46 protein-coding genes and 1 rRNA gene (1 of these 47 running past the window's edge) are annotated in these 57,671 nt (G+C 70.9%); 25 read left to right on the top strand and 22 right to left on the bottom strand.

Features of this window, described 5'->3' with window-relative positions; genetic code table 11:
• A protein-coding gene (locus ACI2L1_RS16980) for a hypothetical protein (protein ID WP_404740108.1) crosses the window boundary here: on the top strand, positions 1-71 show its 3' portion. It extends 79 nt beyond the left edge of the window; only the last 71 of its 150 coding nucleotides appear in the window; its start codon lies beyond the left edge, outside the window; its stop codon occupies positions 69-71.
• A gap of 820 nt (positions 72-891) precedes the next feature.
• Here the strand turns inward: ACI2L1_RS16980 and ACI2L1_RS16975 are convergent.
• Complete coding sequence (locus ACI2L1_RS16975) at positions 892-1,326, bottom strand: hypothetical protein (RefSeq protein ID WP_404740107.1); 435 nt, start codon at positions 1,324-1,326, stop codon at positions 892-894.
• A 268-nt stretch (positions 1,327-1,594) separates the two neighbouring features.
• Here ACI2L1_RS16975 and ACI2L1_RS16970 point away from each other — a divergent pair, with 268 nt between their 5' ends.
• The 4 genes from ACI2L1_RS16970 (at position 1,595) to fxsA (ending at position 5,719) form a co-directional block, all read left to right on the top strand.
• A complete protein-coding gene (locus ACI2L1_RS16970) occupies positions 1,595-2,035 on the top strand; it encodes an Lrp/AsnC family transcriptional regulator (RefSeq protein ID WP_124002917.1) in 441 nt (146 codons plus the stop codon).
• 117 nt (positions 2,036-2,152) lie between these two features.
• The gene (locus ACI2L1_RS16965; protein WP_404740106.1) at positions 2,153-3,739 is read left to right on the top strand and encodes an amidohydrolase; all 1,587 of its coding nucleotides are present in this window, start codon (positions 2,153-2,155) and stop codon (positions 3,737-3,739) included.
• Between the two features lie 546 nt (positions 3,740-4,285).
• Entirely contained in the window at positions 4,286-5,080 is a 795-nt protein-coding gene (locus ACI2L1_RS16960; RefSeq protein WP_404740105.1) for a polyprenol monophosphomannose synthase, read from the top strand.
• Between the two features lie 72 nt (positions 5,081-5,152).
• Complete coding sequence (fxsA, locus tag ACI2L1_RS16955) at positions 5,153-5,719, top strand: FxsA family membrane protein (protein WP_404740104.1); 567 nt, start codon at positions 5,153-5,155, stop codon at positions 5,717-5,719.
• Between the two features lie 84 nt (positions 5,720-5,803).
• Here the strand turns inward: fxsA and ACI2L1_RS16950 are convergent, their stop codons facing one another.
• The 4 genes from ACI2L1_RS16950 to ACI2L1_RS16935 form a co-directional block, all read right to left on the bottom strand.
• The gene (locus ACI2L1_RS16950; protein ID WP_003977404.1) at positions 5,804-6,178 is read right to left on the bottom strand and encodes an RNA polymerase-binding protein RbpA; all 375 of its coding nucleotides are present in this window, start codon (positions 6,176-6,178) and stop codon (positions 5,804-5,806) included.
• Between the two features lie 267 nt (positions 6,179-6,445).
• Positions 6,446-7,801 (bottom strand): MFS transporter, encoded by a 1,356-nt coding sequence (locus tag ACI2L1_RS16945; RefSeq protein ID WP_404740103.1) that lies wholly within the window; start codon positions 7,799-7,801, stop codon positions 6,446-6,448.
• A gap of 54 nt (positions 7,802-7,855) precedes the next feature.
• Positions 7,856-8,623, bottom strand: coding sequence for a glycerophosphodiester phosphodiesterase (locus ACI2L1_RS16940; protein WP_404740102.1), 768 nt, complete (start codon positions 8,621-8,623; stop codon positions 7,856-7,858).
• On the bottom strand, positions 8,620-9,273 hold the full coding sequence (locus tag ACI2L1_RS16935) for a YitT family protein (protein ID WP_404740101.1): 654 nt from the start codon (positions 9,271-9,273) through the stop codon (positions 8,620-8,622). Before ACI2L1_RS16935 ends, ACI2L1_RS16940 begins: the two co-directional genes overlap by 4 nt.
• Positions 9,274-9,372: 99 nt before the next feature.
• On the opposite strand from ACI2L1_RS16935, the gene ACI2L1_RS16930 reads away from it, so the two are divergent.
• The gene (locus ACI2L1_RS16930; protein ID WP_404740100.1) at positions 9,373-10,872 is read left to right on the top strand and encodes a PLP-dependent aminotransferase family protein; all 1,500 of its coding nucleotides are present in this window, start codon (positions 9,373-9,375) and stop codon (positions 10,870-10,872) included.
• Between the two features lie 83 nt (positions 10,873-10,955).
• On the opposite strand, the gene ACI2L1_RS16925 is transcribed toward ACI2L1_RS16930, so the two are convergent.
• Both ACI2L1_RS16925 and ACI2L1_RS16920 read right to left on the bottom strand, forming a co-directional pair.
• Positions 10,956-12,533 carry a hypothetical protein gene (locus tag ACI2L1_RS16925; protein WP_404740099.1) on the bottom strand — a complete coding sequence of 526 codons (1,578 nt, stop codon included), beginning with the start codon at positions 12,531-12,533 and terminating at the stop codon, positions 10,956-10,958.
• 41 nt (positions 12,534-12,574) lie between these two features.
• Positions 12,575-12,769 carry a hypothetical protein gene (locus ACI2L1_RS16920; protein ID WP_404740098.1) on the bottom strand — a complete coding sequence of 65 codons (195 nt, stop codon included), beginning with the start codon at positions 12,767-12,769 and terminating at the stop codon, positions 12,575-12,577.
• A 216-nt stretch (positions 12,770-12,985) separates the two neighbouring features.
• Here ACI2L1_RS16920 and ACI2L1_RS16915 point away from each other — a divergent pair, with 216 nt between their 5' ends.
• The 5 genes from ACI2L1_RS16915 to ACI2L1_RS16895 all read left to right on the top strand — a co-directional run bounded on the left by ACI2L1_RS16915 (position 12,986) and on the right by ACI2L1_RS16895 (position 18,451).
• Positions 12,986-13,378: an ankyrin repeat domain-containing protein gene (locus ACI2L1_RS16915; protein ID WP_404740097.1), complete on the top strand. Its 393-nt coding sequence runs from the start codon at positions 12,986-12,988 to the stop codon at positions 13,376-13,378.
• 300 nt (positions 13,379-13,678) lie between these two features.
• Positions 13,679-15,097 (top strand): HEAT repeat domain-containing protein, encoded by a 1,419-nt coding sequence (locus ACI2L1_RS16910; RefSeq protein WP_404740096.1) that lies wholly within the window; start codon positions 13,679-13,681, stop codon positions 15,095-15,097.
• A gap of 189 nt (positions 15,098-15,286) precedes the next feature.
• Positions 15,287-16,420 (top strand): glycosyltransferase family 4 protein, encoded by a 1,134-nt coding sequence (locus ACI2L1_RS16905; protein WP_404740095.1) that lies wholly within the window; start codon positions 15,287-15,289, stop codon positions 16,418-16,420.
• Complete coding sequence (locus ACI2L1_RS16900; RefSeq protein WP_404740094.1) at positions 16,417-17,580, top strand: glycosyltransferase; 1,164 nt, start codon at positions 16,417-16,419, stop codon at positions 17,578-17,580. Before ACI2L1_RS16905 ends, ACI2L1_RS16900 begins: the two co-directional genes overlap by 4 nt.
• A gap of 13 nt (positions 17,581-17,593) precedes the next feature.
• The gene (locus ACI2L1_RS16895; protein WP_404740093.1) at positions 17,594-18,451 is read left to right on the top strand and encodes an SGNH/GDSL hydrolase family protein; all 858 of its coding nucleotides are present in this window, start codon (positions 17,594-17,596) and stop codon (positions 18,449-18,451) included.
• Positions 18,452-18,513: 62 nt separating this feature from the next.
• Here ACI2L1_RS16895 and ACI2L1_RS16890 read toward each other — a convergent pair whose 3' ends face one another.
• From ACI2L1_RS16890 to ACI2L1_RS16870, 5 genes are read right to left on the bottom strand one after another with little or no spacing between them, the layout of a single operon-like run.
• Positions 18,514-19,383 (bottom strand): biotin-dependent carboxyltransferase family protein, encoded by an 870-nt coding sequence (locus ACI2L1_RS16890; protein WP_404740092.1) that lies wholly within the window; start codon positions 19,381-19,383, stop codon positions 18,514-18,516.
• Positions 19,380-19,991 (bottom strand): 5-oxoprolinase subunit PxpB, encoded by a 612-nt coding sequence (gene pxpB, locus ACI2L1_RS16885; protein ID WP_404740091.1) that lies wholly within the window; start codon positions 19,989-19,991, stop codon positions 19,380-19,382. Before pxpB ends, ACI2L1_RS16890 begins: the two co-directional genes overlap by 4 nt.
• Positions 19,988-20,746 (bottom strand): LamB/YcsF family protein, encoded by a 759-nt coding sequence (locus ACI2L1_RS16880; RefSeq protein ID WP_404740090.1) that lies wholly within the window; start codon positions 20,744-20,746, stop codon positions 19,988-19,990. The genes pxpB and ACI2L1_RS16880 overlap by 4 nt, the downstream gene beginning before the upstream one ends.
• 51 nt (positions 20,747-20,797) lie before the next feature.
• Positions 20,798-21,613, bottom strand: a complete 816-nt coding sequence (locus ACI2L1_RS16875) for a putative hydro-lyase (RefSeq protein ID WP_404740220.1) — start codon at positions 21,611-21,613, stop codon at positions 20,798-20,800.
• Positions 21,614-21,642: 29 nt separating this feature from the next.
• Positions 21,643-22,938, bottom strand: coding sequence for an MFS transporter (locus tag ACI2L1_RS16870; RefSeq protein ID WP_404740089.1), 1,296 nt, complete (start codon positions 22,936-22,938; stop codon positions 21,643-21,645).
• Positions 22,939-23,069: 131 nt separating this feature from the next.
• Between ACI2L1_RS16870 and ACI2L1_RS16865 the strand changes: the two genes are divergently transcribed.
• From ACI2L1_RS16865 to ACI2L1_RS16850, 4 genes are all read left to right on the top strand, one after another.
• Complete coding sequence (locus ACI2L1_RS16865) at positions 23,070-23,765, top strand: GntR family transcriptional regulator (protein WP_404740088.1); 696 nt, start codon at positions 23,070-23,072, stop codon at positions 23,763-23,765.
• Between the two features lie 162 nt (positions 23,766-23,927).
• Positions 23,928-25,457: a hypothetical protein gene (locus ACI2L1_RS16860; protein ID WP_404740087.1), complete on the top strand. Its 1,530-nt coding sequence runs from the start codon at positions 23,928-23,930 to the stop codon at positions 25,455-25,457.
• Positions 25,458-25,578: 121 nt separating this feature from the next.
• Entirely contained in the window at positions 25,579-26,457 is an 879-nt protein-coding gene (locus ACI2L1_RS16855) for a hypothetical protein (RefSeq protein ID WP_404740086.1), read from the top strand.
• Positions 26,458-26,494: 37 nt separating this feature from the next.
• Positions 26,495-31,213 carry a hypothetical protein gene (locus tag ACI2L1_RS16850; RefSeq protein ID WP_404740085.1) on the top strand — a complete coding sequence of 1,573 codons (4,719 nt, stop codon included), beginning with the start codon at positions 26,495-26,497 and terminating at the stop codon, positions 31,211-31,213.
• 28 nt (positions 31,214-31,241) lie between these two features.
• Here ACI2L1_RS16850 and ACI2L1_RS16845 read toward each other — a convergent pair whose 3' ends face one another.
• Complete coding sequence (locus ACI2L1_RS16845; protein WP_404740084.1) at positions 31,242-31,781, bottom strand: hypothetical protein; 540 nt, start codon at positions 31,779-31,781, stop codon at positions 31,242-31,244.
• A gap of 430 nt (positions 31,782-32,211) precedes the next feature.
• On the opposite strand from ACI2L1_RS16845, the gene ACI2L1_RS16840 reads away from it, so the two are divergent.
• From ACI2L1_RS16840 to ACI2L1_RS16820, 5 genes are all read left to right on the top strand, one after another.
• Positions 32,212-35,235: a nitrate- and nitrite sensing domain-containing protein gene (locus ACI2L1_RS16840; protein WP_404740219.1), complete on the top strand. Its 3,024-nt coding sequence runs from the start codon at positions 32,212-32,214 to the stop codon at positions 35,233-35,235.
• The gene (locus tag ACI2L1_RS16835) at positions 35,232-35,654 is read left to right on the top strand and encodes a roadblock/LC7 domain-containing protein (RefSeq protein WP_057614086.1); all 423 of its coding nucleotides are present in this window, start codon (positions 35,232-35,234) and stop codon (positions 35,652-35,654) included. The genes ACI2L1_RS16840 and ACI2L1_RS16835 overlap by 4 nt, the downstream gene beginning before the upstream one ends.
• Positions 35,655-35,663: 9 nt before the next feature.
• Positions 35,664-36,059 (top strand): DUF742 domain-containing protein, encoded by a 396-nt coding sequence (locus ACI2L1_RS16830; protein ID WP_404740083.1) that lies wholly within the window; start codon positions 35,664-35,666, stop codon positions 36,057-36,059.
• 189 nt (positions 36,060-36,248) lie between these two features.
• A complete protein-coding gene (locus ACI2L1_RS16825; protein WP_404740082.1) occupies positions 36,249-39,971 on the top strand; it encodes a hydantoinase B/oxoprolinase family protein in 3,723 nt (1,240 codons plus the stop codon).
• On the top strand, positions 39,952-40,557 hold the full coding sequence (locus tag ACI2L1_RS16820; protein WP_404740081.1) for a GTP-binding protein: 606 nt from the start codon (positions 39,952-39,954) through the stop codon (positions 40,555-40,557). The genes ACI2L1_RS16825 and ACI2L1_RS16820 overlap by 20 nt, the downstream gene beginning before the upstream one ends.
• A 99-nt stretch (positions 40,558-40,656) precedes the next feature.
• Here ACI2L1_RS16820 and glpK read toward each other — a convergent pair whose 3' ends face one another.
• The 5 genes from glpK to ACI2L1_RS16795 form a co-directional block, all read right to left on the bottom strand.
• The gene (gene glpK / locus ACI2L1_RS16815) at positions 40,657-42,168 is read right to left on the bottom strand and encodes a glycerol kinase GlpK (RefSeq protein ID WP_404740080.1); all 1,512 of its coding nucleotides are present in this window, start codon (positions 42,166-42,168) and stop codon (positions 40,657-40,659) included.
• A 69-nt stretch (positions 42,169-42,237) separates the two neighbouring features.
• The gene (locus ACI2L1_RS16810) at positions 42,238-42,963 is read right to left on the bottom strand and encodes an MIP/aquaporin family protein (RefSeq protein WP_404740079.1); all 726 of its coding nucleotides are present in this window, start codon (positions 42,961-42,963) and stop codon (positions 42,238-42,240) included.
• A gap of 373 nt (positions 42,964-43,336) precedes the next feature.
• Positions 43,337-44,989, bottom strand: coding sequence for a GGDEF domain-containing protein (locus ACI2L1_RS16805; RefSeq protein WP_404740078.1), 1,653 nt, complete (start codon positions 44,987-44,989; stop codon positions 43,337-43,339).
• Between the two features lie 105 nt (positions 44,990-45,094).
• Positions 45,095-46,285, bottom strand: a complete 1,191-nt coding sequence (locus ACI2L1_RS16800; RefSeq protein WP_404740077.1) for a lipid-transfer protein — start codon at positions 46,283-46,285, stop codon at positions 45,095-45,097.
• A complete protein-coding gene (locus ACI2L1_RS16795) occupies positions 46,282-46,707 on the bottom strand; it encodes a Zn-ribbon domain-containing OB-fold protein (RefSeq protein WP_404740218.1) in 426 nt (141 codons plus the stop codon). The genes ACI2L1_RS16800 and ACI2L1_RS16795 overlap by 4 nt, the downstream gene beginning before the upstream one ends.
• 135 nt (positions 46,708-46,842) lie before the next feature.
• On the opposite strand from ACI2L1_RS16795, the gene ACI2L1_RS16790 reads away from it, so the two are divergent.
• Complete coding sequence (locus ACI2L1_RS16790; protein ID WP_404740076.1) at positions 46,843-47,379, top strand: NUDIX domain-containing protein; 537 nt, start codon at positions 46,843-46,845, stop codon at positions 47,377-47,379.
• Positions 47,380-47,382: 3 nt separating this feature from the next.
• Here the strand turns inward: ACI2L1_RS16790 and ACI2L1_RS16785 are convergent, their stop codons facing one another.
• A complete protein-coding gene (locus ACI2L1_RS16785; protein ID WP_404740075.1) occupies positions 47,383-49,749 on the bottom strand; it encodes a glycoside hydrolase family 31 protein in 2,367 nt (788 codons plus the stop codon).
• 213 nt (positions 49,750-49,962) lie between these two features.
• On the opposite strand from ACI2L1_RS16785, the gene ACI2L1_RS16780 reads away from it, so the two are divergent.
• Complete coding sequence (locus tag ACI2L1_RS16780; RefSeq protein ID WP_404740074.1) at positions 49,963-51,930, top strand: acetoacetate--CoA ligase; 1,968 nt, start codon at positions 49,963-49,965, stop codon at positions 51,928-51,930.
• 32 nt (positions 51,931-51,962) lie between these two features.
• Here the strand turns inward: ACI2L1_RS16780 and ACI2L1_RS16775 are convergent, their stop codons facing one another.
• Positions 51,963-52,199: a hypothetical protein gene (locus ACI2L1_RS16775; RefSeq protein WP_404740073.1), complete on the bottom strand. Its 237-nt coding sequence runs from the start codon at positions 52,197-52,199 to the stop codon at positions 51,963-51,965.
• A gap of 1,041 nt (positions 52,200-53,240) precedes the next feature.
• On the opposite strand from ACI2L1_RS16775, the gene ACI2L1_RS16770 reads away from it, so the two are divergent.
• On the top strand, positions 53,241-53,552 hold the full coding sequence (locus ACI2L1_RS16770; RefSeq protein WP_404740072.1) for a hypothetical protein: 312 nt from the start codon (positions 53,241-53,243) through the stop codon (positions 53,550-53,552).
• Between the two features lie 108 nt (positions 53,553-53,660).
• Positions 53,661-54,554 carry a hypothetical protein gene (locus ACI2L1_RS16765; RefSeq protein ID WP_404740071.1) on the top strand — a complete coding sequence of 298 codons (894 nt, stop codon included), beginning with the start codon at positions 53,661-53,663 and terminating at the stop codon, positions 54,552-54,554.
• Between the two features lie 70 nt (positions 54,555-54,624).
• Here ACI2L1_RS16765 and ptsP read toward each other — a convergent pair whose 3' ends face one another.
• Entirely contained in the window at positions 54,625-56,295 is a 1,671-nt protein-coding gene (gene ptsP, locus ACI2L1_RS16760; protein ID WP_404740070.1) for a phosphoenolpyruvate--protein phosphotransferase, read from the bottom strand.
• Between the two features lie 82 nt (positions 56,296-56,377).
• On the bottom strand, positions 56,378-56,827 hold the full coding sequence (locus tag ACI2L1_RS16755) for a PTS glucose transporter subunit IIA (RefSeq protein WP_404740069.1): 450 nt from the start codon (positions 56,825-56,827) through the stop codon (positions 56,378-56,380).
• Positions 56,828-57,381: 554 nt separating this feature from the next.
• Here ACI2L1_RS16755 and ACI2L1_RS16750 point away from each other — a divergent pair.
• A 16S ribosomal RNA gene (locus ACI2L1_RS16750) occupies positions 57,382-57,671 on the top strand; the annotation flags it as partial.

Below are 57,671 nucleotides of genomic sequence, written 5' to 3'. Positions count from 1 at the left end.
GGGACTGCCATGCCTACGACCGCCGCATCTTCCACGTCCTCGACGACGAAGGGAGCGCCCCCCCCCATTGAGGAACATCGGCGTGCTGCAGTCGCTCCGCGAGTTTCTCCTCGTCTGCGATCCGGACCCCGACGACCCGGACGGGCTGTCGTTCAGGATCGGGTGGTCGGCGAGCTCCCCACCGCTGTGGGAACCCCACCACCAGCAGCGGCGCGGCGGCCGGCTCACCCTGGAGGGGAAACGCTTCGGGCAGGCGGGCCGGTGTCATGGCGTGTGGCGCATCGGCGGGCAGGACATCCAGCTGACCCCCGACCGCTGGGCCGGAACCCGTGACCGCAGCCGGGGCATGCGCCCCGTCCGGTCGGGCTGTTGGCGCGACTGCACGACCAAGTCCCTTTGGGGCAAACCGAGTTCCTCGCACTGCCCGGCGAGGGTGATGCGCTGGCCCGCCATGTCACGGCCCAACGCGCCTATTACGACTGGGGGGTCGACGGACCCGCCCGCTCACCCCTCATCGAGCGGGCCTTCGAGCGGCTGGAGGAGTCCTGCCGCGCGAGCCCGGTCCGCCGTCCTCAACTGGGGCGACGCGCGCATCGGGAACGTGATCTACGACGGCTTCGACCCCGTGGCCGTACTGGACTGGGAGACGGCCTCCTTGGCAGAGGCCCGGTATGCCGAGCTCGTCGGACACACACCGCACGCCATGGAGTTCTTCACGCGGCACTGCGGCACGCGATCGTCATGCTGCGCATCGCCTACCGCCAGGCGCACTTCGGGGAAGTGGCCGTACCGGCGGATCCGGACGCACTGATCCTGCACCACGGCAGCCTGCGAGCCATGGTGCAGGGCAGCTAAAGCGAAGTGGACGACCTGTCCGCTGAGCGGGGTGGCTCAGGCCGCGGCCTGGCGGCGCATCACCGGCACACGCATGGGGCGCGAACCCGGGCCACCGACGTGCGAGAACGGCTGGGTCCGCCAGTCGAGTCCCTGAGGGAGCGTCAACAGAAGGGCCGTGTCCTGCTCCTGGGGCTCCGCCGACTCGTCCGCCGACCGGGCCTCGGAAGCCCTGCGGCCCGTACCGGCGCAGACCGTGAGGCCGAACGGGTTCCACGGCGAGACGCACAGCGCGTGCTCCGGCAGCACCTCCTCGTCCGCCAGCAGGGCTATGGGCTGCGCGCAGTCCGGGCAGATCACCCGGTACATCTCGAAGGTGTCGTACGCGTCGAACTCCTCGTCGAGAGCGTCGGGTTCGACACCCTCCGGCTCGGGCTCGACAACCGCCAGGCGCTTGGGCGCGGTACGACCAGGGCGCTTAAGACTCTGCATTGGGTTCTCCCCCTCGGGCTGGGCCGTGAAGGCGCTGCGGCCTCGACCACAGCAAGCACTTCCCGTCCCGTCACGGCGGTAATCACGAGAACATCACGGAGGCCCTCGCGGGGGTGTGGCCTTCGTCACATGCCGCTTGCAGGTGCCCGTGGCGGTCGCTTTGTCCCCCAGGGGGCCCACAGGTAACCCCCGGTCACATCACGAACCGGGCATGACCTGCGCCGCTCAGGTATCCGAGGAGATCAGGCGCACTGTAGGTTCTTGCGCCATGGAGGAGCTGGACCGACAAATCGTGCAGCTGCTCGTCAAGGACGGGCGGATGAGTTACACGGACCTGGGCAAGGCCACGGGCCTGTCCACGTCGGCCGTGCACCAGAGGGTGCGACGGCTGGAGCAGCGGGGTGTCATCCGCGGGTACGCCGCGGTGGTCGACCCCGAGGCGGTGGGCCTGCCCATGACCGCGTTCATCTCGGTGAAACCGTTCGACCCCAGTGCCCCCGACGACATCGCGGACCGCCTGTCCGGTGTCCCCGAGATCGAGGCCTGCCACAGCGTCGCGGGCGACGAGAACTACATTCTCAAGGTGCGGGTGTCGACCCCGCACGAGCTGGAGGAGCTCCTGGCGCGGCTCAGGTCGCTGGCAGGGGTGTCGACGCGTACCACGGTGGTCCTTTCGACCCCGTACGAGGCCCGTCCGCCGAGGATCTGACGGGACCGGGCCGACCTTTTGGGTGTGCGGGGAACCGCGCGACCAGCCGCGACGAACCGGCTCCAGGCCATGCACCCGCACCCCTGCGGCGAGACCGCGCCTGAAACACTGTTCCCCATGAGCGCACAGCAGACCGTCCTCCTCCGCCGAGGCGAAGTCCACAGCCCCGCCGACCCTTTCGCCACCGCGATGGTCGTCGAACGCGGACAAGTCGCCTGGGTCGGTTCCGAGGGCGCGGCTGACGCCTTCGCGGACGGCGTCGACGAGGTCGTCGACCTGGACGGCGCTCTGGTCACGCCCGCGTTCACCGACGCACATGTGCACACAACCACCACCGGCCTTACCCTCACCGGTCTCGACGTGTCCGGCGCACCTTCTCTCGACGCGGCCCTGACCCTCGTACGGGACTTCACGGCCACCCGCCCCGACGACCGCGTCCTCCTCGGCCATGGCTGGGACGCCGCCCGCTGGCCGGACGGCCGCCCGCCCACACGCACGGAGCTCGACGAGGCGACCGGCGGTCGCCCGCTGTACCTGAGCCGCATCGACGTCCACTCGGCGGTCGTGACGACGGCCCTGCTGGACATGACGTCCCTGGGGCACGTGGACGGCCCTCTCACCGCCGACGCCCACCACGCCGTCCGCGCGACAGCGCTCGGCTCCGTCTCGCCGGCCCAGCGCGCGCAAGCGCAGCGTGCCGCCCTCGCCCACGCCGCCTCCCTCGGCATCGGCACCCTTCACGAATGCGCAGGCCCCGAGATCTCCTCCGAGGACGACTTCACCGGCCTCCTCCGACTCGCGGAAGGAGAGCCCGGCCCCCGGGTCGTCGGCTACTGGGCGGAGGAGGACGTCGAGAAGGCGCGCGAACTCGGCGCGATCGGCGCCGCCGGAGACCTCTTCGTGGACGGCGCCCTCGGATCGCACACCGCGTGCCTGCACGAGCCGTACGCCGACGCCGAGCACACCGGCCTCGCCTACCTGGACGCCGCCGCCGTGGCCGCCCACGTCACCGCTTGCACCGAAGCGGGCCTCCAGGCCGGCTTCCACGCGATCGGCGACGCGGCCGTGACGGCCGTGGTCGAGGGCGTCCGCGCGGCCGCCGAGAAGCTCGGCCTCGCCCGTGTCCGCGCCGCCCGGCACCGCGTCGAGCACGCCGAGCTGCTCACCCCCGAGGCGATCGCCGGCTTCGCCGAGCTCGGCCTCACCGCGTCCGTCCAGCCCGCCTTCGACGCCCTGTGGGGCGGCGAGGACGGCATGTACGTCCAGCGCCTCGGCCAGGAGCGGGCGGGCCGTCTGAACCCCTTCGCGGCCCTCCTGCGGGCCGGCGTCCCGCTCGCCTTCGGCTCCGACAGCCCGGTCACCCCCCTCGGCCCGTGGGGGACGGTCCGCGCTGCCGCCTTCCACCACACCCCCGAGCACCGCGTCTCCGTGCGCGCCGCCTTCACCGCGCACACCCGCGGCGGCTGGCGGGCGATCGGCCGGGACGACGCGGGCGTGCTGGTGCCCGGCGCCCCCGCGGACTACGCCGTCTGGCGCACTGACGAGCTGGTCGTCCAGGCCCCCGACGACCGGGTCGCCCGCTGGTCCACCGACCCCCGCTCCGGCACCCCCGGTCTGCCCGACCTCACACCGGGCCGTGACCTGCCCGTCTGTCTGCGCACGGTGGTCGGCGGACGGACGGTCTTCGTACGGCCGGGCGAGTGATCTCCGGGGGTGGCGCGGCACCGATCGCCCGCCGCCCCCTGTCGCGCGACCTGCGCATCCTCCGCGCTGACCAGGGCATTGACGGCAGACGCCCAGGTCAAACGACTGTTGACAGCCGACGGCAGGAGGCCGGTAGGTTCGGCCGGGTCCACCACCGGACGCCCGACCGGGGAACCTCCGCCCAGTCGTCGCAGCGCCGCTGGGTCAGGGACGGTGTGCCGCACCGGAACACCGTCACTGGGAGCCAGGCTCAGCGCTCGCGCCACGGCGAGGGAACGTTCCGTCCGGCCGGGGAGGTGTGACCCGGGTGGGGCCCGGGCGCTCAGTAGACAACGGCTTTCGGTCGACCCGCAGCCAGCGGGCCCCAGGTCGGCCCGAAGGGCGCCGGGCCCCCATCCGCAGCAGGGACCACGACTGCACAAGGGCGAAAGCCGGATTCTTACCCCGCTTTTGTGGAAACGACACCAGCATACGAACGCCTTGTCACGTCATCGCAGGCCGTGCCCACTATGGTGGACGCCTGCGCAATGACTCGAAGGGGCAGCAGTGAACGACGGCGACGGGACCCTCACGGCACAGGGGAGGCGGTTCGGCCCGCTCGGCACCGCGTTGGTGATCATTCCGACCTACAACGAGGCGGAGAACATCAAGGCCATCGTCGGCCGGGTGCGGGCGGCTGTCCCGGAGGCGCACGTCCTGGTGGCGGACGACAACAGCCCCGACGGCACCGGCAAGCTCGCCGACGAACTGACCGTCGAGGACGACCAGGTCCAGGTCCTGCACCGCAAGGGCAAGGAGGGCCTTGGCGCCGCCTATCTCGCGGGGTTCCGCTGGGGTCTGGAGCACGGCTACGGCGTCCTGGTCGAGATGGACGCCGACGGCTCCCACCAACCCGAGGAACTGCCCCGCCTGCTGACCGCGCTGAAGGGCGCCGACCTGGTCCTCGGTTCCCGCTGGGTGCCCGGCGGCCGGGTCGTGAACTGGCCCAAGTCCCGCGAGTTCATCTCCCGCGGCGGCAGCCTCTACTCGCGCGTCGCCCTCGACCTCCCCCTCCGCGACATCACGGGCGGCTACCGCGCCTTCCGCAGCGAGACCCTCGAAGGCCTGGGCCTCGACGACGTGGCCTCCCAGGGCTACTGCTTCCAGGTCGACCTGGCCCGCCGCGCGGTCAAGGCCGGCTATCACGTCGTCGAGGTGCCGATCACCTTCGTCGAGCGCGAACTGGGTGACTCCAAGATGAGCCGCGACATCCTGGTGGAGGCCCTGTGGCGGGTCACCACCTGGGGTGTGGGGGAGCGGCTCGGCAGGATCACAGGCCGGGGAAAGCGCCCACAGCCGTAGTCGTACGACCTCACAGGAGCGGTTGATCGTCCCCTTATCCCGTGCTGAGCCGCGCCCAGGCACACTGGACGCATGACGACAGGCACTCCGACTCCCACCTATCCCGTCCGGCCCCACCGTTCCCGAATGCGCACCTTCCTGCCGCTGGGCGTGGCCGCCTGGCTGGTACTGGAGATCTGGCTGCTGACCGTGGTCGCGGGTGCGGCGAGCGGGTTCGCGGTGTTCCTGCTGCTGGTCGCCGGCTTCGTGCTCGGCTCGGTGGTCATCAAGCGGGCCGGCCGCCGCGCCTTCCAGAACCTGAACGAGGCCCTTCAGCGCGGCGGGGCCCCGTCGAGCTCCGGCAGCAGCGGCAACGGCCTGATGATGCTGGGCGGCCTGCTCCTGATGATCCCCGGCCTGATCTCCGACGCCGTCGGTCTGCTCCTGCTGCTTCCGCCGGTCCAGAAGGCCATCGGCCGCTACGCCGAGCGCACCTTCGACCGCAAGCTTCGCACCGCCGCCCCGGGCACCCTGGGCGACGCGTTCCAGCAGGCCCGCATGCACCGCCCGGACGGCAAGGTGGTCCAGGGCGAGGTCGTCGTCCGGGACGAGCCGGGCGACGACACCCCGCAGGGGCCGCGCCCGCCGCTCACGCGCTGAGCGGGCCGCACGCAGCACAAACCGCGGGCGCGGTACGTGGATCACGTACCGCGCCCGCGGTTACTTGTGTGTGTTGTGCCCCGCTCAGGCCGACTTGCGGCTGTCCCGGGGATGAACAGCGATGTTCATCGCCCCGGAGCGCAGAACCGCCAGACGCTCCTCGAGGACCTCTTCGAGCTCCTCGCGGGTGCGTCGCTCCATCAGCATGTCCCAATGCGTACGCGCGGGCTTGGCCTTCTTCTCTTCAGGGCCGTCGCCGTCCACGAGGAGTGCCTGGGCCCCGCAGACCTTGCACTCCCACTCCGGCGGGATCTCCGCCTCGACCGAGAAGGGCATCTCAAACCGATGCCCCTTCTCGCATGCGTACTCCACGGCCTGGCGCGGGGCCAGGTCGATGCCGCGGTCCGTCTCGTAGCTGGTCACCACGAGGCGCGTGCCGCGAAGAGCTCGCTCACTCATGAATCGTGCCTCCCGGGCTTGTCGCCCACAGGACAGGTGTCGCTGTCGTCGTCATCCGGTCAACGTCCGGTCGGCGGTAAAGATTCCCGTTCCGGGTCCCGTCCCGGGCAATGTGTCGCCGTCGTAGCCGCCCCTTGTTGTACCCACCAGCGCCCGGTTTGTCACATCTGCTAGCAGGTGTCACCCAGCGTTTCGGCATCTTTGACGCGCAGTAACGGTACGCCTGGCAGGCCAAACGCGTACACTACAGCGCTTTCGCGTTGAACGCTAAATCCTCTCGGGTACCGGATTGCCCGCGTCGCTGATCGCCTGCCGCACCGGAACCCTTGCGAGCAGGGCGAATCCGATGACGAAGAAGGCCACCAGGGAGATGATCGCGTCCCGATAACTTCCGGTCAGCTGGTAGGTGATCCCGAACAGAAGCGGGCCGAGCCAGCTCATGCCGCGGTCGCTCATCTCGTACGCCGAGAAGTATTCGGCCTCCTTGCCGGGCGGGACGAGATGGGAGAACAGGGAGCGTGACAGGGCCTGGCTGCCGCCGAGCACGAGCCCGATGCCGGCGGCCAGTACGAAGAACCACACGGGCGCGCCGGCGGGCAGGAAGTACCCGGCCCCCAGGATGACCGCCCAGGCGACCAGCGAGCCGAGGATGGTGCGCTGGGCCCCGTACACCCGGGCCAGCCGGCCCATCGTCAGCGCGCCCGCCACTGCCAGCACCTGGACCAGGAGCACGGCCGTGATGAGGGTCGACTGCCCGAGGTCCAGTTCCTCCGAGCCGTAGATCGAGGCCTGCGAGATCACGGTCTGGATGCCGTCGTTGTAGATGAGGTACGCGAGCAGGAAGGCCAGGGTGAGCGGGTGGCGGCGCATGTCGCGGACGGTGGCCGCCAGCTGCCGGAAACCGGGGGCCGTCGGCTCCTTCGCTTCGGGTGCGGACGGTCGCCGGTCGCGCAGCCGCCGTAGCGGAATCAGCGCGAAGGCGCCCCACCACAGCCCGGCCGAGGCCAGACAGATGCGTACCGCGGCGCTCTCGGAGAGGCCGAAGGAGTCGTGGCTCATGTAGAGCACGAGGTTCGCGACCAGGACCAGGGCGCCCGCCGCGTAACCGAAGGCCCAGCCCCTGGAGGAGACCGCGTCACGCTCCTGCGGCGGGGCGATCTGCGGAAGGTAGGAGTTGTAGAGCATCTGGCCGACGGCCGCCGCGGCGTTCGCGACGATCAGCAGGACCCCGCCGAGGAGATACCGGTCGCCGCCCAGGAAGAACATGGCGGTCGTCGCGGCGGCCCCCGTGTACGCGGCCGCCGCCAGGAGGGGCTTCTTGCGCCCGGTGCGGTCGGCCGCGACACCCACCAGCGGCATCGCCAGTACGGCCACGATCACCGACAGGGACACCGAGTACGCGAAGAAGGAACCGGCGCGCACCGGGATGCCCAGGGGATGGACAAAGCCGTCCGCGTCCGCCGCGTTCTTGGCGACCGACGTCAGATAGGGACCGAGGAACACGGTGAGCACGCTCGTCGAGTAGACGGAGCACGCCCAGTCGTAGAAGTACCAGCCGCGCTGCTCGCGCCGCCGCTCGGCGGCCTCGTCCGCCGAGCCCGCCCGCACGGTGTCGGTGCCCACCCGTGCCCTCGCTTCCCCGTGAAGGTGCCGTGCGCGGACCGGGGACGGGACGGGTCAGACCCAGACGCCCCGGTCCTCCATGACCTTGCGCAGTGTGTCGATGTGATCGGTCATGATGCCATCGACTCCCAGGTCCAGAAGCCGGTGCATGCGATCGGCCTCATTGATGGTCCACACGTGCACCTGCAGCCCGCGCGCGTGAGCGACGCGTACGAAGCGGTGGTCGACCACCTGGATGCCGGACTGGGCCTCGGGCACCTGGGCGGCGACGGCCGAGCGGCGCAGTGTCGCCGGTACTCCCCAGGAGCGCAGCCGCAGGTTGAGGACGCCTCTTGTGCCGTACGACGTCGCCAGGCGCGGTCCCGCCAGCCGCTGGGCGCGCATCACTCGGGCCTCGGAGAAGGAGCCGACACAGATGCGGTCCCAGGTGTTGGTGCGCTCGATGAGGTCCAGGAGTGGCTGGAGGGCGGGCTCGGCCTTGACGTCGACGTTCCAGCGGGCCTCGGGGAAGGTCTCCAGGAGCTCCTCGAAGAGCGGCACCGGCTCCTTGCCCGCCACGCGCGCGTGCCGTACGTCCGCCCAGAGCAGGTCAGCTATCCGGCCCGCCCCGTCGGTCACCCGGTCCAGCGTGGTGTCGTGGAAGGCGACCAGTTTGCCGTCCGCCGTGGCATGGACGTCGGTCTCCAGGTACCGGTAACCCGCCTCGACCGCCCGCCGGAACTGGAAGGCGGTGTTCTCCAGACCGTCCGCCGCCCCGCCCCGGTGGGCGAAGGGGATGGGGCCCGGATGGTCGAGGTAGGGGTGGCGTATCCGCGAGGTCACGGTCGCAGTATCGCTCCCTGCGGTTGCCCTGTGGCAACGACCGTGCTGCCGTCGGATGCCGGGCGGACGGCGAACACACGCAGGAAGAGCTGGGCGAGCGGGCCGATGGCCACCGCGTAGAGGACGGTTCCGACGCCGATGGTGCCGCCCAGGGCGAATCCCGTGACCACGACGGCCACTTCGACCCCGGTCCGCATCAGCCGGATCGACCGCCCCGTCCGCCGGTGCAGCCCGGTCATCAGACCGTCCCTCGGTCCCGGGCCGAAGCTGGCCGCGATGTAGAGGCCGGTGGCCGCACCGTTGAGCACGATCCCGGCCAGCAGGAGGGGAATCCGTGCGGCGAGACCGTGCATCTCGGGGACCGCGGCGAGGGTGGCGTCCATGGCGATGCCGACCACGAAGACGTTGGAGACCGTGCCGAGGCCCGGCCGCTGGCGCAGCGGTATCCACAGGAGCAGCACCGCCGCGCCCACGACGATCGACACGACGCCGATGGACAGGCCCGTGAGCTCGGAGAGGCCCTGGTGCAGCACGTTCCAGGGCTCCAGGCCCAGTCCGGCCTCGACGAGCAGCGCCGAGCTGGCCCCGTACAGAGCGAGTCCGACGTACAGCTGGATCAAGCGTCGCCCGAGGCGGCTCTGCGTGGACAAGATGGGTCCCCCTGTGGTGGCGTGGCCTGGCACATGACACCCTGTGGCTTGGGATGGGATGCCATCCATGGCCAATTCGGGGAAGGTGGACTGATTTCAGTGGCGCAGTGGACCTCGGCGATGGGGGCCGCACAGCTCGCCCGGCTGCTCAGCTCCCAGCAGGACCGCCCGGCGGGCCCCGGCACCCGCCGCCCCCCGGCCTACCGCGCGCTCGCAGACGGCATCCGCCTGCTGGTGCTGGAGGGCCGCGTTCCGGTCGCCGCGAGGCTGCCCGCGGAACGCGAGCTGGCCCTCTCCCTGTCCGTCAGCCGTACGACCGTAGCGGCGGCCTACGAGGCCCTGCGTGCCGAGGGATTCCTGGAGTCCCGGCGCGGCGCGGGCAGCTGGACGGCCGTACCGGCCGGCAACCCGGTCCCCGCGCGCGGCCTCGAACCGCTTCCGCCTGAAGCCCTCGGCTCGATGATCGACCTGGGCTGCGCCGCACTGCCCGCCCCCGAACCCTGGCTGACGCGCGCGGTACAGGGCGCTCTGGAGGAGCTGCCGCCCTACGCGCACACCCACGGCGACTACCCGGCGGGTCTCCCGGCCCTACGGGCGATGATCGCCGAGAGGTACACCGCGTCCGGGATCCCGACGATGCCCGAGCAGATCATGGTCACGACGGGGGCCATGGGCGCGATCGACGCGATCTGCCATCTGTTCGGCGGCCGGGGCGAGCGCATCGCGGTCGAGTCCCCCTCCTACGCGAACATCCTGCAGCTGATGCGGGAGGCGGGCGCCCGGCTGGTTCCGGTGGCCATGGCGGAGGGACTGACCGGCTGGGACATGGACCGCTGGCGGCAGGTGCTGCGGGACGCGGCGCCCCGGATCGCCTACGTCGTCGCCGACTTCCACAACCCGACGGGTGCGCTCGCCGACGAGGACCAGCGGCGACGCCTGGTGGAGGCGGCGCGGTCCGCGGGGACCGTGCTGGTGGCCGACGAGACGATGACCGAGCTGTGGCTGGACGAGGACGTCTCGATGCCGCGGCCGGTGTGCGCCTTCGACCCTGCCGGCTCCACCGTGGTCACCGTCGGCTCCGCCAGCAAGGCGTTCTGGGCGGGGATGCGGATCGGATGGGTACGCGCGGCGCCGGATGTGATCCGCAGCCTCGTCGCCGCGCGGGCCTACGCCGACCTCGGAACCCCTGTGCTGGAGCAGTTGGCCGTGAACTGGCTGTTCAGCACCGGGGGGTGGGCGCAGGCCGTGGAGCTGCGGCGGGTCCAGGCTCGGGACAACCGGGACGCGCTGGTGACGGCTCTGCGCAAGGAACTGCCGACGTGGGAGTTCGAGGTGCCGAAGGGTGGGCTGACCTTGTGGGTGCGGTCCGGTGGGTTGTCCGGATCGCGGCTGGCGGAGGCGGGGGAGCGGGTCGGGGTGCGGGTGCCGTCGGGGCCGCGGTTCGGGGTCGACGGGGCTTTCGAGGGCTATGTGCGCCTGCCGTTCACGGTGGGCGGCGCGGTGGCCGAGGAGGCTGCGGCACGGCTGGCCGCGGCGGCGCGGATCGTGGAGAGCGGTGGGTCCGGCGGCGGGGAGGCCCCCCGTACCTTCGTTGCGTGAGGCGTTCCTACAGGGGCGTAGGGGTGCGGGGAACTGTGCGACAAGCCATCACGCACCCGTACTCGCACAACCGGCCGTAACTGCTACGGCGCTTCCGCGACCACCGCGTCCGAGGGGACCGCCTCCGAGGGGACCGCCTCCGCATCCGCAGGGGTGGTCCGAGCCGGCAACAACCCCAGCACCGCCTGCCGGTCCGTCTCACTCGTCGCGTCGTCGTACGGATCCGGAGTGGCCGGAACCTGAATCCGGTGCACCGGTCCCACTCCGAGGCGGGCGTACCCGCGGCCGGGCGGCACGTGCGCGACCGGTGTCGTGTGCGGAGGCGCTCCCAGGACCGCTTCCAACTGGTCCGGCGTCGCAGGCCCGAGCACGACCCGCGCGCGCGTGTGCTGCCGTACCGGATCGCTCAACGCTTCCGCGCTCTCGAACTGATCGGCCACCACCACCGTGACATTCGCCGCCCGACCGTGCCGCAGCGGGACCTGGAGCAGGGACTGCGGATCCTTGCGGCCGTCCGCGGCGGCCAGGTGGGTGAAGGCGCTCGGACGGTCGAGGAGGATCCACAGCGGGCGCTTGGTTTCGTCCGGCGGCGGCTCGCCGGCCTGACGGGCAAGGTTGGTCGCGATGAGTCGACGCTCCGTCTCGGCCGCCGCCCACTCCAAGCTGGCCAGTGCCCCCGCCAGTCCGCACTCGACCGCGAGGACCCCGTCCCGCCCGGTCAGGCAGGCGTACTCGCCGGTGCCACCACCGTCGACGATGACGACATCGCCGTACTGCAGGGCCTGGAGCGCGATCGAGCGCAGCAGTGTCGAGGTGCCGCTGCCCGGCTGGCCCATGACCAGGAGGTGCGGCTCGGTCGAGCGGATGCCGGTGCGCCAGACGACCGGCGGGACGTCGCGCCGCTCGTCGCCGTAGCCGAGCGGCAGCGTGCGCAGGACCTGGATGGGGTCGGTGAAGCCGAGCACCGTCTCGCCCGGGGCGGTGACGAAGCGCTGAGCGGTGATGTCGGTGGGCAGCGGGGCGAGGACCGTGACCGTGAGCTGGTTGCCCTCCTCGTCCCAGCCGAAGTGGTACTCACGGCCGCGGCCCGACTTGGCGTGCAGCAGCTGCTCGATGCGGGCCCGGGACTCGGCCTCGCCGTCGGTGAAGTACGCCGGGTAGCGGATCAGCAGGTGGGTGATGCGGTCGGTGCCGTCGAAGTCGTACGCGGGGAAGACCTTCTCCCACTCGCCGCCGTGTGTGTACAGAGGGTCCGGGTCCTCGGCCGCCGAGAAGTACGGGACGAGGGCGTCGTACAGCGACCTCAGGCGCTGTGTCTGCGACTCGTCGGGTCCTTCCGGTTCCGGCGGCCTGCGGTCCCGGCCCTGCCACGCTGACGCCGCCATCACGGAGATGACGGCGAGCAGTGGGCCGTACGGAACGAGCGCCACGACCAGGACCACCGAGGCCACCAGGAAGAGCAGTGGCCCGCGCCTGTCCTTGGGGGTTTCGGCCCACCTGCGCCGCGCGGCCGCGGCCAGGCGGCCGAAGCCCCGGGTGATCGTGATCAACGGGTGGAGAACGTCGGTGGCGCTGTCGGCCGCCGTCCGGACCAGCTCCCGGCTCCGGGCGATCTGCGCGCTGCCTGTGCTCAGGATGCGGGGGAGGGGGCGGCGGACCACGGCTGTCTCCTGAAGGTGCGTACGGAACGGGAGGGGCGGCGTCAGAACTTGATGCCGCCGAGGAGGCTCGCCAGGCTTTCGCCGCCGGCCTTGATGCTCGGGGCGAGGGCCGTGCTGGCCAGGTAGAAGCCGAACAACGCCGAGATCAGGGCGTGCGAGGCCTTGAGCCCGTCCTTGCGGAAGAAGATGAAGACGACGATGCCGAGCAGTACGACACCCGAGATGGAGAGAATCATGTGCGTGCTCCTGGTTCGTGGGGACAGTCACCATGAGTACTTCCAGGATCACAGCATGTATCCATACGACAAAAGGTGCAAACAGGTGAAATCGTTAAGATTTCACTTGGTTGGCAGAGTCGGGGTGATCCCGCCTCCGGCGCTTCGGGTCATGTGCCGTGCGAGCCAGTACCCTTGCGATTCACCTGAACGGTTGTATGAGAGGCGGTCCGGCCGATGACTGAAGCCCCCGACCCGGAGGTCGTGGAGCTGGCGACCAAGATCTTCGATCTGGCCCGGCAGGGACAGACCGAGGCACTCGTGGCGTACGTCGACGCGGGCGTTCCGGCAGGCCTCACCAACGACCGCGGGGACTCCCTCGTGATGCTGGCCGCCTACCACGGCCACGCGGACGCGGTGCGCGCACTGGTGGCCCGTGGGGCGGCTGCGGGCGGAGTCAACGACCGGGGCCAGACACCGCTCGCCGGGGCTGTCTTCAAGGGCTCCGAGGGCGTCATCAAGGCTCTGCTGGAGGGCGGCGCCGACCCGGCCGAGGGCACCCCCTCGGCCGTCGACACGGCCCGGATGTTCGGCAGGGCGGAACTGCTCGACCTGTTCGGCGCACACTGAGCCGTATGTTCTGACCAGCTAAAACACGGAAAACGGGGGAGGCGGTACGGGGCCGCCGAAATTTCGGTCGCGGCAGATGGAAGTGCCGAGTCATCATGACGTCGTGGTTCACGGACGTGATGGCCGGGCAGGTGATGCCGCACCGCGCGGACCGTGACACGGTCCGCATGGGCCACCGACGAGAGGCAGAGGAAGATGGCTTACAGCAAGCAGGAAACGGCGGGCGCCCCGACGTGTTGTCACGCGGCCAGGTAATGCACGTCCCCGGTTGCGTCGACGCTTGATGTGAGGCTGTTTCCCATGTTCGATCCGGTCATAGCGCCCAGCGGTACGCTGCTCGGCCTGCTCCAGCGGGGGCGCGGCGACGGCACGCTGCACGCGCTCACCGCCCCGCGCGCCGAGGCGCTCGCGGCGCTGAACCACTGCGTGCTGCGCGATCCCCGTCACGACTGGCAGGTGGAGAACCGCTCCCTGTACTACGCCCGTCTCTACCTCGACCTCAACGGCGAGCTGGACGAGATCGAGGCGCACCTCTTCGAGGTGGACGACGTCTTCGACACCGAGGAGTCACGCACGGGCCTCGCCCTCGCCGTCCTCGGCCACCTCGCCTCCTACGGCAGGCGCGACGCGCTCGAACTGCTCCGCAGGTACGCCGCGTCGGGCTCCAACTGGGCCTGGGCGCTGGACGAACTGGCGTTGCGCGACGACGACGCCGGTCTGCGTGCCCTCGCGGCGCCCGTGCTCGCGCGTTTCGCGACCGATCCCGAGGGCGAGGCCGAACTGGCCGCCGCCGTCCGTGACGCCTTCGAACCGAGGCCATGGCGGTTGTGGGCCGACGACCCCCGCGAATCGGTCTCCACGCGTGTGCGTGCCGCTCAGGAGACCGGCTGTTTCGACCGCTGGCAACGCCAGATGCGCCCTGCCGGGCCCCGCCCGGGGTGGAGTGTGCAGGCCGTCTTCGAGTGGGCCCAGCAGGGCGTCGAACGGGGGGCGGCACTGCATGTGCCCGCCGCCCGCTGCCTGTCCGCCGTCGCGGGACCCGAGGACCGGCCCGAGATCCTCGCGGCCGCCAAGGACGGCACCGACGGAGCCCGCTGCACCGCCCTGCGCTATCTCGCCGACAGTAATGATCCCGAAGCCTTCGATCTGATCGAGCTGGCCGTCGCCACCGGCTCGGCAGCCGTCGCGGAGGCCGCGCTCGACGCGTTCGAACGTATGCGCAGTATCGCCGCCGTCGACCGGGCCCGCGGCTGGGCCCGCCGGCCCGATCCGCTGGGTGCGGCCGCCGGACGGATTCTCGCCTGCCTGGGCGGAGCCCAGGACCGGGACCTGGTTCTAGCGGCCCTCAGGGAGGCCGTACGGGGTGAGGGCCCCGACGCGCCCACCCTGTGGACCCTCGTCGACGGCACCGGACGGCTCGGAATCGCCTGTGCCGCACCCGTGCTGCGCCATATCTACCGGGAGACGGCTTCCTCCCATCTCCGCGGCCGCGCCGCCCACGCGCTCGCCGCCACCGATCCATCCTTCGCCAGCGGATTCGCCGTCGAGTGCCTGTGGGACTGCGAGGAGACCACCCGCGAGATCGCCGCCCGGCACGCCGAGACCGGTGACGCCCGGGTCGTGGAACGACTGCGCAGGCTCGCCGCCGATCCGGCCGAGGAGGCCGAGGTGCAGACCGTGGTCCGCAGCCGCATCGGACCGGACACGGCAGCCATGTGAAACCGGCCTCGGATGTGAACCTGTCGGGCACCGTCACGCCCGCCGGGTGAACTCGGGGTGACCCACGGGTCAGGTCGGCATGGACACAGCCTGACCTGCTCGGGTGCGCAGCGGAACGCTCACGGGACGTTCATCGTTCGCATAGATCCACGTTGACGCGGCCACGTCCAGTACGGCGACAACACCGGTATGCGTGTCGTCATAGTGACCGAATCCTTTCCCCCCGATGTGAACGGCGTGGCCCACTGCGCGTTCCAGACCGCCCGGCACCTCGTAGATCGCGGTCACCTTCCGCTCGTTGTCGCGCCGGCCACCGCGTCCGGCCCCGAGCCCGGCGTGGATGCCCTCGCGCCGTGCCCCGTCGTCCGTGTCCCCTCCCTCCCGCTCCCGGGCTACCCCCAGGTCCGCGTTGCCCTGCCCAGCAGGCGTGTGGCCGCGGCGATCGTCGAGCACCGTGCCGACGTCGTCCACCTGGCCAGCCCCTTCGTCCTCGGCGTCCGCGGCATGGCCGCGGCCGCCCGGCTCGGTGTCCCCGCCGTGGCCGTCTACCAGACCGACCTCGCCGGATACGCCCGCACCTATGTGCACGCGGGCGAGGCGGCCGCCTGGCGCCGCATCCGCTCCGTCCACGCCGCCGCCGACCTCACCCTCGCCCCCTCCAGCGCGTCCCTGCAGGACCTGGAGGCGCACGGTGTGCCCCGGGTCAAGCTGTGGCCGCGAGGCGTCGACACCGTTCGCTTCCGCCCCGACCTGCGCGACGAGGCGCTGCGCCGGCAACTCGCCCCGAACGGCGAGATGATCGTCGGCTATGTCGGGCGGCTCGCCCCCGAGAAGCACATCGAACTGCTGGCCGACGCGTGCCGCCTGGAGGGTGTCAAGGTCGTCGTGGTCGGTGACGGGCCGAGTCAGCCCAATCTTGAGCAGGCGTTGCCCGGCGCGGTCTTCCTGGGCCGTCGCATGGGCGACGAACTGGCCCGGATCTTCGCCTCCTTCGACGTCTTCGCGCACACCGGCCCCTTCGAGACCTTCTGCCAGACCGTGCAGGAGGCCATGGCCAGCGGTGTGCCCGTCGTCGCGCCCGCCGCCGGCGGCCCGCTGGACCTGGTCGCCCACGGGCGCACCGGGTTCCTCGTCCCGCCGCGCGACTCGGCCGCCGTACGGGACGCCGTATGGTCCCTCGCCGCCGACCCCGAGATGCGTACCTCGTTCGGCGCCGCCGCGCGGGCCATGGTCGAGGGACGCACCTGGGCGGCCGTCGGCGACCAGTTGATCGGCCACTACGGCGCCGTGCTCGCGGGCCGGAAGACGGCGGTGGCGGCATGACCGGACAGTCGCTGCGGATCGTCCGCCTCGCCAACTTCGTCGCCCCCGCCTCGGGCGGGCTGCGCACCGCCCTGCGCGAGCTCGGCAAGGGCTACCAGGCCGCCGGGCACGAGTCCGTGCTCATCGTCCCCGGCGACCGCGCGAGCGACCGGCAGACCGAGCAGGGACGGATCATCACCCTGCCCGGCCCGCTGCTGCCTGGCACCGGCGGCTACCGCGTCCTCGCCGACAAGCGGCGGGTGGCCCGGCTCCTTGAGGAACTCGCCCCCGACCGCCTGGAGGTCTCCGACCGTACGACCCTCAGGTGGACCGGCAAGTGGGCCCGCCGCGCCCGCGTCCCCGCCGTGATGGTCTCCCACGAGACCGCCGACGGCGTGCTCCGCACCTGGGGCCTGTCGGAGTCTGCGGCAAGGCGTGCCGCCGACGCCCTCAACGTCCGTACGGCACACACGTACGCGCGCGTGGTGTGCACCACGGAGTTCGCCGAGCGGGAGTTCGTGCGGATCGGGGCGCGCAATGTCGTACGGGCCCCGCTGGGCGTCGATCTGGTGGAGCGGCGTCCGGCACTGCGCGACGCGGGCCTGAGGGACCGGTACGCGCGCGAGGACGAGACACTCCTCGTCACCTGCACCCGGCTGTCCGTGGAGAAGCGGCCGAGCACGGCCCTGGACGCTCTGGAGTCCCTGGTACGCCGGGGTCGGCGGGCGGTGCTCGTGGTGGCCGGGGACGGGCCGCTGCGGCCGCGTCTCGAACAGCGGGCGCGGGAGCGCGGGCTCCCGGTCACCTTCCTCGGGCACGTCTCCGACCGCGGGCTGCTCGGCGCGCTCCAGGCCTCCGCCGACGTGTGTCTGGCCCCCGGGCCCGCCGAGACCTTCGGGCTCGCCGCGCTGGAGGCCATGGCGTGCGGCACTCCGGTCGTGGTGAGCGCCTCCTCCGCGCTGCCGGAGGTCATCGGATCGGCCGGGGCCGTCGCCGCGGATCGCGGGGAGGCCTTCGCGGACGCCGTGGACATGCTGCTGGAACGCTCCGAGGCGGAGCGCCGCGAGATCGCACGCGCGCGTGCGGAGTGCTTCGGCTGGGACACGGCGGTCCGGGCCTTCCTCGCGGCGCACGACGCGGACGTCTTCGTACGGCGCTCCGTGCCCGGAGGTGTGGCATGAGCGGGGCCGCGTCATGAGAGGCCTGCGCTTCGTCGCCCTCGGTGACTCGCTCACCGAGGGCGTGGGGGACCCCGTCGGAGAGGGGTGGCGGGGCTGGGCCGCGCTGCTCGCCGACGGGCTCTCCCAAGGGGACGTGGACTTCACCAACCTCGCGGTGAGCGGGGCGCAGACGCGGGACGTGCTGGAGCGACAGTTGCCGGCGGGGCTCGCCCTGCGGCCGGATGTCGTCTCCGTGGTCGTCGGCGTCAACGACACCCTGCGCTGCACCTTCGACATCCACGCCGTGGCCGCACGGCTCGACAGGATCTACGCCGCCTTCCGCGAGCAGGGTGCGGTGCTGCTCACGGCGTGTCTGCCCGACCCGGGCACGATGCTAGGCCTGCCCGGCGCGTTGGCGCGTCCGCTGGCTCGGCGGCAGCGGGCTGTGAACACCGTGGTGCACGCGCTGTCCGAGCGGTACGGGGCGGTGCATCTGCATGCCGCCGAGGGGGGTTGGACCGCCGAGCGCGCGATGTGGAGCTCGGACCGGCTGCATCCCAGCGAGCGGGGGCACCGGCAGTTGGCGGTGCGGTTCCATCAGGTGCTGGTGGAGCGGGGCGTGGCGACGGGGGTCGTGCCCTCGGCCGAGCCGGAGTTTCCTGTGCCCACGAAGTCGGCGAGTCTGTGGTGGCTGGCCACGGCGGGGACCGGGTGGGTGGTGCGGCGGTGTACCGATCTGCTGCCGCAGTTGGTGACGTTGGCCGTGGACGAGATGCGACATCGTGCGCGAGGGACCAGCGGGCGGCTTGATCTGCGGGCTGCGCATGCGGTGTCCATGGCGTTGGCCGCGCTTTCGGTGGCGTCGCAGGAGCAGCAGGCTGAGGCGGCATGAGTGCGTTGTCGGGTGCCGGCCGTAGGTGGCTGGTCGCGCAGTTCCCCGCGCCCCTGGGTGGGTTATCGCCCGCGTACCTCCGTGAAGCGCACCGGAGTTCCCGGTTCCGCCTGAGCTGCTGCCGGGAGGTCTGTCTCGCGGACCACTCCGATCACCGGGTAGCCGCCGGTGGTCGGGTGGTCGGCGAGGAAGACCACCGGTCTGCCGTCGGGTGGGACCTGGACCGCGCCCAGGACCATTCCCTCGCTGGGGAGTTCGCCCACCAGGGACCGCTCCAGCGCCGGCCCTTCCGTGCGCAGGCCGATGCGGTTGCTCGCTGAGGAGACCTGGAACGTGCGGGACGTGAAGAAACGTACCGCTTCTGGCGTGAACCAGTCGTCTCGTGGGCCCAGGGTGACGCGTAGGACGAGTTCTGCGGGGGGCGCCGGCTGCGGTGCTGTGTCCACGCATATGTGGAGCGCTGTGGGGGTGCCCAAAGGGAGTACCGCGCCGTCCGTGAGCGGGGCCGGGCCCAGGCCCGACAGGAGGTCCGTGGAGCGGCTGCCCAGGACCGGCTCCACGGTGACGCCTCCGGAGACGGCCACATAGCTGCGTACCCCTGAGAGGGCCGTGCCGATGTTCAGCAGAGCCCCTGCCGGTACGCGTACAGGTGCGCTCCAGGCTGCCGGCCGGCCGTCGACCGTCACCGGGCAGGGGGCGCCGGTCACGGCCACGGTCACCGTCGAACGGGGGCGTACCGCACAGCCGTTGAGGGTGGTCTCCAGGACGGCCGCCTCGGGGCCGTTGCCGACCAGGCGGTTGGCGAGGGCCGCCGCGGGGCCGTCGAGGGCGCCCGAACGGGGTACGCCGAGGTGGGCATGGCCAGGCCGGCCCCGGTCCTGGACGGTGGTGAGGGCTCCGGAGCGTACGACGGAGAGAGCGCGGTCCGTCATACCGACTCCACGAAACGTACCCGGGTTCCCGGTGACAGCAGTGCGGCCGGCACGCGCGCGTGGTCCCAGAGCACGGCGTCCGTGGTGCCGATGAGCTGCCAGCCGCCCGGCGACGAGCGCGGGTACACGCCCGTGTACGGGCCCGCGAGCGCCACCGAACCCGCTGGGACCGCCGTGCGCGGGGTGGCCCGGCGCGGGACGTCGTAGCGAGCGGGCAGGCCGGTGAGATAGCCGAAGCCGGGGGCGAACCCGCAGAAGGCGACGGTGAATTCGGTGTCGGCGTGGATGCGGGCCACTTCTGACGGGGAGACGCCCCAGTGCGCCGCCACGTCGGCCAGGTCGGGACCGTCGTAGCGCACCCGGAGCTCGATCGCCTCACGCGCGCGGGGAGCAGCGGGCGGTACCTCGGCGGCGGTGAGTTCCGAGGCCAGGCGCGCCGGTTCGGCGAGGCCGTCGAGGAGGACCGTGCGGGCCGCGGGCACGATCTCGCGGACCGTCAGCGAGCCCTCCGCGCGGCGGCGCACCAGTTCGGCGTGCAGGGCCTGGGCCTCGTCGCCCGAGGAGACCTCGACGAGCAGGGCGGCGTCCCCGACCGGCAGGGCCCTCATACGAAGGCCTCCACTCGGACGCCCGACGACTCCAGGCGCTCCCGGACCCGGCGGGCCAGGTTCACCGCGCCCGGAGTGTCGCCGTGCACGCAGAGCGAGCGCGCGTCGACCTCGATGCGGGCGCCCGAGCGGGTGATGACCGTGCGGTCCCGGGCCAGGCCCACGGAGCGCTCGACAACCGACTCGGGCTCGGTGACCACCGCGCCCTCCTGGCCGCGCGGCACCAGCGTGCCCTCCTCGGTGTAGGCGCGGTCCGCGAAGGCCTCCGTGACACCGGGCAGGCCGGCCTTCCCGGCCGCCTCCAGGAGACGCGAACCGGGCAGGCCGAGGACGGGCAGTTCGGTGTCCGCGAGGAGCACGCCGTCGATGACCGCGGCGGCCTGTTCCTCGTCGTGCACGACCCGGTTGTAGAGCGCGCCGTGCGGTTTGACGTACGACACGCGTGTGCCCGCCGCGCGGGCGAAGACCTCCAGGGCGCCGATCTGGTAGGCCACCTCGGCCGTCAGCTCGGCGGACGGCACGTCCATCGCGCGCCGCCCGAACCCGGCCAGGTCCCGGTAGGAGACCTGGGCGCCGATCCGTACCCCGCGCGCGGCCGCCAGTTCGCACACCCGCCGCATGGTGGCCGCGTCCCCGGCGTGGAACCCGCAGGCCACGTTGGCGCTGGTGACGACGGACAGCAATTGTTCGTCGTCGGTCAGTCGCCAGCGGCCGAAGCCCTCGCCGAGGTCGGCGTTCAGATCGATCGAGGTCATGGACGTCTCATGTCTCCTTCCAGGGGTTTCAGGCCACCCGGTCCAGGGCGGTCAGGCCACTCGGTACTGCTCGTCGCGGGCGTCCGTCAGGAACATCTGGCCCGGTGCGTGGGTGATGGCGAACGGCGGCCGGGACGCCATCACCGCCGCCTGAGGCGTCACTCCGCAGGCCCAGAACACCGGGATGTCGTCCGGCTCGATGTCCACCGGCTCGCCGAAGTCGGGACGGCCGAGGTCGTCGATGCCGAGCCCCGAGGGATCGCCGCAGTGCACGGGGCTGCCGTGCACTGCCGGGAGCAGACTGCTCTCCCTCAGGGCGGCCGCCAGATACTGCGGCGGCACCGGGCGCATGGACACGACCATCGGGCCGTGCAGCCGGCCCGCGGAACGGCACTGTCGACTGGTCACGTACATCGGAACGTTCCGGCCCTGCTGAATGTGCCGGATCGGGACGCCTGCCTCCGAAAGTGCCCACTCGAAGGTGAAACTGCAGCCGATCAGGAACGACACCAGGTCGTCGCGCCAGTGGGTGCGCACGTCCCTCGGCTCGTCCACCAGCTCGCCGTCCTCCCACACCCGGTAGCGGGGCAGATCGGTGCGCAGATCGGCGCCGTCCGCGAGGACGGTGGTCCAGTCCCCGGCGTCCGTGACGTCGAGCACCGGGCAGGGCTTGGGGTTGCGCTGGCAGAACAGCAGCATGTCGTACGCCCAGTCGGCGGGCACCGAGATCAGGTTGGCCTGGGTGTGGCCGGCCGCGACCCCGGCGGTGGGGCCCGTCAGACCCGCGCGGAAGCGGGTGCGGGCCTGAGCGGGGCTCCACGCGTGCGCGTGCTCGTCGACGAGGGTCAGGGGAGGGTCCTCGGTCATGAGGTTCGGGGCGCGGTCTTCCGTACGGTTCACGCGAGTTCCTTTCCACGCGTCTCCGGCAGTCCGAGGAGGGCCAGTGCGGCGAGGCCGTAGCCGATGGCACCGAAGACCAGCGCGCCGCCCGTGCCCCAACTGTCGGCCAGGAAGCCGACGGTGGTCGGGAAGACCGCGCCGACCGCGCGGCCCGCGTTGTAGGTGAAGCCCTGTCCGGAGCCGCGTACCGCCGTCGGGTACAGCTCACTCAGATAGGACCCGAAGCCGCTGAAGATCGCGGACATGCAGAACCCGAGGGGGAAACCGAGCACCAGGAGCAGGGTGTTGGCGCCGTCCGGGATGTTGCCGTACGCCACGATGCAGACGGCCGAGAGCAGGGCGAAGAGCCAGATGTTGCGTCGGCGGCCCAGGCGGTCGGTGAGGTAGCCGCCGGTCAGATAGCCGAGGAAGGCGCCGGAGATCAGGAACGTCAGATAGCCGCCGGTGCCGACGACCGACAGGCCCCGGTCGCTCTTCAGGTAGGTCGGCACCCAGGTGGCGAGCGTGTAGTAGCCGCCCTGGACACCGGTGGACAGCAGACCCGCGAAGATCGTCGTACGCAGCAGGTCCGGTTTGAAGATCGCCGTGAAGGAGCCCTTCCCGGCCCTCTTCTCACGGGCCGCGACCGCCTCGGGGGCGTCCTGGACCCGGCGCCGCATCCAGACGACGAGCAGCGCGGGCAGCGCGCCGGTCCAGAACATCACGCGCCAGGCCGTGCCGTCGTCGAAGACCGAGAAGACCAACGTGTACATGATCGCTGCCATGGCCCAGCCCACGGCCCACGAGCTCTGGATCGCGCCCAGGGTGCGGCCCCGGTGCTTCGAGCTCGCGTACTCGGCGACCAGGATCGCGCCGACCGCCCACTCGCCGCCGAACCCGAGACCTTGGAGAGCGCGGAAGACCAGCAAGGACTCGAAGTTGGGCGCGAAGCCGCAGGCCACGGTGAAGACCGCGTAGGTGATCACCGTGATCATCAGCGCTCGGACCCGGCCGGCCCGGTCGGCCAGCACCCCCGCGAGGGCTCCGCCGATGCCGGAGGCCAGCAGGGTGACGGTGGTGAAGAGACCGGTCTGGCCGCTGTCAAGGCCGAAGTACGCGGCCAGCGCGACCATGCTCAGCGGGAGCGTGAAGTAGTCGTAGGAATCGAGGGCGTAGCCGCCGAATGCGCCGGCGAAGGCGTGGCGGCCGCGCGGGCCGAGCGCTCGGAACCAGCCCAACGCCCCGTCTTCGGCGGGGCGTTCGGTCGCTGTGGGGTCGGCGGTCAGGGCCTGTTGCGGCGGGGTCGTGCTCATGGGCACCTCGCAGTGGGAGGACGGAGGGTGCGGAGCTGAGCCGTGCGGTGTTCCAGCAAGGTAGAGGATCGTTCAACGATCCTTCAATACCCCTGTTGTTTCGTTCTCGTGTCTGCGGTTGAATTCCGGGCATGGCAGAGCAGTTGAGCGGACTGGCCGACGACCGCGCCCTCCTGGGTCGCACCAGCACGGCCGAGCGGGTCTCGGACATCCTCAGAAGCCGCATCGCCGAGGGCTACTTCCCGCCCGGCACCCGGCTGTCGGAGGACAGCATCGGAGGCGCGCTCGGGGTCTCCCGCAACACGCTCCGCGAGGCGTTCCGGCTGCTCACCCACGAACGCCTGCTCGTCCACGAGCTGAACCGGGGCGTCTTCGTGCGCGTCCTGGCCGTCGAGGACGTCGAGGACATCTACCGCACGCGCGCGCTCGTCGAGTGCGCCGTCGTGCGGAGTCTTGGGGAACCGCCGTACGCCCTGGACTCGCTCGCGGAGGCGGTCGCGGAGGGGCAGCGGGCGGTGCGCGAAGGTGACTGGAAAACGCTGGGCACGGCCAACATCCACTTCCACCGGGAACTCGTCGCCCTCGCGGGCAGCGACCGCACCGACGAACTGATGCGCAGCGTCTTCGCCGAACTCCGCCTGGCCTTCCACGTGGTGGACGACCCTCGTCGGCTGCACGAGCCGTATCTGGCGCGAAACCAGCAGATTCTCGGGGCCCTGCAGTCCGGGGACAAGGCCGAGGCCGAAAAGCTGCTCGCCGTGTACCTCGCCGACTCCCTGGAGCGCGTGGTCGAGGTGTACAGGCGAAGGGTGGGCGAAGAGATCTAGCCAGGGGCGCGGGGCTGTATCCGATATGCGGCTCCGCCGCGTGGGCCCGACAAGCCCCCACCGGCCGGCACCCGACGAACCACCGGTAGTCGCCCGTCCAGCCGCCGGAGGCGATCCGCGTCGTTTGGGGAGTTGTCAGACCGAGGACCTAGTCTGTGCACCGTGACTTCGCCTGCGACGACGGACAGCGTTCCGCCCCAGTTCAGCGCGGGGCCGCGCCCCGCACCGGGCCCGGCCGCCGACGAGGGACTGGCGCGGCGACTTCGCGCGCTCGCATGCACCGCGCCGCTGCACGACCTCGACACCCGCAAGGCGAACCTCGCGGGCGAATACTCGGTGTACGGCATGGCGGAAGTGGCCCTCTCCGCCATCGACCTGGTCACCCTGAACATGGACTTCGACACCGGCGCCGACCACGACCAGATCGTCGCCCGCCTCATCCCGCGCATCGCCGCCCAGGCCCCGCAGCGGCCCGTCGCCGAGCATGAGCGGGTGGCCCGCTGGGTCCTGGAGAACCTGATCAATGTCGGCAGCGTCGACCGGGGATTTCGGGCGGTCTACGGCACTTTCGACCCGGACGGTACCTATGTCCGGCGCGACTACGACTTCAAGCTGATCGAAGAGGTTCCCGGCCCCGGCGGCTCGGTTTATCTCCGCACGACCGACGAGGCGGTCAACGTCCTCGTCGGTGCCCTGGACACCGATGTCACCAGCGCCCAGATCGCCGCCGAGGTCAAGCTGGAGGTGCTGATCAGTCGTGGCCGCCTCGCGGACGCCCAGCTCGCCGCCGAGCAGGCCCGGTACCGGACGGTGCAGTACTCCGAGACCCTGCGCAGGGCTCTGGACGCGACCCGGCGCAATGTCCGGGCCGTCGACTGGCTCAACTCCGTACCGGACATGATCGCCGAGGCCCTCGACCACGTCGCCGACCGGTACCGCCACGAGAACGCGATCCTCACGAACATCCGCAAGGCGCGCGACGAGTCCGAGGACCCCGAGCAGAAGCGGCGGGCCGCCGAACTGGTCGACATCGTCAAGGACTGCATCCGACGCCACACCCAGCTCCAGTCCCGACTCCTGGAGGCGGGGCCGCTGTTCCGCGCCGAGCAAGACAGGCAGGCCTTCGCCACACCGATGACCACATCGGGGATTGACCTGTACGGCCATCTCGTCGCGCCGGTCCTTCCGCTGCCGTTGGAACAGGCCACCCGGGTCACCGACGCGTTCTTCGCGCGCGGTACCGGGCTGCGCACACCGGTGTCGGTGCGGGTGGGCGATCTCGTCGACATACTTCTGACGCCGCCCATGGAACGGGAGCATCTGGGCGCGGAGATGCCGGAGCCGGACCTCATCGCCACACCGGACGACAGCCGATTCAGCGAGGAGCAGTTGGCGGCCGCGAAGGAACTGCTGGATCTGCCGGCGGACGCGCCGCGACGACTCTCGGGACTGCTGGCGGAGGCCCGCCGGACCGGCGGCTTCGATCTGGCCTATCTGGTGGCCCTGTTGGCGGTGTATGCAGCCAGCCCCGCGGTCGGCACGGCGTACCGCCAGGGCGAGGAGAAGCTGCTCTTCGCGGTGGACGACGGGACGGAACTGGACGATCCGGACTTCGGTGGTGCGGACTTGATCGTGGGCACAGCCCTGCTGGACGCCGTGGGGATGGCGGCGGACCGGACGGAGGCGGCATGAGTGAGGTCGGGCCGGTCGGAGGCGGCATGAGTGAGGTCGGGCCGGTCGGAGGCGGCATGAGTGAGGTCGGACCGGACGCAAGCAGCATGAGTGAGCAAGAGCGTGACAAGGAGCCCCAGCCGTGAGTGAGCATGTCGAGTGGAGCGACGTGGAGGTCCCGACCCCGTCGGCGCCCGCCGCCGTCACCCCCGCCGACGCCGCCGACGCCGCTCGGCTCGTCGCCTTCGGGCTGCAGCCCAAGCTGCAGCCCGCGCGGGACCAGGAGTACGCCGAGTTGTTGCGGCGCTACCGGGAGGATCCGCCGTTCGCGCGGCTCGCCGATGCCGTCGCCGCCGGGCTCGGACTGGTCGTGCTCGAAGTGTCCCCGCGCACGGGGATGGCCGTGACGGCCGCCGAGGACTCCGTGTTCGCGGTACGGATGGGGGACTACGCGCGTCGTACGTCAGCCGACGGCGGTGACCGGTTCCTGCACGGCCTCGCCCATCTCGCAGTCGCCGCCATGGCGTTCCCGCGGCCCGAGGACCTCGCCGACGACGGTTACATCGGGCGCGTCTCGGTCAACGGCGTCGACGCTTTCGTACGACAGGCCTGCCGACGCCTTGAGGAGCGGGCCGAGGAGGTCGGCGAGAACACCGATCCGGCCACGGACGCTCCGGGTCTGGAGGCGGCCTGGCGGATCTGGGCGAGACGCAGCGCGGCCGGGGCGACCAAGGACGCGCGCCGGCTCGCCGGGTCCACTACCGGCATCGTGGGGAAGGCCGCCGCCTTCCTCACCGACTCCGGGTTCCTGCAGCGCACGGGGGACGACAACGGCGGCACCTACCGGACCACGGCTCGTTACCAGCTCCAGGTACGGGACATGGCCGGCAGCGCCGCCATGGCCGAGCTCCTCGATCTGGGGGTCGTCCCGGTCACCGACGGCACGCCGACCCTGCTGCCCGCCGAGGACGGCGACGATCTGGAGCTGGCGGCCGAAGCCGGGCTGCCGTTCCACTCCTGAACTTCCCTGACCTGCCGAAGACTTACGAGAGTCCGCCATGTACGAGCTGTCCCGGGTCCGCCTCTACTCCATCGGCCCTGCCGGTGCGCGCTACGCCGACACCGTGCTTGACCTGCGCGGCGTCGGCGCGGAAGTGCCCGACCCCGCACCCACCCAGGCGGAGTTCTTCGAGGAGGAGCCCGTCGGTCCGCCACGTCGGCCCGCGCCCGCCGGGGTGCTCTTCCTGGAGAACGGCGGCGGCAAGTCCGTCCTGCTCAAGCTGATCTTCTCGGTGATGCTGCCCGGCCACCGGAACACGCTCGGCGGCGCCAGCTCCGGTGTGCTGCGCAAGTTCCTGCTGGCGGACGACTGCGGACACGTGGCCCTGGAGTGGCAGCACACCCTCACCGGTGAGTGCGTCGTCGTCGGCAAGGTGAGCGAGTGGCGCGGGCGCCAGGTCTCCAACGACCCGCGGAAGTTCGCCGAGGCCTGGTACTCGTTCCGGCCCGGGCCGGGACTCAGCCTCGACAACCTGCCCGTCGCCGAGTCCACCGCCGTCCGGCCGCCCGTCGAGGGCCAGTCGGCCGCGCAGGGCCGCCGCCGCACCATGAAGGGCTTCCGGGACGCCATCACCGAGGCGGGCAAGGCGTATCCGCATCTGGAGGTGCACTGGGAGGAGATCCATGACCGCTGGATCGAGCACCTGGGCGACCTCGGCCTGGACCCCGAACTCTTCCGCTACCAGCGGGAGATGAACGCCGACGAGGGTGAGGCCGCCGGACTCTTCGCGGTGAAGAAGGACTCCGACTTCACCGACCTGCTGCTGCGGGCCGTGACCGACACGCGGGACACCGACGGGCTCGCCGACCTGGTCGGCGGCTTCGGCAACAAGCTGGGGCGACGCGCCGAGCTCATCGCTGAACGGGACTTCACCGCCGGGTCGGTGGATCTGCTGGGCCGGATCGTCGAGGCCGCCGAAGCGCGCTCACGCGCGCGTGACATCCACACCGGCGCGGAACGCCGTACGCGGACGCTGGCCCGGCGACTGTCCGCGCGGGGCGGTCAGGAGCGGGTTCGGGCCGCCGATCTGGCCCAGCGGGTCACCGCCGCCGCGTACGCCGTCACCCATGCCGAGGCCGGCCGTGAGCGCAGCGCGCTGATCGCCGCCGAACTCGCCTACCGGCACGCCTCCCTGGCGCTGGCCGCCGCCGAGAAGTCGGCCGCCGCACAGAAGCGCGAACTCGCCGACGCGCGCACGCTGCACTCCGCCTGGCAGGCCGCCGAGGCCGTGCTGCGCCACCGCGCCGCCGCCGACCGGGTCGCGCGTGTGGCCGCCGCCATCCAGGAGGCCGAGCGGGACGCGGCCCCCGCGCTCGCCGCCCGGGCCAAGGCCGCCGTCGATCTCGTACGGGCCCTGCACACGGCCGCCGAGAGCGCCGAGACCCTCGCCAACGAGGAGGAGGAGAGGTCCGCCGCTCTCCAGGAGGTCGGCGAGTCCGCGTACCGGGACTCCACTTCGGCCGCCACCGAGGCACAGCGCGCCCGCAGCGAGGTCGGACACCTGCGCCAGCGTCTGAGCGAGGTCGAACAGGAGACCGCCGAGGCCGTCCGCGTGGGCTGGCTCGACGACAGCGCGCCCGATGCCGACCCCGCCCGCGTGGCCCTCGCCGCGAGCGACGCCGAGAAGACGGCCGTCGCCGCCTGGGACACCGCCCGCGAGGCCTCGCACCGGGCGAGCGAACACGCGCGCGAGGCGGCCTCCGCCGAGTCCCGCGCGGAGCTCACCGCCGCCCGCGCGGAGGACGCGGCCACGGCCGCCGAGCGGTCCTACGATGCGGAGCGCCGACTTGCCGAGGGGCTGGCGGGGGAGGAGCGGCTCGCGGAGCTGCTCAGCCTGACCGGGGTCTCCGGGGGAGTACCGGGGCCGCGGGCCGGGGCCGACGGTAGGAAGAAGGCGGGGGGCGACGGCACGAGGGACGACGGTCTGGCCGGGCGCGAGGGTGCCGGTGCCGGGCGTGGCACCGACCTGCACCCCAGCTCCACGGGGGCTTTCGCCGACGGCGGTCTCACCCCCGAGGACCTCGACCGCTTCGCCGACGAGCTGCGCGAGCTGCTCGACGACTCCGTCTCATCCGCCGAACGCCAGCTGTTCGAGCTGCGTACGGCAGCCGCCGACGACTCGCGGATCCTCGGTGCGCTCGGTGACGGCGGGCTGCTGCCGCCGGGCCCTGACGTGCTTGCCACCGTCGAGTTCCTCGGCGAGAACGGCATCCCGGCACTGCCCGGCTGGCGCTATCTCGCGCAGGCCGTCGACCCTGCCGACCACGCCCGCGTGCTCGCCGCCCGGCCCGAACTGGTCGACGGCGTGATCATCACCGACCCCGACACGCACGCGCGTGCCCGCGAGGTACTGAACGACGCGGCACTGCTCCCGCGCTCCGCCGTCGCCGTCGGTACGGCTGCGGCGCTGCTGGCGCCGACTCCGGCAACCGATGCGCAGAGCGCCGATGTCTTCCTCGTACCGCCGAACCCGGCCATGCACGACGAGCACGCCGCCGACGAGGAGCGCCAGGCCCTGCGCGCGCGGGCCGGCGAGCGGGACGAGGAGATCCGGTCGCTCGCGGCCCGGCTCGGCAAGGACCGCGAGCTCGCGGCCCGGCTCGCCTCCTGGCGCACCGGCTGTCCGTCCGGCCGGCTCGTCGAGCTGGCACAGGCCGCCCGGGACACACGCGCATTCGCCGAGGAGTCGGAGGCCGAGCTGGCCGAGGCGCGCACCCTCCGGGCCGAGGCCGACGAAGCCGCCGCCGAGGCCGCCCAGACGCGCGACGAACGGCAGGAGGCCGCCCAGAAGGCCCGCCGTGCCGCCGACGCCCTTGCCGGGCTCGCCTACCGGCTGCGCGAGCGGGCCGGCTGGCAGGTGAAGCTGCGCGAACTGGCCGACGAGGCCACCGAGTCGGAGGCCCGCGCCCAGACCTGCCTGGAGCGCGCCCGTGCCGCCGACGAGGACCGACGCGGTGCCCAGCGTGCCGCCGACGACGCCCGCCGAACCGCCCGTGCGCTGCGTGCCGAGCGCGCCGAGATCGCGGGCGCCCCCGACGACGTACCGGACGGTGACCCGGATGCCTCCAAGGCGTCCCTGCCCGCGCTCCGCGAGGCCTATCGGGCCGCCTCCCAGCTGTACGAGAAGGTCGGTGTCGGCGCCGACCTGCGGGCCGAGCAGGCCCGCGCGGAGAGCGACGAGAGCGGCGCCCTGGCCGAGCTGGACCGGCTGAGCAACAAGGTCCGCACGCGCGCGGGGCAGTTGCTGCAGTCGACCGCCGGCTCCGACGGGCCCTCCCGGCAGGCCGCCGCCGCCCGCGCGGAGGAACTGGTGCAGCTTCTGGAGACCCGTATGTCGACCGCGAGCGAGCAGCTCGGGCGGTTGCGCGGCGAGGCCGAGCGGCACGCGCCCGAGGACGGCGAGGCGCACACCGAACTGCCGGAGGAGCTGGAGCCCCGCGACGCCGAGCACGCGCAGGCGCTGCTGCGTACGGCGACCGCCGAACTCGCCTCCCGCGCCGAGGCGTTGACGCAGGCCCGGGAGGCGCACGCGGAACTGCTCGGCTCCCACCGGGCCGCCGAGGACGCGGCGAGCGGCTTCGACGAGATCGCCGCGATGCTCCGCGACCTGCTGCGCGAGCACGCCTCGGACGAGGAGCAGGACGAGTCGGAGCCCTACCCGGGCAGCACCGAGGAGGCCCGGCAGTCCGCCGCCGAGGCACGCCGGTCGCTGCGCGGCTGCGCCGCCGACCTCTCGGCCGCGGAGTCCGCCGTGCGCGAGGCGAGCGACGTGCTCGTCCGGCACGCCAACTCCACGCGCTACGAGCAGGTCCGCACCCCTGCCCGGCAGCAGATCCGCGAGCTGCCCGCGTCCGCGCTGCCCGAGCACGCGCAGAAGTGGGCGGACGCCTTCGCGCCCCGACTCCGTGTACTGACCGACGAGTTGGCGCAGCTGGAGCGGAACCGGGACTCGATCGTGGACCGGCTGCGGGGGCTCGTCGAGTCCGCGCTCGCCACGCTCAGGTCCGCCCAGAGGCTCTCCCGGCTGCCCGAAGGGCTGGGGGAGTGGTCCGGGCAGGAGTTCCTTCGGATCCGCTTCGAGGAGCCCGATCAGGCCATCCTCACCGAGCGGCTCGGAGAGGTCGTCGACGAGGCGACCCGGGCTGCCGTGAAGAAGAACTCCGACCTGCGGCGCGACGGAATGTCCCTGCTGCTGAGGGGAGTCGGCGCCGCGCTCCAGCCCAAGGGAGTGGCCGTCGAGATCCTCAAGCCGGACGCCGTACTGCGCGCCGAGCGGGTGCCCGTGGGACAGATGGGCGATGTGTTCTCCGGCGGTCAGCTGCTCACGGCAGCCATCGCGCTGTACTGCACGATGGCGGCCCTGCGATCCAACGACCGGGGTAGGGACAAGCACCGGCACGCCGGCACGCTGTTCCTGGACAACCCGATCGGCCGCGCCAACGCGACGTATCTGCTGGAGCTCCAGCGGGCGGTGTCGGACGCGCTCGGCGTCCAACTCCTCTACACGACAGGTCTGTTCGACACGACGGCGCTGGCGGAGTTCCCTCTGGTCATCCGCCTACGGAACGACGCCGACCTGAGGGCCGGTCTGAAGTACATCAGGGTGGAGGAACACCTCCGCCCAGGCCTGCCCGAGCAGCCCCGGACGGGCGACGCGGTGCACAGCGAGATCACGGCGACGCGAATGTTCAAACGTCCGGCGCCTGCAGCGCCCTGAGGACCGCGACGACCCTGGGCCGGGGCGGTCAGGGGTGGGACAACTGCCCCGTCCCGCCGCCCTGCTGCCGTATCCGCTCCTGCGCCCGCTCAGCGGCACGCGCCTGTCGCCGGGCCTTGCGCCGCTCACGCCGCAGCGCACGCGCCGTGCTGCTCGGGGTCGACACCACGCCGTGGCGCTGGTTCCACACCTGGCGGGTCACCCACACGTCCAGAGCACCCCAGGTGGCCACCACCGTGCTGGCCACACTGCTCAGCACCATCGGGAACGCCAGCCAGGAACCGGCCAGGGTGCACAGGAACGCCACCATCGCCTGAATCAGCGTCACAGCGATGATGAGGACCGCCCGCACCGCGGAGGTCCGCACCGGATCCGCCAGTCGGCGCCTGCGTGCGGACTCCTCGACCCACAATGGCCGGTACGGCTCCTCCTGGACCGCGCCGTACCCGCTCGGCACACCCGCCCCCGCCGGAATGTCGTGAACCGGCGCCTTGGGGCGCCGTACCGCCGTCGCACGCGCCGTCTCCACGCCGCTACCCGGCGCCTCCTGCCGTTCCGCCGTGCCCATCACCGTGTCACTCCCCACCGCCGGCAGACCCCTCGTCCCGGTGTCCGTGGACCGGGCTTCAAGGTGGCTGCCCGGCTTGCGCTGGTTTACGCCGCCCAGTTGCAGATGCGGCTCCTGTGGCCGAATCCACCGCCATTTCCCGTAGAGAAGGACGAACAAGACCTCTTCAAGATTCCCGCACCACGTCAAAGAAACGAAAAAATCCAGCCAACCACCCGCCCCGGCCGATCGGTTCCGGTCCGACGCGAACCGCGTGATCTCAGGAGGCAATCTCCCGCAATGGGTGGACAACTCCCCATGTCTAGATGTCGGAGCGGAAGTTCAGGTTCCGGAGGGAGCTTCGAGTTACGTGTGCGTCAGTAGTAGGCTCGCGCCGTTTGTTGACGTACATATGTACCCCCGGCCGGTGGGGGTCGAGCTGGGGGAGGCCATGCGCTTTCGCGGGAAGTCGATCCGCCGGAAGATCGTGGCGCTGCTTCTCGTGCCGCTGGTATCCCTGATCGCGGTGTGGGGCTTCGCCACGGTACTGACGGGACGTGAGGTCACCCGGCTGTTCCAGGTGTCGACCGTCACCGAGAAGCTCGGCTACCCCGCCGAGGGCACGGTGCGCGTGCTCCAGCAGGAACGACGGCAGACACTTGTCTACCTCGCCGACCCACGCGCGTCCGACGCCCTGTCCGCGCTGCGCAGCACGCGGAGCGCCTCCGACGCCGCCATCACCAAATTCCGCCAGGACGCGCACGATCCCGATGTCCTCGACAGCCTGGACGAGGACGACGACGAGCGCCTCACCGCCGTCCTGGACGCGTTCGAAGGCATCGACTCGCTGCGCCGAAGCGTCGAGGACGGCACCGTTTCCCGACTCCAGGCCCTCGACCAGTACAACCGGCTCGTCGACCCCAGCTACGCCCTCCTCGCCACCCTTGACGGCGTGGACAGCGTGGAGCTGGACAAGCAGGCCCGTGCCCTGGTGAACATCACCCGGGCCCGCGAACTGCTGTCCCGCGAGGACGCGTTGCTCAGCTCCGCCCTGGTGGTGGGGAAACTGGACCATGACGAGATCCGTGACGTCTCCGACCTCGTCGCCCAGCGCACCATGATGTACGACATCAGCCTGGCGGTACTGCCGACGGCGGAGCGCGAGCGCTATGAGCGCTTCTGGAACAACGCCGGCACCGCTCCGCTGCGCTCCGCCGAGCAGTCGGTGGCCTCCGCCGAACCCGGTACCTTCAACAAGGTCAGCGCCAAGAGCTGGGACGCCGCCGCAGCCGGCGTGCTCGACGAACTCGCCAAGCTCGACGACCAGGCCGGCGACCGTCTTCAGGACCGGGTCCGCCCGGATGCGATGGGGGTCATCGTCAAGGCGGCCTCCGTCGGCGTCCTCGGACTGATCGCCCTGCTCTTCTCCCTCGTTCTGTCCGTGCGTGTCGGCCGCACCCTCATCCGCGATCTGAGGCAGCTGCGCCTGGAGGCCCACGAGGCCTCGGGCGTACGACTGCCCAGCGTGATGCGCCGCCTCTCCGTGGGCGAACAGGTCGACGTCGAGACCGAGGTCCCGCGCCTGGAGTACGACAAGAACGAGATGGGCGAGGTCGGTCAGGCCCTCAACACCCTCCAGCGCGCAGCCGTCGAAGCCGCCGTGAAACAGGCCGAGTTGCGCGCCGGCGTCTCCGAGGTCTTCGTCAACCTCGCACGCCGCAGCCAGGTCCTGCTCCACAAGCAGCTCACCCTGCTCGACACCATGGAACGCCGCACCGAGGACACCGACGAACTCGCCGACCTGTTCCGCCTGGACCACCTGACCACCCGCATGCGCCGGCACGCCGAGGGCCTCGTGATCCTCTCCGGAGCCGCCCCCTCCCGGCAGTGGCGCAAGCCCGTCCAGCTCATGGACGTCGTACGCGCCGCCGTCGCCGAGGTCGAGGACTACGAGCGCATCGAGGTCCGCAGGCTGCCCCGGGTGGCCGTGACCGGACCGGCCGTCGCGGACCTCACCCATCTCGTGGCCGAACTCCTGGAGAACGCCACCGTGTTCTCCCCGCCGCACACCGCCGTCCAGGTCCTGGGCGAGCGCGTCGCCAACGGCTTCACCCTGGAGATCCACGACCGCGGACTCGGCATGGCCGCCGACGCACTGCTGGACGCCAACCTCCGGCTCGCGGAGACACCCGAGTTCGAGCTGTCCGACACCGACCGGCTCGGCCTGTTCGTGGTCAGCCGGCTCGCCCAGCGGCAGAACGTCCGCGTCTCGCTTCAGCCTTCGCCCTACGGCGGCACCACGGCCGTGGTCTTCATCCCGGACGCGCTGCTGACCGACGACGTCCCCGACACCAATGGGATCGGCTTCCGCCTCGACCGCCCCCAGCCGTCGAAGGAGGCCGAACTGGAGGAGGCGCAGCGGGCCTCACTGACCCGGAGACCGGCCCAGCTGCCGGGCATGCCTCCCGCGATCCTGGACGGCCCGGTCGAACTGGAGGCACCCGTCGACCTGGACGCGCTGCACGACTTCCCGGGCGTGCTCGACTCCGAGGACAGCGAGCGCGGCGGACTGTTCCGCCCGCGCCGATCGCTGGCCCAGGTCGACGACGGGACTCCGGACATCGATGGGGCCGACATCGGTGGCGACGGTCCGGACGCCCCCGTGTCGCTGCCGCGCCGCCGTACGCCCAAGCTGGTCAGTTCCCACGGGCGCCCCGTCACCGACGACCGTCCGGGGCGTGAGGAGTCCGACGAGCCACCGGCGATCGGCCCGGGTGCGTCCCGGACGCAGCCGACGCCGGCCGTGGGACCGGGGCCCGCACGCTCCGAGCCGCCGCCACTGCCGAGCCGCCGCCGCGCCGCGGCCCTGCGCCGGGGCACCGGCGTGGCCGACCGCCTTGACGAGCTGACGGAGAGCTCAACCTCTTCGGCGTCGCCGAGCCGCGAACTCGGCGGAGGGTCCGGCGCTCCTGCCCTGCCCCGGCGTACCCGGCGTGCCGAGATCGCGTCGAGCGGCGCGGGTGCGGAGGACTCCGCCATCGGTGCCACCGGCAGGCCGGACGAGCCCGCTCTCGGCCCGGTGGGTTCCGCTCCTGGCGCTCTGGAGAGGGGCGGTTCGACGGGTGGTGTCGTACGGCCCGGCTGGGGCGAGTACGCCTCCGGAACCTCTGGGGCGCCCGGCTCCTCGGCCAGGCCTCCCCTCGGCGCCGCACGAGGGCCCCAGGACACCGCTTCCGGCACTGCCCCGCTGCCCCGCCGCGTACGACAGGCGAACCTGGCCCCACAGCTCAAGCAGAGCCCCGAGAGGCGCCCCCAGAACCAGGGGGAGCCCGCCGAACGGGACGCCGACGAGGTACGCAGTCGCATGGCCTCGCTCCAGCGGGGCTGGCAGCGTGGCCGCGAGGAGAACGCCACGGGAGACGACACGCCCGGCGGCACAGCACCACAACGAACGACTAAGGGGGACGGTCGATGACCGCACCGAAGGCGACCGACAAGTCCGGCGAGCTGAACTGGCTCCTCGACGACTTGGTGGACCGCGTCGCGAGCATTCGCAAGGCCCTGGTGCTCTCCAGCGACGGCCTCCCGACCGGCGTGTCCAAGGACCTGACCCGCGAGGACAGCGAGCACCTCGCCGCTGTGGCTTCCGGGTTCCACAGCCTCGCCAAGGGCGTGGGCCGGCACTTCGAGGCGGGCAACGTCCGGCAGACCGTGGTCGAGCTGGACGATGCCTTCCTGTTCGTGACGGCCGCCGGTGACGGCAGCTGCCTCGCCGTCCTCTCGGACGCCGACTCGGACGTGGGCCTCGTCGCATACGAGATGACGCTCCTGGTCAAGCGGGTCGGTGTGCATCTCGGTGCCGCCCCACGCACCGATCTGCCTCAAGGCGGGTAGTGAGATGGCATGAGCACAGACGGTCAGGGAAGAAGCCACTGGTTCGACGACGAGGCCGGACCGGTGGTCCGTCCGTACGCCATGACGCGCGGCCGCACCACAAGTGTCGGCCAGCACCGCCTCGACCTCATTGCGGTCGTCGTGGCCGAATCCCATACGGACGATCCCGACGGGGACCACTCGCTGTCGCCCGAGCACGTGGACATCGTCGACCTGTGCCGGGACACCCCGCAGTCGGTCGCGGAGCTGTCGTCCGAACTCGACCTGCCCATCGGAGTGGTACGGGTCCTCATAGGCGATCTCGTCGACTCGGAGTGGGTCCATGTGAACCGGCCGGTGCCACCCGCGGAGCTCCCGGACGAGAGCATCCTGCGCGACGTGATCAACGGCCTCAGGGCCCTGTGACCGACCGTCCCGCCCGTCCGGGGGCCGCTCCCTCAGCGCCGCGACGCGCTCACGGCCGGTGGCCGGGAACGGTGTCGCCCGGCCCCTCCACCGCACGCGCCTGACCTCGGAGAACGCCGAGGCAGGGGGCCGCGACTCCGTCGGGTGTGTCCACCGGTCCGCGGCGGGCGCCGAGACACCCCGGCCGATATGATCCGACTGATCGTCGACGAACGTCCGCGGACAGCCGGCCACCAGCCCGCGGACACGGTGCCGAGCAGTGCGATCGGGGAGACGGACGTGACGACTGGCTGGCAGTTCTGGGTCGACCGAGGCGGTACCTTCACCGACATCGTCGCGCGACGCCCGGACGGCAGCCTGCTCACCCACAAGCTCCTGTCGGAGAACCCGGCGCGTTACACCGACGCCGCGGTCGCCGGAGTCCACGCACTTCTGGACAGCTCCGAGGAACCCGTCGAGACCGTTCGCATGGGCACCACCGTCGCCACCAACGCCCTCCTGGAGCGCAAGGGCGAGCGCACCCTCCTCGTCATCACCCGTGGCTTCCGCGACGCCCTGCGCATCGCCTACCAGAATCGCCCCCAGATCTTCGCCCGCCGGATCGAACTCCCCGAACTGCTCCATGAACGGGTCCTGGAGGTCGACGAGCGCATCGCCGCCGACGGCACCGTCCTGCGCGAACCCGACCTCGACGCCCTCGCCGGCCCCCTCCGGAAGGCGTACGACGACGGGATCCGGGCCGTCGCCGTGGTCTGCATGCACAGCCACCTCCACCCAGCCCACGAACAGGCGGTCGGAGCGCTCGCCGCCCGCGTCGGCTTCCCGCAGATCTCGCTCTCCAGCGAGGTCAGCCCGTTGATGAAGCTCGTCCCGCGCGGGGACACCGCCGTCGTCGACGCCTACCTCTCGCCGGTGCTGCGCAGCTACGTCCAGCACGTCGCCGACGAACTCGAAGGCGTGCGGCTGATGTTCATGCAGTCCAACGGCGGCCTCGCTGAAGCCGGGCAGTTCCGCGGCAAGGACGCAGTTCTCTCCGGCCCCGCCGGTGGCATCGTCGGGATGGCCCGCATGTCGCAACTGGCCGGCTTCGACCGGGTCATCGGCTTCGACATGGGCGGCACCTCCACCGACGTCTCGCATTACGCGGGCGAGTACGAACGCGTCTTCACCACACAGATCGCCGGAGTCCGGCTGCGCGCCCCGATGCTGGACATCCACACCGTCGCGGCCGGCGGCGGCTCCGTCCTGCACTTCGACGGCTCTCGCTACCGCGTAGGGCCGGACTCGGCGGGCGCGGACCCCGGCCCCGCCTGCTACCGGGGCGGCGGCCCACTCACCGTCACCGACGCCAACGTGATCCTCGGGCGGATCCAACCCGCCCACTTCCCCAAGGTGTTCGGTCCCGATGGCGACCAGTCCCTCGATGCGGAGCTGGTCCGGGACCACTTCGCGGATCTCGCGCGCGAGATCCGCGAGCAGACCGGCGACGACCGCAGCCCCGAACAGGTCGCCGAGGGCTACCTCCAGATCGCCGTCGCCAACATCGCCAATGCCATCAAGCGGATCTCCGTCCAGAAAGGGCACAACGTCACCCGGTACGCCCTCACCACGTTCGGCGGTGCGGGCGGCCAGCACGCGTGCATGGTCGCCGACTCGCTCGGCATCCGCACCGTCCTCGTCCCGCCCATGGCCGGAGTTCTCTCCGCGCTCGGCATCGGCCTCGCCGACACCACGGCCATGCGCGAACAGTCGGTCGAGGCACCCCTGGAGCCCGCAGCGATGCCCGGCATCCTGGAGACCGCCGAGGACCTGGAGCGCGCCGCCCGCGCCGAACTCCTCGCCGAGGACGTCCCCGAGACCCGCATCAAGGTCACCCGTCGCGCCCAACTCCGCTACGACGGCACCGACACCACCCTCAGCGTCGAACTGACCGAGCCCGGCACCATGACCCAAGCCTTCGAAGAACGTCATCGCGCCACGTACTCCTTCACCCTCGACCGCCCGATCGTCGTCGAAGCCCTCTCCGTCGAAGCCACCGGCATCACCGAACCCCCCGATCTCTCCGCCCTGGCCACCTACCAAGGTCACCCCGCCGCCCCAGACACCGTCCGCCTCCACACGGGCGGCACCTGGCGCGATGCTCCCCTCCACCGCCGCGAGGACCTTCCCCCCGGCGAGACCGTCACCGGCCCCGCGATCATCACCGAGGCCAGTGCCACGACCGTCGTGGACGACGGCTGGCGGGCCGCGACGACCGACGACGGGCATCTGGTCATGGAACGCACGGCGATTACGGAGAGTTCCGATCTCGACACGGAATCCGACCCGGTTCTGCTTGAGGTCTTCAACAACCTCTTCATGTCCATCGCCGAACAGATGGGTGCCCGGCTGGAGTCCACGGCCCAGTCCGTCAACATCAAGGAACGCCTGGACTTCTCCTGCGCGCTCTTCGACCCGGACGGAAACCTGGTGGCCAACGCCCCTCACATCCCCGTCCACCTGGGCTCGATGGGCACCAGCGTCAAGGAGGTCATCCGCCGGCGCGGCCCATCCATGAGCCCCGGGGACGCCTACGCCGTCAACGACCCGTACCACGGCGGCACCCACCTGCCGGACGTCACCGTGATCACCCCCGTCTTCGACACCGAAAGCACGGAGGGTGACCGGATCCTCTTCTATGTCGCCTCCCGCGGACACCACGCCGAGATCGGCGGCATCGCTCCCGGCTCCATGCCCGCGAACAGCCACACCATCGAGGAGGAGGGTGTCCTCTTCGACAACTGGCTGCTCGTCGAGAACGGCCGCTTCCGCGAGGAGGAGACGCTCCGCCTGCTCACCGAGGCGCCGTACCCCTCGCGCAACCCGAGGACCAACCTCGCCGACCTGCGCGCCCAGATCGCCGCCAACAGCAAGGGCGTCGACGAGGTCGGCCGAATGATCGACAACTTCGGCCTGGACGTCGTCCAGGCGTACATGAAGCATGTCCAGGACAATGCGGAAGAGGCAGTGCGCCGTGTGATCGACGCGCTGGACGACGGTGAGTTCGCCTACGAGACCGACTCGGGCGCCGAAATCCACGTACGCGTGCGCGTGAACCGCGAAAACCGTTCCGCCACCGTCGACTTCACCGGCACCTCTGCCCAGCTGGCCACCAACTTCAACGCGCCCTTCGCGGTGGTCAACGCGGCCGTCCTGTACGTGTTCCGGACCCTGGTCGACGACGACATCCCGCTCAACGACGGCTGTCTGCGCCCGCTCGACATCGTCGTACCGCCCGGCTCCATGCTGGCGCCCGCACCGCCGGCCGCCGTCGTCGCGGGCAATGTGGAGACCTCGCAGGCCATCACCGGCGCCCTGTACGCGGCTCTGGGCGTCCAGGCCGAGGGCTCCGGCACCATGAACAACGTCACCTTCGGCAACGACCACCACCAGTACTACGAGACCGTTGCGTCCGGTTCCGGCGCGGGCGACGGCTTCGCCGGAGCGCCCGTCGTCCAGACCCACATGACCAACTCGCGGCTCACGGACCCCGAGGTCCTGGAATGGCGACTGCCCGTGCGGCTCGACGAGTTCGCGCTGCGGCCCGGCAGCGGCGGAGCCGGAAGGTGGCAGGGCGGGGACGGCGCCGTGCGGCGCATCCGGTTCCATGAGCCCATGACTGTTTCCACGCTGTCCCAGCACCGTAGGGTGCCCCCGTACGGCATGGCCGGCGGCGAGTCCGGCGCGCTGGGCGCCAACCGTGTGGAACACACGGACGGTACGGTCACCGAACTCGGCGGACGCGACACGGCGGACGTCGGCCCTGGCGATGTGCTCGTCATCGAGACCCCCGGCGGCGGAGGCTATGGCCCGCCGTCGCCTCAACACCCCCAGCAAGCAGGAGAAGAGACCAATGATCTTCGGGCGTTCTGAGCGCGGCAAGCCCCCGGTCGAGCCCGTCACGCTCAAGATCCTCGTGGCCGGCGGCTTCGGCGTGGGCAAGACCACGTTCGTGGGCGCGGTCAGCGAGATCAAGCCGCTGCGCACCGAGGAACTGCTCACCGAGGCAGGCCGTCCGGTCGACGACACGAGCGGTGTGGAGAGCAAGCGCACCACCACCGTCGCCATGGACTTCGGGCGTATCACCCTGCGCGAGGACCTGGTGCTGTACCTGTTCGGCACACCAGGACAGGAACGGTTCTGGTTCATGTGGGACGAGCTCTCCGAGGGCGCCCTGGGGGCCGTCGTGCTCGTCGACACCCGTCGCCTGGAGGACTGCTTCGCCGCCGTCGACTACTTCGAGCGGCGCTCCATACCCTTCCTCGTCGGCGTCAACTGCTTCGAGGGAGCGATCCGTTACCCGGAGCAGGACGTACGGCAGGCCCTCGACCTCGACGAGGACGTACCGATCGTGCTGTGCGACGCCCGGGACAAGCAGTCGGTCAAGGACGTACTCGTCGGCGTCGTACAGCACGCCATGGCGTACTCGGCGCGGCACCGCCAGACCGTCACCACCTGAGCGGGGTGCGGCCCGTACCCCCACCGACAGGGGTACGGGCCGCTGCTTCGACGGCACTACGCGCGTGTGCCCGGCTCTCGCGGCACCACGCACGCGTGCCTAGTTCTCGCCGTCCTCCTCCCAGCCGAAGCTCTTCTCCACCGCCTTGCGCCAGTTGTGGTACTGGCGGTCCCGGACGGACGCCTCCATGTTGGGCGTCCACTCGACGTCCTTCTGCCAGTGGGACTTCAGCTCGTCGAGGTCGTTCCACACGCCTGTGGCGAGCCCGGCCGCGTACGCGGCACCCAGACAGGTGGTCTCGGAGACCTTCGGCCGCACCACCGGAACGTCCAGCACATCCGCCAGGTGCTGCATGAGCAGGTTGTTCTTGGTCATGCCGCCGTCCACCTTCAGGGTGGTGATGTGCACCCCGGAGTCCTGGTACATGGCGTCCACGACCTCGCGGGTCTGCCAGCTCGTGGCCTCCAGGACCGCCCGCGCGAGGTGCGCCTTCGTGACGTACCGCGTGAGTCCCGTGACCACCCCGCGCGCGTCGGAGCGCCAATAGGGCGCGAACAGGCCGGAGAAGGCAGGCACGATGTACGCGCCGCCGTTGTCGTCGACGCTCGCGGCCAGAGGCTCGATCTCGTCGGCGTTTCGGATGATGCCCAGCTGGTCACGGAACCACTGGACCAGCGCGCCCGTTATGGCAATTGAGCCCTCCAGACAGTAGACCGGCGCCTCACCGCCGATTTTGTAGCCCATCGTCGTCAGCAGCCCGCTCTTCGACGGGACCGGCCGGTTGCCCGTGTTGAGCAGCAGGAAGGAGCCCGTACCGTACGTGTTCTTCGCCGTGCCCACGTCGTAGCAGGCCTGTCCGAACACGGCTGCCTGCTGGTCGCCCAGCGCCGATGCCACGGGGACGCCCGCGAGTTGGCCGACAGCGGTGCCGTACACCTCGGCGGACGACTTGATCTCGGGCAGGACGGCGTCCGGCACGTTCATCGCGGACAGGATGGACTGGTCCCACTGGAGGGTCTCCAGGTTCATCAGCATGGTCCGTCCGGCGTTCGTCACGTCGGTGACATGCTGCCCGCCGTCCGTGCCGCCGGTGAGGTTCCAGATGAGCCAGGAGTCGATGGTGCCGAAGGCGATCTCGCCGTTCTCGGCACGCGCGCGCAGTCCTGGCACGTTGTCCAGCAGCCAGGCCGCCTTCGGCCCCGAGAAGTAGGTGGCCAGCGGCAGCCCGGTCTGCTCACGGAACCGGTCCTGCCCGTCCGAGCCGCCGAGTTGCCTGGTCAGCGCAGCGGTACGGGTGTCCTGCCACACGATCGCGTTGTGCACGGGCTTGCCCGTCGCGCGGTCCCAAAGAACCGTCGTCTCACGCTGGTTGGTGATGCCCAGCGCGCTCAGCTGGTCGGCGCGCAGTCCGGCCTTGGCGATCGCTCCGGCGACCACGGCCTGCACTTTGGACCAGATCTCGGTGGCGTCGTGCTCCACCCAGCCGGGCTTGGGGAAGATCTGGCGGTGCTCGCGCTGGTCGACGGCCACGATCGCGCCGTCCTGGTTGAAGATGATGCAGCGGCTGGAGGTGGTGCCCTGGTCGATAGCGGCGACGAACCTGTCCGTCATGACGTCCCCTTCGTCGGTTCCTGCTCAAGGCTGCGTTGCACAAGGGCTGCGTTTCACGAGGGCCGTGTTTCAGAAGGCTGCGTTGAAGATGAGCCCGGACAGCGCCCCGCCGATCAGCGGTCCCACCACCGGGATCCAGGCGTAACCCCAGTCCGAGGTGCCCTTGTTGGGGATCGGCAGCAGGGCGTGGACGATGCGCGGGCCCAGGTCACGGGCCGGGTTGATGGCGTATCCGGTGGGCCCGCCGAGCGACAGACCGATGCCGACCACCAGGAAGGCGACGACCAAAACCGCGGTACCGGACTCGCCCAGCCCCTTGGTGAGTCCGAAGGCCAGGATCGGCAGGACCAGCCCGATCGTCGCGATGATCTCCGTGACCAGGTTCGCCACGGGGTTGCGGATCGCGGGCGCGGTGGAGAAGATCCCGAGCGTCGGCTGGGCGATCTCCTCCTCGGCGTTGGCCTGGAACTGCGCGTAGTAGACCAGCCAGCACAGGACCGCGCCGAGCATGGCGCCGACCATCTGCCCGGCGATGTAGAGGGGGACCTGGTCCCAGTCCCCGGTGTCGACGGCGATCCCGAGGGTCACAGCCGGGTTGAGGTGTCCGCCGGACAGCGGGGCGGCGGTGTACGCCCCCGCCAGCACACCGAAGCCCCAGCCGAACGCGATGACGACCCAGCCGGCGTCCTTCGCCTTGGAGTAGTTGAGTACGACGGCGGCGACCACGCCGGCGCCGAAGAGGATCAGAATCGCCGTACCGATGACCTCACCGAGAAATACGTCTCCGTTGCTCATGGCGGCTCCTAGGCCCTGGCCCGGGACGTTCCCGCCCCGGTCCTCCGTGCAGGGTTGCGGTTCCCTTGGCGAACTGCCGAGGGCAGGGAGGATTCCGCGCCCCGCCCGGCGTCCGCGACGAGCGTGCCGTCGTAGCCGAATCGCCCGTGGGGGTATGGGCCTTGGTCTGTGGGGGCCCGCGCGGCATGGTGCCTGGATACGCCGAGAATGTACGGCGATGTCGACTGACACCGGAAGTGTTCACCGGGCCCCGGGGGGCGTCAAGGTCGCTGACGACAACGGTTGGGACGGGACGACGAACCGCGGACCGTCGTACGACGGCGTCCTCGATGGGCGCGGGCGAGGCCGGCCGGGACACGGCCCGGACGCGTGCTCAGCCCCGCCCTGGCTCCGCCACCGCATAGCCCGTGGAAGTGGCCTCCGTGCCCGCTCCACGCCTGATCTCGTGCCCCGGCAAGCCTGCCCGCCCCACGACCCAACTAGCCCCGCTGAGCGCCTTCGCGGCCTTCTTCAGCGGCGCCAGGCACGCGGCCGCCTCCCGATGGTCCACCACACTGCCCGGCAGGCACACCACGGTGGCCAGCGACAGCGTCACGGGTCGCCCGCCCGCCGTCCAGGGCGCGTCGAGCACGGAGGCGGCAAGCGGGGCCAGCCCCTCCGGGTCCGTCAGCACCAGGAAGTCGTCCCAGCCGATGTGCCCCACGCGCGCGGTGTCGGCCGCGGCGTGCTGCAAGACCCGGCCCACCGACCTGATCAACTCGTCGCCCGCCGCGAATCCGGCCCCGTCGTTGACCTGTTTGAAGTGGTCGACGTCCAGCCAACTCAGCGCGAAAGTCCGCCCGGCCGCGACACACCGGTCCACCTCGGCCGTGATCGCGTCCGAACCGGGCAGCCGTGTCAGCGGGTTGAGGCCTGCTGCCTCCTCCACCCGGGTGTCGCTCAGCGCCCGTACGAGATCCGAGAGCCGCACGACGCCTACGCAGCGGCCGTACCGGTCGACCACGGCCACGTCGTCCGACGTACGGTCCCGGGCGCCGACGGCGACCACGTCCAGGACCTCCCAGGCCGTGGCGTCGATCCCCACCGTCCGCGGCGGATCACCGAGCTTGGCGGCGGGCCGGTCGGCGTACAGGGCGTGTCCGTAGCGGCCCGACATCGACAGCAGGAACCGTGACCGGTGCACCGAGCGGAACGGCACCCCGTTCCTGTCCACGAGCAGCACTCCGGACACGTCGGGAGACCCGGTGAGCAGCGCGCGCACCTGTCCCGCGGACGCGGTGGCCGGCAACAGCGCGGCGGGGCGCACGAACTCCCGTACCGACGGCCCGGACCGTGGTGGCGCCGCGTCACCGGGGGAGCGGGGCGGAACGTATACCTCCGCCGCGGGCAGCCGGGACGGCGGCGCGAACAGCGTGCCCTGCGCCAGCTGTGCACCGGCCGACAGGGCAGCCGTGTACTGCAGTTCCGTCTCCACGCCCTCGACGCACAGAAGCGCGCCGAGCTCGTCGCACAGGGTCCGCATCGCCCGTACCGCGGCAGGCCGGACCAGCAGCGACGTGTCGAGCTTCACGATGTCGGGCGACATGTCGACAAGCAGCCTCAGCGGTACGTCGCCGTCCCCGACTCCGTCCGCGCTGATCCGGAAGCCCTGTCCCCGCAGCTCGGCGACTGCCTCCAGCAGCGCCTGATGCGGCACATGCGTGTACGGCGGACCGACGTCGATCGTGATCTCCCACGGCAGCCGCCCCGCCTCACGTACCGCGTGGTGCAGCGGAGTGAGTCCGCCGAGGTCGGCGAGCGTGCCCGCGAACACATTGACATGCAGCGGCAGCAGCGTCTCCCTGCGCGCGGCCGCCCGTACAGCCAACACGGTGAGCTGTCCGTCGAGTTCGGGGTCGCGGCGGGCCTGAGCCAGGATGTCGCCGGTCTCCGGACGGGCGAGTATCTCCAGCCCTGCCACTCCACCGGTCGCCAGATTGACCACCGGTTGGAAGGCGAAGCGGAGAGTGTCCGTCCAGGAGCGCACGGGAGCATACTGGCGCCATTCGTGCATGCCCAAGCGCAGTTCATGAGACGTTCACGCAGGATTCCGGGGCCCTCACGCAGCGTATGAGAAACCCCTTTCCCCGCATCACCGCACGGCTATCACCGCCGACCCATGTCCGAACAGGCCCTGGTTCGCGCTGATCCCCACGCGCGCGTCCGGAACCTGCCGTTCCCCCGAGTCCCCCCGCAACTGCCAGGTCAGCTCGCACACCTGGGCGATCGCCTGGGCAGGGACCGCCTCACCGAAAGAGGCGAGCCCCCCGCTCATATTGACCGGCATGCGCCCACCCGAGGCCGTCGCTCCCTCCCGCAGGAGCTTCGCTCCCTCACCCTCCCCGCACAGCCCGAGGTCCTCGTACCACTGCAACTCCAGGGCGGTGGACAGGTCGTACACCTCGGCCAGGGAGAGGTCCTCCGGCCCGGCACCGGCCTCCTCGTACGCCGCGCGAGCGATCGAGGCGCGGAAGGTGTCGGCCGCTGGTTCGACCGCGACGGCCGAGTCCGTCGCGATGTCCGGCAGGTCCAGCACCGTGTTCGGATACGTCGGCGTCACCGTCGACACCGCCCTGATCCGCACCGGCTCGGACCTGCCCCGCCGACGCGCGAACTCCATGCTGGAGAGCACCAGCGCGGCCCCGCCGTCCGAGGTGGCACAGATGTCAAGCAGCCGCAGCGGATCGGCCACCACGGCGGAGGCCGCGACCTCTTCCGCGGTCACCCGCTTCCGGTACCGCGCATACGGATTCAACGCGCCCATGGCGGAGTTCTTCACCTTGACCTGCGCGAAGTCTTCCGGAGTGTCTTTGTGCACGGCCATCCTCCTGCGGGCGTACAGCCCGAAGTAGGTCGGATTGGTCGCCCCGAGGATCCGGAACCGCAGCCAGTCCGGATCGTCCGGCCGGTCGCCGCCCGCGGGCCGGAAGAACCCCTTGGGCGCAGCGTCAGCGCCGACCACGAGCACCACGTCGGCGAGGCCCGCGAGGATCTGCGCCCGCGCGGCCGACACCGCCTGCGCTCCGGATGCGCACGCCGCGTACACGCTGGTGACGCGGGCGCCCTGCCAGCCCAGCGCCTTCGCGAAGGTCGCCCCCGCCACATGACCGGGATAGCCGCCCCGCACGGTGTCGGCGCCGACGATCGAGCCGACGTCCCGCCACTCCAGACCCGCGTCGGCCAGCGCCGCACGGGCCGCCACCACTCCGTACTCGACGAAACCGCGCCCCCACTTGCCCCAGGGGTGCATGCCCACGCCGAGCACCGCCACCTCTCCCGTCATGTCGTCACCCCCGTCGGCCGCCAGTGCCACGTCGTCCAGACCGTCTCCCCGTCCTCATGGAGCACACCGGGGACGACCTCCACCTCCGTGCCCACCGAAAGATCGGCGACGGTCACCCCCGGAACCGCCTGCCCCAGCACCACGATCCGCTCAGCGGCCAGCTCCACAGCGATCAACGTGTACGGCTCCCACGGAAGTTCCGGATCGGTCACATACGGTGACGGCGGCCGATACCGGCCATCTGTGTAGGACCAGACGCGACCGCGGCGCGAAAGGGGAATCTCCGCCAGATCTCCACCGGCGCATCCGGGGTTGCGGCAATGGCCGTCCTCACGCGGGAAAAAGACCGAGGCGCAGGCGGAGCAACGCGTGCCGAGAAGCGTGAACCCGTCTTCGTCACCGGCGAACCACCCGGCGACCACTGGTGTGCGCGTGCGTGGCAACATCCCTCCCCAGGACTCGATCTGACGATACGTCAGAAGTGTCGCACGGGCGGCCGCGAAGAGGCAGGGGCCCAACGGAACCGGAGCTACCGGTGATCGGATACAGTCCGCCGCGTGTCCGAAACTCAGCACTCCATCCCCAACTCCGCGCCCGGCACCCACTGTTCGAGCTGCGGAGCGCCCTACGGAGAGGGCGTCGCGGGCTGGCCCCGCACCTGTCCCGTCTGCAGCACCGTGGCCTACCGCAACCCCTTGCCGGTCGCCGTCGCACTCCAGCCCGTGTACGACACCCAGGGCACCGCCCTGGTCGTCATCACCCGAACCATCGCCCCCGCGCGCGGAGGCATCGCACTCCCCGGCGGTTACATCGACGACCGCGAGGACTGGCGCCATGCCCTGGTCCGTGAGCTCAAGGAAGAGACCGGCATCGACGCGGCGAGCCGCGACGTACGACTCGTCGACGCGCTGAGCTCGCCCGACGGGCACCTGCTGCTGTTCGGAGTGCTGCCGGAGCGCCCCGCCGACGGTCTCCCGAGGTCAGCCGCCACGGACGAGACGGAGGGCTGGCACCTTCTGCGCAGGCCGGAGGAGCTCGCCTTTCCCCTGCACACCCTGGCCGTACGGGCCTGGTTCGAGGGCCGCTACGTCTGAGCCTCAGCGCGCTCCGAGCCCGCGCAGCCGCACCGGGTGGGACGGTTCGTTCAGGCCGTGCTCACTTTCCCGCTGAACGACCACCTTCCGGCCCTCCCAGCGGGCGACGTAGCGCTCGATCTCCGGTTCGTGCCATCCGTCGCCCGCATCCTCGACGATGAGCCCGCCCCCGCTCTGTCCCCGGCCGGGCGCCCACACCTCCAACTGGAGACCGCCGTCGTCGCCCCGCACCGGAATGACGGCACCCGCGCGCGCGAGCACCGGGATCCTGGACAGCGGAGCGTCGACGAGCACCTGCCCCGGCCCCTCGTACGCCTGCTCCGTCGTCGTGTCGTACCAGCGGCCCCGCGGCAGCTGGACCGCACGCCGGTCGCTGCCCGGATCGAGAACCGGTGCCACGAGCAGGCAGTCACCCAGCAGGAAGGTGTCCTCGCAGTCCCGTAGGGCGCGGTCCTCCGGCGCGGACCACCACAAGGGCCGCACATAAGGCGCTCCGGTACGCCGGGCCAGCTGTGCGAGCGTCATGAAGTACGGCAGCAGCCGTCGGCGTTCCAGGAGCGCCACGCGCGCGTGCTCCAGTACCTCGGGGCCGAACTCCCACGGCTCCCTGCGCCCCGCTCGCAGACTCGCGTGCGTACGGAACAGCGGCAGCCAGGCGCCGAGTTGGAACCAGCGCAGATACAGCTCGGGTGACGGGCTCCCGTCGAAGCCGCCCACATCGGGCCCGGAGTACGGCACCCCGCACAGCCCGAGCCCCATCACGAGCGACAGCGAGGCGCGCAGCCCGGGCCACCCGGTGGCCACGTCGCCGGACCAGGTGCCGCCGTAGCGCTGCATGCCGGCCCATCCGGAGCGAGAGAACAGGAAAGGCCGCTCATCGGGCACCAGCTCGCGCAGCCCCTCGTACCCGGCCTGGGCCATGCACAGCGCGAAGACGTTGTGCGCCTCCTGATGATCGCCGCCCCGGCCCTCCAGCAGGTGCCTGGCGGATCGCGGCAGAGTGGACTCCCCGAAGGCGTTGAACGACGTGGGCTCGTTCATGTCGTGCCAGAAGCCCGCGAACCCCGCTGTGAGCCTCTCCTGGTAGAGGCGACCCCACCACGCACGCACGTGTGCGTGCGTGAAGTCCGGATAGACCGCCTCGCCGGGCCATACGACCCCTTCCACGAGCCGCCCGGACGCGTCCCGCACGAAGACGTCCTCGGCCGTGCCGCTGTCGTAGACGGCGTTGCCCGGCGCGGCCTTGACCGCGGGGTTGACGATCGACACCAGGCGGATGCCGTCCCGCCGCAGGTCCTCGGCCAGTTGGGGCAGCTTGGGGAAGCGCTCATGGTCGACGGTGAACACCTGATGCTCGTCCAAGTGGTCGATGTCCAGATGAACGGCGTCGAGCGGCAGACCGTGTTCCTGGTAACCGGCGACGATCCGCCGCACCTCCTGCTCGCTGCCGAAGCCCCAGCGGGCGTGATGATGGCCGAGCGCCCACGACGGAGGCAGGGCGGGCGCACCGGTCAACGAGGCCCAGGCGAGCAGCACACGCGCGGGCGTGCCCACCATCACCCAGCAGCGCAGGGGACCGCCGTCCATCCGCAGCTCGCTCGTCCCCGCCCGGTCGTGCCCGGACCCGGCACCCTCCTCGCCCTCCCGCAGGGTCACGGTGCCGTCCCACGAGGTGTCGTGGAACACGAGGTGGGTGGCGGCGTCGGCCACCACCAGCTGCACTGGCATCGTGACGTACAGCGGATCGTCGCCCGGACCGAACGCCCGACCGGGGTCGGTGTTCCACAGCCGATACGTTCCGTCCCGCAACCGTGGGCCCGACGCCCGTCCCCCCAGCCCGAAGAACCGCGCGTCCGCGCCGACCTCGGACCGCTGCATCCAGCGTGCCGCGCCGCCGCTCGCCGGTTCCCACCACCGGGGCGGCAGATCCCGGCGCAGTGTCACCCCGCCGGGCGTACGCACCTCGACCGCGCCGTGCCGGGACACCATGACCGTCGCCCGCTCGGCCACGACCCGCCAGCCGCCGTCCTTGTCCGGCTCCAGCACCGCCCGTGGATCCGGCTCCGGACAGTGACTTCCGAGCGCGTACGACGGCTCGGGCGCGGCTCCGTCCCATCCCCAGAAGACCGCTCCGTTCACCGCGACGACAATCCGCAGTTCGGAGCGGCTGAACCGGACGACACCCCCACCCGGCCCCGGCTCGACACCCTGTACAGGACCCGGCACCCGCGCGCGTTCGGCCCCCCGCGCCGGCAGCCCGGCGGCGTCGGTACGCCTCCTGCGCCACGCAGCGCGCACGGTACGCAACCCCTGGGGCGTCCCCACAGAACCAACCGCCTTCACCGAACGCACCAGGTCACGACCGTTCATGCTGCTCACCCTGCCACTCACTGCCCCACCCGCGCGGTCCGTTCAACTGCCGTTCACCCGTGCCGGGACCACATCTTCACGACACGGACTATGTGGGCCGCACCCTGGCGTAGAAGTTGATCACATGGCATCGTCCCTGTCAGCCGCGTCACGCGCACACCCCAGCCCGTGCGCGGGAGACGCACACGACGCGCACAGTCCGGGAGCCGCCCCATGTCGACCGTGAAACCCCAGCCGCTCTGGCAGCCAGACCCGCAGCGCATCGCCCGGTCCCAGGTCACCGGATTCCAGGCATGGGCGGCCGAACACCACGGCGCTCCGGCCGAAGGAGGCTACGCGGCCCTCCACCGCTGGTCCGTGGACGAGCTGGAGACGTTCTGGAAAGCCGTCACCCAATGGTTCGACGTACGGTTCTCGACGCCCTACGCGCGCGTGCTGGGCGCCCGCTCGATGCCCGGCGCCGAATGGTTCCCGGGAGCCACTCTCAACTACGCCGAGCACGCCCTGCGCGCGGCCGAGACCCGCCCGGGCGACCCCGCCCTCCTGTACGTCGACGAGATCCATGAGCCGCAGCCGATGACCTGGTCCGAGCTGCGCCGCCAGGTCGGCTCCCTGGCCGCCGAGCTGCGCGCCCTGGGAGTACGGCCGGGAGACCGCGTCAGCGGCTACCTCCCGAACATCACAGAGGCCGTCGTCGCCCTCCTCGCCACGGCCGCGGTGGGCGCCGTCTGGACGTCCTGCGCCCCCGACTTCGGCGCCCGCAGCGTCCTGGACCGTTTCCAGCAGGTCGAGCCGGTGATCCTGTTCACCGTCGACGGATACCGCTACGGCGGCAAGGAGCACGACCGCCGAGAGACGGTCGCCGAACTCCGCGGCGAGCTGCCCTCCCTGCGCGCCGTCGTCCACATCCCGCTCCTGGGCACCGAGGCCCCCGAAGGCGCCCTGGAGTGGTCGGCCCTGACGAGTGCCGACACCGAGCCGGTCTTCGAACAGGTGCCCTTCGCCCACCCCCTGTGGGTCCTCTACTCCTCGGGCACGACCGGACTGCCCAAGGCGATCGTCCAGTCCCAGGGCGGCATCCTCGTCGAGCATCTGAAGCAGCTCGGCCTGCACTGCGACCTCGGCCCCGAGGACCGTTTCTTCTGGTACACCTCCACGGGCTGGATGATGTGGAACTTCCTCGTCTCCGGCCTCCTCACCGGCACGACCGTTGTCCTGTACGACGGCAGCCCCAGCTACCCGGACATCGGCGCCCAGTGGCGGGTCGCCGAACGCACGGGTGCCACGCTCTACGGCACCTCGGCCGCGTACGTCATGGCCTGCCGCAAAGCCGACGTGCGCCCAGGACGCGACTTCGACCTCTCCAAGGTGCAGTGCGTGGCCACCACCGGCTCACCGCTCCCGCCCGACGGTTTCCGCTGGCTGCACGACGAGGTCCGCGAGGATCTGTGGATCGCCTCCGTCAGCGGTGGCACGGACGTGTGCTCCTGCTTCGCGGGCGCCGTACCGACCCTGCCCGTCTACATCGGGGAGCTCCAGGCACCCAGCCTGGGCACCGACCTGCAGTCCTGGGATCCGGGCGGCGATCCTCTGATCGACGAGGTCGGCGAGCTGGTCGTCGCCAACCCCATGCCGTCGATGCCGATCCACTTCTGGAACGACCCCGACGGCAGCCGCTATCACGACAGTTACTTCGACACCTATCCCGGCGTATGGCGCCACGGCGACTGGATCACCGTCACCTCACGCGGCTCGGTCGTGATCCACGGCCGCTCCGACTCGACGCTCAACCGGCAGGGCGTCCGCATGGGTTCGGCCGACATCTACGAGGCCGTGGAACGGCTCCCCGAGATCAGGGAATCCCTGGTCATCGGCATCGAACAGCCCGACGGCGGCTACTGGATGCCCCTGTTCGTGCAGCTGATCCCGGGAGCGGCCCTGGACCAGGCACTTCTTGACCGCATCAAGCAGACCATCCGCGAGAACCTCTCACCCCGCCACGTCCCCGACGAGGTCATCGAGGTACCCGGCATCCCGCACACCCTCACGGGGAAGCGCATCGAGGTCCCCGTCAAGCGTCTCCTCCAGGGCACCCCACTGGAGAAGGCCGTCAACCCCGGCTCCATCGACAATCTCGACCTGCTGCACTTCTACGAGGATCTGGCCCGCAAGCGCTCCTGACGGAGCGTCAGCAACCGTAAGTGGCCTCGGACTCACCAAGTACGCCGGCGAAGTTCCGAGGCCAGCCGCGCCGCGTCGGCCGGCTCCAGTTCGGCGACGCTGATCCGCACATACGGCCCGGACGACAACCGGAACCGCACCCCGCCCGCGACCCACCAGCCGTACGACCGCAGCCCGTTCACCACAGTCGACTCGTCCGGAACGGGCACCCACACTTTCATTCCGCTCGCCTCGTGCGCCGCGATGCCCCGGTCGCCGAGCTCTCGCATGAGCGCGCTCCGGCGCAGCGCGGGTCTCCCGGGCGAGAGCCGTCAACGCGCGCGTGCGGTCGTCCGTGAGAAGCCGATAGACCGTCTCCTGGAGCAGATGACTGACCCACCCGGAGGTCAGCAGAAGCCGCCCGTCGTGTCGGCCAGGGGGATCGGATCACATGCGGCGGCCGCCCACCGCCAGTCCGTTCCCGGGAACCTGCTCACCGTCCGCAACATGCACCCAGCGCTGCGAGCAAGGCATCGGGCAGCACTCCCTGTGAGTCGACAGCCACGGGCACCATGCGCAGACCCAACGCCGTGACCAGGTCCAGCAGATGGTGGTAACCGGGATCCTCCATGGCCACGGTGTCGCCGGTCCGTAGCTCGATGGAGAGCAGCCGCCCGACCAGATCCAGCGCTCCGCGTCACATGCTCCACGGGCACCCCGTCGGGCTCCAGCCATGTGCGTACGGCGTCCTCAAGCCGGGCCAGCCGCAGCGTCGAACGGCGTGAACGAGCGCCAGGGGAAAGCCGAGAGGGGCACGAGACCTGGGAGCAGTCGCGGATCGGGGTGACCGCCCGCCAAGATCGTCCGCGAGGCGCCGCACCGGAGGCAGTGCCGCTCCGGACGCCAAGGAGCTGTCGGCCACGGCCCGTTCGACGGAGGCGGCAATTCCCTTGGCCGTCGCACCACTGAAGCGTTCCCGGAGGCCGCGACGGACGCAGCATGCTCGTTATCGCGCTCGTCGACCGCACCGGCAGCGTGACTATGGGCGTCCGTCTCCGTCCTCTGCTGCACCTATGTCCGCGGACTCTCCCTCGCCCAGCTCGGCACGCTCGCCGCGGTCGCCGGAGCCGTCGGTATCGCCGGCGCACCGATAGGAGGCAAGCTCGCCGACCGGCTCCCCACCGCCCAGGTCCTGCTGATCGTCCAGCTCATGGCTGCCTCCGCGGTGGGCAGCTTCGGAGACCGTGCCGCGAGCATCCTCACCAAGCCCCACGCCAACACACCGAAACGGACGCGCACCGCTCCTGGTGGTCCTCAACAACGTCATGGTCGTGGCTCTCCAGGTTCCGCTGGCCCGGTTCGGCACCAGCACGGCTGCCGCCCGGAACCTGTTCATCCCGCTCTCCGTCACCTTTGCCCCGGGCGGAATCACGACGGCCCTCGCGGCCACCGGCGAATCCGTCACCGCCACGCTGCTCCTCACCGCCGCGGCCGCCGTCTTCACCCTGGCCGAGATGCTCCACGCCACCATCTCGTGGGAGCTCGCCCTCGCCCTCGCCCTCGATACCGCTCAGGGCGCCTACCTGGGCGGTCATCACCGGCCCGGCGGGAGGGGCCACCTTCAGGCACGATCATCGCCCTGACCTGCGCAGTCCAGCATCGACTGGTCCGGGCCCGTCTCGACCGGACCGCATTGTCAGTGCCGCCGGTTACTGTGAGTGAGCATTGATCGACTGTGCACAGGGGGAAACATGGCGCACACCGACCACCAGAGGATGCGACGCGTCCTGCGCCGCGAAATCGCCGGCACCATCGGCCTGCTCACCGACGAACACGACTTCCGCGCCATGCGGCGCTACCGCAGCTTTACCTTCGACGACCACGCGACCTACCTGAAACAGGTCGAAGACCTCTTGAGGACCCGCGCCTCACAGGGCAGCCACACGACCATCGCCCTCTTCGACCCGCAGGAGTACGCCGACTTCTGCGAGGATACGGGCCTGAACCCGGACATCCCGTCCAGCCGCACACGCTTCACAGCCGAACTCGCCACCACCGGACCGACGCTCCCATACGAGGGCCAGCCCCTCACCGAGCTCGTACCAGCCCTCGTGGACGAAGCCGTCCGCCAAGCCACCTGGGAGTACGCGACCACACTCCTAGCCCGCCTAGGTGCCTGCGGCTCCTGCGGGGAGGACATCGGCCGCGCGGCCTTCACTCGGGCCTCGGATCTCGTCGTCCGGATCCTCGACACAGCCCAGCCGGGCGAACACCACCTCGTCTGCAGTGTCACCGGCACCCCGGAGACCCTCCTCGCCGTCCTCCACTCCGACGAGAACACCGACGGCGCCGTACAACTCGACGAGGCCGAGGCCCTCGAATTCACCACCGTCCTCGCACTCGGCATCGCCGCCCAGAGCCCCGGCGGACTCGTCATGCGCACCACCACCCCGGGGACCACCGACCGCATCTACGGCTGGCGCCTGCGTGGCGACGGCCTCGAACCCCTCACTGCCGGAGAAGTCTTCGACGCCTACTGCACCGACATCGACTCAGGCGACCTGATCTCCCCGGAATCGGACGTCGACTACTGCGTGCCACCCGACCTCGGACCGGAGGGACAGACACCGCGCCACAACCACTGAGCACGTAGAGGGCGCCCCACCCGCAGGTGGAGCGCCCTCTACGAACCCTCGGTCGGCCGACTCGGTCCGACTACTCGCCCGACAGCACCGCCTGAGCCGCGTCGCGAGCCTCTTCGGCGCTGTCGGCAGCCCGTGCGGCCGCAGCCGCACGCTCGCACTGCGCCAGCGTGTACTTCGCCAACGTCGCCCGGACATAGGGAATGGACGCCGCGCCCATGGAAAGAGAGGTGACTCCGAGTCCGGTCAGTACACAGGCGAGCAGCGGGTCGGAGGCGGCCTCGCCACAGACACCGCAGCTCTTTCCCTCGGCCTTCGCCGACTCGGCGGACAGCGCAACCAGGTCGAGGAGCGCGGGCTGCCAGGGATCCTGCAGCCGCGACACCGCACCCACCTGACGGTCGGCGGCGAAGGTGTACTGCGCGAGGTCGTTGGTCCCCAGAGACAGGAACTCGACCTCCTGAAGGATCGACCGCGCCCGCAGCGCGGCCGAGGGGATCTCCACCATCGCACCGAACTTCGCCCGAAGTCCTGCCTCCCGGCAAGCGTCGGCGAACGCCCTGGCATCGGCGCGGTCCGCCACCATGGGGGCCATGACCTCAAGGTAGACCGGCAGCCCCTCGGCAGCCTTGGCCAGCGCCGTCAGCTGGGTGCGCAGCACCTCCGGGTGGTCCAGCAGCGTCCGCAGTCCACGCACGCCCAGCGCCGGGTTCGGTTCGTCGGACGGCGTCAGGAAGTCCAGCGGCTTGTCCGCGCCCGCGTCCAGCACCCGGACTACGACGCGCCCCTCGGGGAACGCCTCAAGGACCTGGCGGTAGGCCCCGACCTGCTTCTCCTCCGACGGAGCGTTCTTGCTGTCGTCGAGAAAGAGGAACTCGGTACGGAAGAGACCGACACCCTCGGCGCCCGCCTCGACCGCGGCTGGCACGTCCGCCGGACCGCCGACATTGGCCAGCAGTGGCACCTTGTGGCCGTCTGCAGTGGCACCCGGGCCCGTCGACGCGGCGAGCGCGGCCTTCCGCTTGGCCGCGGCGGCCTTCAACTCGTCCTTCTTCTCGTCGCTCGGGTTCACGAAGATGTCGCCGGTGCTGCCGTCGACGGCGATGACCGTACCCTCGGCAAGCTCACCGGCACCCGGCAGGGCCACCACGGCCGGCACGCCGAGCGCCCGCGCCAGAATCGCGCTGTGGCTGGTCGGTCCGCCCTCCTCGGTGACGAAACCCAGGACGAGCGTCGGGTCCAGCAGAGCGGTGTCGGCGGGCGCGAGATCACGCGCCACCAGGACATACGGCTCGTCGCTGTCCGGCACACCCGGCATGGGCACCCCGAGCAGACGAGCGACGATACGATTCCGCACGTCGTCGAGGTCGGCGACCCGTCCGGCGAGGTACTCCCCGGCGCCCGCCAGGAGCTCGCGGTACGCGGCGAACGCGTCGTACACGGCACGCTCAGCCGTGCTGCCGACCGCGATACGCCGGTCCACGTCGGCCATCAGCTCGGGGTCCTGCGCCATCATGGCCTGCGCTTCCAGCACCGCCTGGGCCTCGCCCCCCGCCAGATTTCCGCGCGCCATAAGGTCTGCTGCCACAGCCTCGACGGCCTGGCGGGCGCGCCCCTGTTCCCGCTCCGCGTCCCCCGCCGGAATCTGCTTGGCAGGCGGCTCCAGCACCGCCGTTCCCATGTGCCGAACCTCGCCGATCGCCACCCCGTGGCTCACGCCGACGCCTCGCAGCGTTGTCTCCATCTCACCCGTCTCCGATAGTGCGGCGGGTCCCGCCGCCGCGATGGTTGTCGTCTCTACTTGCCGTCATACGACGGCAGCAACGTCACTTCCAGACGAAGAGACTGTCGCCGGCCTTCACGTCGCCGTCGTCACGGAGTTCGGAGAGGGCCTCAGCCGTGGCCTCCAGCGCCACGACCGGACAGACCGCGGACTTGCCGGCGGCCTCGACTGCCGCCGGGTTCCAACGCACGACAGCCTGACCGCGTGTGACGGTGTCGCCCTTGCTCACCAGCAGCTCGAAACCCTCACCGTTGAGCTGCACTGTGTCGATGCCGAGGTGGACGAGCACACCGTGCCCCTGTTCATCCACAACGACGAACGCGTGCGGGTGGAGAGAGACGATCACTCCGTCGACGGGCGCGACCGCCTCGGACGGTTCACGTACGGGATCGATCGCCGTACCCGGGCCGACCATGGCTCCGGAGAAGACCGGATCCGGCACAGCGGCCAGTCCGATGGCGCGTCCTGCAAGAGGGGACGTCACGGTGGTCATGGGAGGCCTCCCAGGGGTGGAGCTGCGTATATGGGCCGTCACTGCCTGTCTCGGACGACTCTGTCCAGCAGCGTATGTCAGATGAACTGAGCGTTCCGCACGGAAGATACCGGCTAGTGGTCTAGACCACCAGTCCCAAGGGATTTGCACCGCCTTCGAGGCCCCGTGTACAGTCGTACCCCTGCTTGAGGTTGAGCGACGCGACCAAGCGTCCTCGCCTGGCAGCATCCAACTTGTCAGATCCTATCTCGGGGTCACTTTCTGCATGCCTGCAGGAGGGTGGTCAGAGGGCCGGAAAAACACTGATAGAGTTTGGGACACCGAAGGGAAGCGCCTGGAGGAAAGCCCGAGAGGGTGAGTACGAAGGAAGCGTCCGTTCCTTGAGAACTCAACAGCGTGCCAAAAATCAACGCCAGATATGTTGATACCCCGTCTCCAGCATCTGCTGGGGCGAGGTTCCTTTGAAGAAAACACAGCGAGGACGCTGTGAGCGACTGCCTTATTCCGGTGGTCGCTCCGCTCTCGTGATGTGTGCACCCGATTACGGGTAAACATTCACGGAGAGTTTGATCCTGGCTCAGGACGAACGCTGGCGGCGTGCTTAACACATGCAAGTCGAACGATGAACCACTTCGGTGGGGATTAGTGGCGAACGGGTGAGTAACACGTGGGCAATCTGCCCTTCACTCTGGGACAAGCCCTGGAAACGGGGTCTAATACCGGATATCACTACCGCAGGCATCTGTGGTGGTTGAAAGCTCCGGCGGTGAAGGATGAGCCCGCGGCCTATCAGCTTGTTGGTGAGGTAATGGCTCACCAAGGCGACGACGGGTAGCCGGCCTGA

The sequence above is a fragment of the Streptomyces sp. NPDC019531 genome, assembly GCF_044903305.1.
In the GTDB taxonomy this organism is placed as follows: domain Bacteria; phylum Actinomycetota; class Actinomycetes; order Streptomycetales; family Streptomycetaceae; genus Streptomyces.
Note: the sequence above shows the minus strand (reverse complement) of the source record. Positions and strands in the feature narration are given on the sequence as shown.

Bases quoted from the DNA above. Each gene is read 5' to 3' on its own strand.
- ACI2L1_RS16975 (WP_404740107.1), bottom strand. From the start codon at position 1,326: ATGCAGAGTCTTAAGCGCCCTGGTCGTACCGCGCCCAAGCGCCTGGCG.
- ACI2L1_RS16970 (WP_124002917.1), top strand. From the start codon at position 1,595: ATGGAGGAGCTGGACCGACAAATCGTGCAGCTGCTCGTCAAGGACGGG.
- ACI2L1_RS16965 (WP_404740106.1), top strand. From the start codon at position 2,153: ATGAGCGCACAGCAGACCGTCCTCCTCCGCCGAGGCGAAGTCCACAGC.
- fxsA (WP_404740104.1), top strand. From the start codon at position 5,153: ATGACGACAGGCACTCCGACTCCCACCTATCCCGTCCGGCCCCACCGT.
- ACI2L1_RS16950 (WP_003977404.1), bottom strand. From the start codon at position 6,178: ATGAGTGAGCGAGCTCTTCGCGGCACGCGCCTCGTGGTGACCAGCTAC.
- ACI2L1_RS16920 (WP_404740098.1), bottom strand. From the start codon at position 12,769: ATGATTCTCTCCATCTCGGGTGTCGTACTGCTCGGCATCGTCGTCTTC.
- ACI2L1_RS16915 (WP_404740097.1), top strand. From the start codon at position 12,986: ATGACTGAAGCCCCCGACCCGGAGGTCGTGGAGCTGGCGACCAAGATC.
- ACI2L1_RS16910 (WP_404740096.1), top strand. From the start codon at position 13,679: ATGTTCGATCCGGTCATAGCGCCCAGCGGTACGCTGCTCGGCCTGCTC.
- ACI2L1_RS16905 (WP_404740095.1), top strand. From the start codon at position 15,287: ATGCGTGTCGTCATAGTGACCGAATCCTTTCCCCCCGATGTGAACGGC.
- ACI2L1_RS16900 (WP_404740094.1), top strand. From the start codon at position 16,417: ATGACCGGACAGTCGCTGCGGATCGTCCGCCTCGCCAACTTCGTCGCC.
- ACI2L1_RS16895 (WP_404740093.1), top strand. From the start codon at position 17,594: ATGAGAGGCCTGCGCTTCGTCGCCCTCGGTGACTCGCTCACCGAGGGC.
- ACI2L1_RS16890 (WP_404740092.1), bottom strand. From the start codon at position 19,383: ATGACGGACCGCGCTCTCTCCGTCGTACGCTCCGGAGCCCTCACCACC.
- pxpB (WP_404740091.1), bottom strand. From the start codon at position 19,991: ATGAGGGCCCTGCCGGTCGGGGACGCCGCCCTGCTCGTCGAGGTCTCC.
- ACI2L1_RS16880 (WP_404740090.1), bottom strand. From the start codon at position 20,746: ATGACCTCGATCGATCTGAACGCCGACCTCGGCGAGGGCTTCGGCCGC.
- ACI2L1_RS16875 (WP_404740220.1), bottom strand. From the start codon at position 21,613: ATGACCGAGGACCCTCCCCTGACCCTCGTCGACGAGCACGCGCACGCG.
- ACI2L1_RS16870 (WP_404740089.1), bottom strand. From the start codon at position 22,938: ATGAGCACGACCCCGCCGCAACAGGCCCTGACCGCCGACCCCACAGCG.
- ACI2L1_RS16865 (WP_404740088.1), top strand. From the start codon at position 23,070: ATGGCAGAGCAGTTGAGCGGACTGGCCGACGACCGCGCCCTCCTGGGT.
- ACI2L1_RS16850 (WP_404740085.1), top strand. From the start codon at position 26,495: ATGTACGAGCTGTCCCGGGTCCGCCTCTACTCCATCGGCCCTGCCGGT.
- ACI2L1_RS16845 (WP_404740084.1), bottom strand. From the start codon at position 31,781: ATGGGCACGGCGGAACGGCAGGAGGCGCCGGGTAGCGGCGTGGAGACG.
- ACI2L1_RS16840 (WP_404740219.1), top strand. From the start codon at position 32,212: ATGCGCTTTCGCGGGAAGTCGATCCGCCGGAAGATCGTGGCGCTGCTT.
- ACI2L1_RS16835 (WP_057614086.1), top strand. From the start codon at position 35,232: ATGACCGCACCGAAGGCGACCGACAAGTCCGGCGAGCTGAACTGGCTC.
- ACI2L1_RS16830 (WP_404740083.1), top strand. From the start codon at position 35,664: ATGAGCACAGACGGTCAGGGAAGAAGCCACTGGTTCGACGACGAGGCC.
- ACI2L1_RS16825 (WP_404740082.1), top strand. From the start codon at position 36,249: ATGATCCGACTGATCGTCGACGAACGTCCGCGGACAGCCGGCCACCAG.
- ACI2L1_RS16820 (WP_404740081.1), top strand. From the start codon at position 39,952: ATGATCTTCGGGCGTTCTGAGCGCGGCAAGCCCCCGGTCGAGCCCGTC.
- glpK (WP_404740080.1), bottom strand. From the start codon at position 42,168: ATGACGGACAGGTTCGTCGCCGCTATCGACCAGGGCACCACCTCCAGC.
- ACI2L1_RS16810 (WP_404740079.1), bottom strand. From the start codon at position 42,963: ATGAGCAACGGAGACGTATTTCTCGGTGAGGTCATCGGTACGGCGATT.
- ACI2L1_RS16800 (WP_404740077.1), bottom strand. From the start codon at position 46,285: ATGACGGGAGAGGTGGCGGTGCTCGGCGTGGGCATGCACCCCTGGGGC.
- ACI2L1_RS16785 (WP_404740075.1), bottom strand. From the start codon at position 49,749: ATGAACGGTCGTGACCTGGTGCGTTCGGTGAAGGCGGTTGGTTCTGTG.
- ACI2L1_RS16780 (WP_404740074.1), top strand. From the start codon at position 49,963: ATGTCGACCGTGAAACCCCAGCCGCTCTGGCAGCCAGACCCGCAGCGC.
- ACI2L1_RS16775 (WP_404740073.1), bottom strand. From the start codon at position 52,199: ATGCGAGAGCTCGGCGACCGGGGCATCGCGGCGCACGAGGCGAGCGGA.
- ACI2L1_RS16765 (WP_404740071.1), top strand. From the start codon at position 53,661: ATGGCGCACACCGACCACCAGAGGATGCGACGCGTCCTGCGCCGCGAA.
- ptsP (WP_404740070.1), bottom strand. From the start codon at position 56,295: ATGGAGACAACGCTGCGAGGCGTCGGCGTGAGCCACGGGGTGGCGATC.
- ACI2L1_RS16755 (WP_404740069.1), bottom strand. From the start codon at position 56,827: ATGACCACCGTGACGTCCCCTCTTGCAGGACGCGCCATCGGACTGGCC.